At 61.4% G+C, this 56,661-nt stretch carries 53 protein-coding genes (2 of these 53 only partly in view); 20 read left to right on the forward strand and 33 right to left on the reverse strand.

Annotated features, from left to right (window positions below; translation table 11 throughout):
- On the forward strand, positions 1-677 hold the end of the coding sequence (locus AC0GUR_RS10010) for a DUF1302 domain-containing protein (RefSeq protein WP_472877311.1). The gene continues 1,135 nt to the left of window position 1, outside the view; the window shows 677 of its 1,812 coding nt (coding positions 1,136-1,812); the start codon falls outside the window, past its left edge; it ends in the stop codon at positions 675-677.
- Positions 678-702: 25 nt separating this feature from the next.
- Here the strand turns inward: AC0GUR_RS10010 and AC0GUR_RS10015 are convergent, their stop codons facing one another.
- Positions 703-966, reverse strand: coding sequence for a hypothetical protein (locus AC0GUR_RS10015; protein WP_472877382.1), 264 nt, complete (start codon positions 964-966; stop codon positions 703-705).
- Here AC0GUR_RS10015 and AC0GUR_RS10020 point away from each other — a divergent pair.
- On the forward strand, positions 868-2,490 hold the full coding sequence (locus AC0GUR_RS10020; RefSeq protein ID WP_472877379.1) for a 3-(methylthio)propionyl-CoA ligase: 1,623 nt from the start codon (positions 868-870) through the stop codon (positions 2,488-2,490). The genes AC0GUR_RS10015 and AC0GUR_RS10020 overlap by 99 nt on opposite strands.
- Positions 2,491-2,597: 107 nt before the next feature.
- On the opposite strand, the gene AC0GUR_RS10025 is transcribed toward AC0GUR_RS10020, so the two are convergent.
- On the reverse strand, positions 2,598-3,239 hold the full coding sequence (locus AC0GUR_RS10025) for an HD domain-containing protein (protein WP_472877312.1): 642 nt from the start codon (positions 3,237-3,239) through the stop codon (positions 2,598-2,600).
- Between the two features lie 122 nt (positions 3,240-3,361).
- On the opposite strand from AC0GUR_RS10025, the gene AC0GUR_RS10030 reads away from it, so the two are divergent.
- Both AC0GUR_RS10030 and AC0GUR_RS10035 read left to right on the forward strand, forming a co-directional pair.
- A complete protein-coding gene (locus AC0GUR_RS10030; protein WP_472877313.1) occupies positions 3,362-4,327 on the forward strand; it encodes a GlxA family transcriptional regulator in 966 nt (321 codons plus the stop codon).
- Between the two features lie 286 nt (positions 4,328-4,613).
- Positions 4,614-4,931 (forward strand): hypothetical protein, encoded by a 318-nt coding sequence (locus AC0GUR_RS10035; RefSeq protein WP_472877314.1) that lies wholly within the window; start codon positions 4,614-4,616, stop codon positions 4,929-4,931.
- 71 nt (positions 4,932-5,002) lie between these two features.
- On the opposite strand, the gene AC0GUR_RS10040 is transcribed toward AC0GUR_RS10035, so the two are convergent.
- The 7 genes from AC0GUR_RS10040 to AC0GUR_RS10070 form a co-directional block, all read right to left on the reverse strand.
- Positions 5,003-5,626: a DNA-3-methyladenine glycosylase gene (locus AC0GUR_RS10040; protein ID WP_472877315.1), complete on the reverse strand. Its 624-nt coding sequence runs from the start codon at positions 5,624-5,626 to the stop codon at positions 5,003-5,005.
- A gap of 128 nt (positions 5,627-5,754) precedes the next feature.
- Positions 5,755-6,945 carry an acetyl-CoA C-acyltransferase gene (locus AC0GUR_RS10045; RefSeq protein WP_472877316.1) on the reverse strand — a complete coding sequence of 397 codons (1,191 nt, stop codon included), beginning with the start codon at positions 6,943-6,945 and terminating at the stop codon, positions 5,755-5,757.
- A 69-nt stretch (positions 6,946-7,014) separates the two neighbouring features.
- On the reverse strand, positions 7,015-7,608 hold the full coding sequence (locus tag AC0GUR_RS10050; protein WP_472877317.1) for a TetR/AcrR family transcriptional regulator: 594 nt from the start codon (positions 7,606-7,608) through the stop codon (positions 7,015-7,017).
- A gap of 12 nt (positions 7,609-7,620) precedes the next feature.
- The gene (locus AC0GUR_RS10055; RefSeq protein ID WP_472877318.1) at positions 7,621-9,081 is read right to left on the reverse strand and encodes an efflux transporter outer membrane subunit; all 1,461 of its coding nucleotides are present in this window, start codon (positions 9,079-9,081) and stop codon (positions 7,621-7,623) included.
- Positions 9,071-10,609, reverse strand: coding sequence for a DHA2 family efflux MFS transporter permease subunit (locus AC0GUR_RS10060; RefSeq protein ID WP_472877319.1), 1,539 nt, complete (start codon positions 10,607-10,609; stop codon positions 9,071-9,073). Before AC0GUR_RS10060 ends, AC0GUR_RS10055 begins: the two co-directional genes overlap by 11 nt.
- A complete protein-coding gene (locus tag AC0GUR_RS10065; protein ID WP_472877320.1) occupies positions 10,606-11,682 on the reverse strand; it encodes an HlyD family secretion protein in 1,077 nt (358 codons plus the stop codon). Before AC0GUR_RS10065 ends, AC0GUR_RS10060 begins: the two co-directional genes overlap by 4 nt.
- A gap of 229 nt (positions 11,683-11,911) precedes the next feature.
- Positions 11,912-12,727 (reverse strand): SDR family NAD(P)-dependent oxidoreductase, encoded by an 816-nt coding sequence (locus AC0GUR_RS10070; protein ID WP_472877321.1) that lies wholly within the window; start codon positions 12,725-12,727, stop codon positions 11,912-11,914.
- Between the two features lie 116 nt (positions 12,728-12,843).
- On the opposite strand from AC0GUR_RS10070, the gene AC0GUR_RS10075 reads away from it, so the two are divergent.
- The 5 genes from AC0GUR_RS10075 (at position 12,844) to AC0GUR_RS10095 (ending at position 19,530) form a co-directional block, all read left to right on the forward strand.
- Positions 12,844-13,821, forward strand: a complete 978-nt coding sequence (locus AC0GUR_RS10075) for a GlxA family transcriptional regulator (protein ID WP_472877322.1) — start codon at positions 12,844-12,846, stop codon at positions 13,819-13,821.
- A 188-nt stretch (positions 13,822-14,009) separates the two neighbouring features.
- Positions 14,010-15,980, forward strand: a complete 1,971-nt coding sequence (locus AC0GUR_RS10080; RefSeq protein WP_472877323.1) for a pyridoxal phosphate-dependent decarboxylase family protein — start codon at positions 14,010-14,012, stop codon at positions 15,978-15,980.
- Complete coding sequence (locus AC0GUR_RS10085) at positions 15,977-17,467, forward strand: UbiD family decarboxylase (protein WP_472877324.1); 1,491 nt, start codon at positions 15,977-15,979, stop codon at positions 17,465-17,467. Before AC0GUR_RS10080 ends, AC0GUR_RS10085 begins: the two co-directional genes overlap by 4 nt.
- 167 nt (positions 17,468-17,634) lie before the next feature.
- Positions 17,635-18,633 carry a ubiquinone anaerobic biosynthesis protein UbiU gene (gene ubiU / locus AC0GUR_RS10090; RefSeq protein WP_472877325.1) on the forward strand — a complete coding sequence of 333 codons (999 nt, stop codon included), beginning with the start codon at positions 17,635-17,637 and terminating at the stop codon, positions 18,631-18,633.
- Positions 18,634-18,642: 9 nt separating this feature from the next.
- Entirely contained in the window at positions 18,643-19,530 is an 888-nt protein-coding gene (locus AC0GUR_RS10095) for a U32 family peptidase (RefSeq protein ID WP_472877326.1), read from the forward strand.
- Positions 19,531-19,580: 50 nt separating this feature from the next.
- On the opposite strand, the gene nadB is transcribed toward AC0GUR_RS10095, so the two are convergent.
- The 14 genes from nadB to AC0GUR_RS10165 all read right to left on the reverse strand — a co-directional run bounded on the left by nadB (position 19,581) and on the right by AC0GUR_RS10165 (position 32,584).
- Positions 19,581-21,023, reverse strand: coding sequence for an L-aspartate oxidase (gene nadB, locus AC0GUR_RS10100; RefSeq protein WP_472877327.1), 1,443 nt, complete (start codon positions 21,021-21,023; stop codon positions 19,581-19,583).
- Positions 21,023-22,036, reverse strand: coding sequence for a quinolinate synthase NadA (gene nadA / locus AC0GUR_RS10105; RefSeq protein WP_472877328.1), 1,014 nt, complete (start codon positions 22,034-22,036; stop codon positions 21,023-21,025). Before nadA ends, nadB begins: the two co-directional genes overlap by 1 nt.
- A 63-nt stretch (positions 22,037-22,099) precedes the next feature.
- The gene (ubiT, locus tag AC0GUR_RS10110; protein WP_472877329.1) at positions 22,100-22,987 is read right to left on the reverse strand and encodes a ubiquinone anaerobic biosynthesis accessory factor UbiT; all 888 of its coding nucleotides are present in this window, start codon (positions 22,985-22,987) and stop codon (positions 22,100-22,102) included.
- Complete coding sequence (locus tag AC0GUR_RS10115) at positions 22,968-23,363, reverse strand: putative zinc-binding protein (RefSeq protein WP_472877330.1); 396 nt, start codon at positions 23,361-23,363, stop codon at positions 22,968-22,970. The genes ubiT and AC0GUR_RS10115 overlap by 20 nt, the downstream gene beginning before the upstream one ends.
- A gap of 204 nt (positions 23,364-23,567) precedes the next feature.
- Entirely contained in the window at positions 23,568-24,107 is a 540-nt protein-coding gene (locus AC0GUR_RS10120; RefSeq protein ID WP_472877331.1) for a Dps family protein, read from the reverse strand.
- A 58-nt stretch (positions 24,108-24,165) separates the two neighbouring features.
- Positions 24,166-24,843, reverse strand: coding sequence for a YoaK family protein (locus AC0GUR_RS10125; RefSeq protein WP_472877332.1), 678 nt, complete (start codon positions 24,841-24,843; stop codon positions 24,166-24,168).
- A gap of 42 nt (positions 24,844-24,885) precedes the next feature.
- A complete protein-coding gene (locus tag AC0GUR_RS10130; RefSeq protein ID WP_472877380.1) occupies positions 24,886-26,316 on the reverse strand; it encodes an alginate export family protein in 1,431 nt (476 codons plus the stop codon).
- Between the two features lie 59 nt (positions 26,317-26,375).
- Positions 26,376-27,281, reverse strand: a complete 906-nt coding sequence (locus AC0GUR_RS10135) for a glyoxalase (protein WP_472877333.1) — start codon at positions 27,279-27,281, stop codon at positions 26,376-26,378.
- Between the two features lie 20 nt (positions 27,282-27,301).
- Positions 27,302-27,763, reverse strand: a complete 462-nt coding sequence (locus AC0GUR_RS10140; RefSeq protein ID WP_472877334.1) for a DoxX family protein — start codon at positions 27,761-27,763, stop codon at positions 27,302-27,304.
- 9 nt (positions 27,764-27,772) lie between these two features.
- Positions 27,773-29,653: an amidohydrolase gene (locus AC0GUR_RS10145; protein ID WP_472877335.1), complete on the reverse strand. Its 1,881-nt coding sequence runs from the start codon at positions 29,651-29,653 to the stop codon at positions 27,773-27,775.
- Positions 29,650-29,925: a XapX domain-containing protein gene (locus AC0GUR_RS10150; protein WP_472877336.1), complete on the reverse strand. Its 276-nt coding sequence runs from the start codon at positions 29,923-29,925 to the stop codon at positions 29,650-29,652. Before AC0GUR_RS10150 ends, AC0GUR_RS10145 begins: the two co-directional genes overlap by 4 nt.
- 23 nt (positions 29,926-29,948) lie before the next feature.
- Complete coding sequence (locus AC0GUR_RS10155; RefSeq protein WP_472877337.1) at positions 29,949-30,602, reverse strand: hydrolase; 654 nt, start codon at positions 30,600-30,602, stop codon at positions 29,949-29,951.
- 66 nt (positions 30,603-30,668) lie between these two features.
- Positions 30,669-31,490, reverse strand: coding sequence for an alpha/beta fold hydrolase (locus AC0GUR_RS10160; RefSeq protein ID WP_472877338.1), 822 nt, complete (start codon positions 31,488-31,490; stop codon positions 30,669-30,671).
- 461 nt (positions 31,491-31,951) lie between these two features.
- Positions 31,952-32,584 carry a response regulator transcription factor gene (locus tag AC0GUR_RS10165; protein WP_472877339.1) on the reverse strand — a complete coding sequence of 211 codons (633 nt, stop codon included), beginning with the start codon at positions 32,582-32,584 and terminating at the stop codon, positions 31,952-31,954.
- A 216-nt stretch (positions 32,585-32,800) separates the two neighbouring features.
- Between AC0GUR_RS10165 and AC0GUR_RS10170 the strand changes: the two genes are divergently transcribed.
- Positions 32,801-35,857, forward strand: a complete 3,057-nt coding sequence (locus AC0GUR_RS10170; protein ID WP_472877340.1) for a sensor histidine kinase — start codon at positions 32,801-32,803, stop codon at positions 35,855-35,857.
- Between the two features lie 91 nt (positions 35,858-35,948).
- Here the strand turns inward: AC0GUR_RS10170 and AC0GUR_RS10175 are convergent, their stop codons facing one another.
- A complete protein-coding gene (locus tag AC0GUR_RS10175) occupies positions 35,949-36,884 on the reverse strand; it encodes an alpha/beta hydrolase (RefSeq protein WP_472877341.1) in 936 nt (311 codons plus the stop codon).
- 60 nt (positions 36,885-36,944) lie between these two features.
- On the opposite strand from AC0GUR_RS10175, the gene AC0GUR_RS10180 reads away from it, so the two are divergent.
- Together AC0GUR_RS10180 and AC0GUR_RS10185 are read left to right on the forward strand one after the other, a co-directional pair.
- Positions 36,945-37,268 carry a hypothetical protein gene (locus AC0GUR_RS10180; RefSeq protein WP_472877342.1) on the forward strand — a complete coding sequence of 108 codons (324 nt, stop codon included), beginning with the start codon at positions 36,945-36,947 and terminating at the stop codon, positions 37,266-37,268.
- A 263-nt stretch (positions 37,269-37,531) separates the two neighbouring features.
- Positions 37,532-37,936 (forward strand): cupin domain-containing protein, encoded by a 405-nt coding sequence (locus AC0GUR_RS10185; protein WP_472877343.1) that lies wholly within the window; start codon positions 37,532-37,534, stop codon positions 37,934-37,936.
- Positions 37,937-38,068: 132 nt separating this feature from the next.
- On the opposite strand, the gene AC0GUR_RS10190 is transcribed toward AC0GUR_RS10185, so the two are convergent.
- On the reverse strand, positions 38,069-38,533 hold the full coding sequence (locus tag AC0GUR_RS10190) for an SgcJ/EcaC family oxidoreductase (RefSeq protein ID WP_472877344.1): 465 nt from the start codon (positions 38,531-38,533) through the stop codon (positions 38,069-38,071).
- A 120-nt stretch (positions 38,534-38,653) separates the two neighbouring features.
- On the reverse strand, positions 38,654-39,307 hold the full coding sequence (locus AC0GUR_RS10195; RefSeq protein WP_472877345.1) for a DUF998 domain-containing protein: 654 nt from the start codon (positions 39,305-39,307) through the stop codon (positions 38,654-38,656).
- Positions 39,308-39,659: 352 nt separating this feature from the next.
- Between AC0GUR_RS10195 and AC0GUR_RS10200 the strand changes: the two genes are divergently transcribed.
- The gene (locus AC0GUR_RS10200) at positions 39,660-40,736 is read left to right on the forward strand and encodes a catalase family peroxidase (RefSeq protein WP_472877346.1); all 1,077 of its coding nucleotides are present in this window, start codon (positions 39,660-39,662) and stop codon (positions 40,734-40,736) included.
- Entirely contained in the window at positions 40,736-41,386 is a 651-nt protein-coding gene (locus AC0GUR_RS10205; protein ID WP_472877347.1) for a cytochrome b, read from the forward strand. Before AC0GUR_RS10200 ends, AC0GUR_RS10205 begins: the two co-directional genes overlap by 1 nt.
- 80 nt (positions 41,387-41,466) lie before the next feature.
- On the opposite strand, the gene AC0GUR_RS10210 is transcribed toward AC0GUR_RS10205, so the two are convergent.
- Positions 41,467-42,390 (reverse strand): bestrophin family protein, encoded by a 924-nt coding sequence (locus AC0GUR_RS10210; RefSeq protein ID WP_472877348.1) that lies wholly within the window; start codon positions 42,388-42,390, stop codon positions 41,467-41,469.
- Positions 42,391-42,550: 160 nt separating this feature from the next.
- Between AC0GUR_RS10210 and AC0GUR_RS10215 the strand changes: the two genes are divergently transcribed.
- Positions 42,551-42,781: a hypothetical protein gene (locus AC0GUR_RS10215; protein WP_472877349.1), complete on the forward strand. Its 231-nt coding sequence runs from the start codon at positions 42,551-42,553 to the stop codon at positions 42,779-42,781.
- A 6-nt stretch (positions 42,782-42,787) separates the two neighbouring features.
- Here the strand turns inward: AC0GUR_RS10215 and AC0GUR_RS10220 are convergent, their stop codons facing one another.
- From AC0GUR_RS10220 to AC0GUR_RS10230, 3 genes are read right to left on the reverse strand one after another with little or no spacing between them, the layout of a single operon-like run.
- A complete protein-coding gene (locus AC0GUR_RS10220) occupies positions 42,788-44,089 on the reverse strand; it encodes a c-type cytochrome (RefSeq protein WP_472877350.1) in 1,302 nt (433 codons plus the stop codon).
- Positions 44,086-46,359: a xanthine dehydrogenase family protein molybdopterin-binding subunit gene (locus AC0GUR_RS10225; protein ID WP_472877351.1), complete on the reverse strand. Its 2,274-nt coding sequence runs from the start codon at positions 46,357-46,359 to the stop codon at positions 44,086-44,088. Before AC0GUR_RS10225 ends, AC0GUR_RS10220 begins: the two co-directional genes overlap by 4 nt.
- A 44-nt stretch (positions 46,360-46,403) precedes the next feature.
- Positions 46,404-46,883: a (2Fe-2S)-binding protein gene (locus AC0GUR_RS10230; RefSeq protein ID WP_472877352.1), complete on the reverse strand. Its 480-nt coding sequence runs from the start codon at positions 46,881-46,883 to the stop codon at positions 46,404-46,406.
- Between the two features lie 256 nt (positions 46,884-47,139).
- Here AC0GUR_RS10230 and AC0GUR_RS10235 point away from each other — a divergent pair, with 256 nt between their 5' ends.
- Positions 47,140-48,234 (forward strand): XdhC family protein, encoded by a 1,095-nt coding sequence (locus AC0GUR_RS10235; protein ID WP_472877353.1) that lies wholly within the window; start codon positions 47,140-47,142, stop codon positions 48,232-48,234.
- Complete coding sequence (locus tag AC0GUR_RS10240; protein ID WP_472877354.1) at positions 48,231-48,863, forward strand: nucleotidyltransferase family protein; 633 nt, start codon at positions 48,231-48,233, stop codon at positions 48,861-48,863. The genes AC0GUR_RS10235 and AC0GUR_RS10240 overlap by 4 nt, the downstream gene beginning before the upstream one ends.
- A gap of 14 nt (positions 48,864-48,877) precedes the next feature.
- Here AC0GUR_RS10240 and AC0GUR_RS10245 read toward each other — a convergent pair whose 3' ends face one another.
- Positions 48,878-49,351: an Lrp/AsnC family transcriptional regulator gene (locus AC0GUR_RS10245; protein WP_472877355.1), complete on the reverse strand. Its 474-nt coding sequence runs from the start codon at positions 49,349-49,351 to the stop codon at positions 48,878-48,880.
- 161 nt (positions 49,352-49,512) lie between these two features.
- On the opposite strand from AC0GUR_RS10245, the gene ald reads away from it, so the two are divergent.
- Positions 49,513-50,631 carry an alanine dehydrogenase gene (gene ald / locus AC0GUR_RS10250; RefSeq protein ID WP_472877356.1) on the forward strand — a complete coding sequence of 373 codons (1,119 nt, stop codon included), beginning with the start codon at positions 49,513-49,515 and terminating at the stop codon, positions 50,629-50,631.
- Positions 50,632-50,744: 113 nt separating this feature from the next.
- On the opposite strand, the gene AC0GUR_RS10255 is transcribed toward ald, so the two are convergent.
- Positions 50,745-54,713 (reverse strand): autotransporter outer membrane beta-barrel domain-containing protein, encoded by a 3,969-nt coding sequence (locus AC0GUR_RS10255; RefSeq protein ID WP_472877357.1) that lies wholly within the window; start codon positions 54,711-54,713, stop codon positions 50,745-50,747.
- 426 nt (positions 54,714-55,139) lie between these two features.
- On the opposite strand from AC0GUR_RS10255, the gene AC0GUR_RS10260 reads away from it, so the two are divergent.
- Both AC0GUR_RS10260 and AC0GUR_RS10265 read left to right on the forward strand, forming a co-directional pair.
- Positions 55,140-55,850 (forward strand): rRNA pseudouridine synthase, encoded by a 711-nt coding sequence (locus tag AC0GUR_RS10260; protein WP_472877358.1) that lies wholly within the window; start codon positions 55,140-55,142, stop codon positions 55,848-55,850.
- Between the two features lie 253 nt (positions 55,851-56,103).
- Positions 56,104-56,433, forward strand: coding sequence for a hypothetical protein (locus tag AC0GUR_RS10265; protein WP_472877359.1), 330 nt, complete (start codon positions 56,104-56,106; stop codon positions 56,431-56,433).
- Between the two features lie 168 nt (positions 56,434-56,601).
- On the opposite strand, the gene AC0GUR_RS10270 is transcribed toward AC0GUR_RS10265, so the two are convergent.
- Positions 56,602-56,661, reverse strand: the 3' end of a protein-coding gene (locus AC0GUR_RS10270; RefSeq protein WP_472877360.1) for an energy transducer TonB. The gene runs 225 nt beyond the window's last position; only the last 60 of its 285 coding nucleotides appear in the window; its start codon lies beyond the right edge, outside the window; it ends in the stop codon at positions 56,602-56,604.

Here is a 56,661-nt window from a genome sequence, read left to right on the forward strand (position 1 = left end):
TCTACGGCCTGAGCTTTGCCAAGCAGATACTCGGCGTCAGTGTGAGTGCGGAAGTGAACTACCGCCACAACATGCCGCTGGTGAGCATCCCGGTGCAGCTGTTGCCTGCACCGCTGGCCGCCAAGGTGCCGGGTGCCATCAGCACGATACCGACGCAGGGCAATACCGCGGGCGCGCGTGGCGACACCTGGCATGCAGTCACTGACTTTGCCGGCGTGGTGCCGAAGACGCCAGTGTTCGATACCGCCAACTACGTGGTCGAGTTCGTGTGGAGCCGCTGGGACAAAGTCACACAGAATCCCAACGCTTTCGAGGGCACCAGCCCGGGTTACACCGGCATCGACAAGCCGACCAGGAATTACGTTGGCACCCAGCTGAGCTTCACGCCGACCTGGTTCCAGGTTTATCCGGGTGTGGATCTGCTGGCGCCGATGACCTACACCATGGGCCTGTCCGGCAACTCTGCTGTGACATTCGGCGGCAACAAAAACATGGGTAACTTTTCCTTTGGCATCGGTGCGGACGTGCAGCAGCGGTATCGCTTCGATCTGAAGTACATCGGCTTCGTCGGCAAGGTCGCCGTCAACCCGGCCGGCGTCGTCACCTCCAGCGCAGGCCTGGCATCCTTGCTGCGCGACCGCAACTACATCGACCTCACGTTCCAAACCACGTTCTGACCATCGCCCTCCGGCATCGCCACCTTCATGCGTGGCGATGCCGGTTGATGAAAATACCGATAAAAACCATGGGCACCTTCACGCGACAAACCGTTGAAGGCCAGCCTTTTGATGCGGGGCCGGCATTCGGACCCCGCATCGTGCACATCCCCTGCCTCTTATGCGGAATTCGATGATGATTGGCTTGATGATGCAGCAGCCGCTGCTTGTCGCGTCTTTGCTGACCCACGCCGCCCGACACCATGCCGACCGGGAAATCGTGTCGCGCCGTGTCGAAGGTGATATTCATCGCTATCGATTCGTCGACCTTGGCGTACGGTCGCGCCGCATGGCCAACGCACTCGCCGCGCTAGGCATACTGCCCGGCGATCGCGTGGCCACGTTGGCGTGGAACGGCTACCGCCATCTGGAGCTTAACTACGCCGTATCGGGTTCCGGCGCCGTGCTCCACACCATCAACCCGCGGCTCCATCTCGACCATATTGCCTACATCGTGGAACACGCCGATGACCGGGCCATCTTCTTCGACCTCACCTTCCTGCCCATCATCGAAGCACTGCAGGCGCGACTGTCCACACCCAGACTCTTCGTGGCCATGTGTGACGCCGCTTGTATGCCGTCCGGGCACAACTCTCTGCTGTGCTACGAACAACTGATCGATAGCCACACGAGCGACTTCGAATGGCCGGCCATGGATGAGAACACGGCCTCATCGCTCTGCTACACATCGGGGACGACGGGCAACCCCAAGGGCGTGCTGTATAGCCATCGCTCGACCGTATTGCATTCCTATGCCGGTGCGCTGCCTGATGCATTCCATTGCTCTGCGCGTGACACCATCCTGCCCGCGGTGCCCATGTTCCACGTCAACGCGTGGGGTCTACCCTTCATCGCCTGCATGGTCGGCGCGAAACTGGTGCTTCCGGGGCCGGCGCTCGATGGCAGGTCGTTGTACGAACTGATCGAAGCCGAGCAGGTGACCATGTCCGCCGGCGTGCCCACGATCTGGCAAGGATTGCTCTCGCATGTTTCCGGACGCAGCGGCGCCTTCTCGTCGATGAAGCGTACGGTGATAGGCGGTGCACCCTGCCCAACGGCTATGACGATGCAATTCCAGAAGGCGCACCAAGTGGATGTGCTGCATGCCTGGGGCATGACAGAACTGAGCCCGATGGGCACCGTCTGCAGCTTCAAGCCACACCACCTGATGCTCTCTGAAGACGCGCGATACGGCATCCAGGCCAAGCAGGGGCGCGCCGTGTTCGGCATCGACATGAAGATCGTCGACCCCAATGGCAAAGCGCTCTCCTGGGATGGCGAAGCCGTGGGCGACCTGCTTGTCCGTGGCCCCTGGGTGGCCAGTGCCTACTTCGGCGAGTCATCCAGCCAACCACTTCGTGATGGCTGGTTCCCCACCGGGGACATGGCCAGGATCGATCACGACGGCTTCATGCAGATCACCGACCGGAGCAAGGACGTCATCAAGTCCGGTGGCGAATGGATCAGCTCCATCGACATCGAGAATATCGCCTGCCTTCACCCCGGCGTGGCAAGCGCCACGTGCATCGGTGTGCGTCACCCCAAATGGGACGAACGTCCGCTGTTGCTCGTCACAAGAACAACGGGGAGTGCGCTGGAGAAGGATGAACTGCTGTCGTTCCTCGATGGCAAGCTGGCACGATGGTGGAAGCCGGATGACGTGGTCTTCCTGGAGAGCTTTCCACTCGGTGCGACCGGCAAGGTGCTCAAGGTCAAACTGCGGGAGCAGTACGCCGACCATTACGTCGGTCTCGATGCGGCGAAACAAGCTTAGCCCGACGCTCTGGCGACATGCCTACGTCGGTTCCTTGCACGAAATCATCGAGCCGACTCATCACCCCGTGCGGTCTCATCACATAAAGAAGAGCCGCTCCTCCGGCTTCATGACGGCCAGGCCGAACAACGGATCACGCTGCAGAAATTGCTCGCATGGAAGTGCGGGTCCTTATCGGCGAGCACGTTGGCCTTGACGTTGCCGAACGTGGTGTCGGGCTTGTGCCTGATGCCGTCGTAAAACGCCTGGATGATGTCTTCCTTGAACTGGTTGCCGCGAGGATGCGCGCGCACCACGGCCTCCCGCTCGGCATCGCTGTACTGGGCGTAGGTCAGGCCAAGCACATCCATTTCGACGCCGGCCGTCACCAGCGCGACCAAGGGATGCATGTGCTGCGGAATGCCCGGCGTAGTGTGCAGCGCAATGGCGGTCCACACGGTGTCGATGTCCTGCTGATGGATGCCGTGACTCTTCAGAAAATCGCGGGCAGCGTTTGCGCCGTCGACCTCAAAGCGCTCGTTGGGGCTGCTGTGCTGATGCGTCAGCCCCATGTCGTGGAACATGCAGCCGCAGTAGAGCAGCTCCGGATCGAACTTCAGCCCCCGCTGCTTGCCGGCCAACGCGGCGAAGTAATAAACGCGGCTGGAATGGTGGAACAGCAGTGGCGATTCCGAGTCGCGAACCACGTCGGTGATCTCGCGGGCAAACTGGCTGTCAGGAATGGCGACGCCGTTGATATTGAGGGACATGATGGGCCTCCGAAGGCTTGGTGAATCCATTTTCGGCACCCCGACACATGTCCTCAATAGGCTAGATACGTCATATACTGCCATTTAGCGCGTATTGCGGACGCGCGTGAGGCTTATCGCCCATGACCAAGACTATCGCCATTCTTGCCTTGCCTGGGGTTCAGTTGCTCGACGTTTCCGGCCCGCTGGACGTGTTCGCGCAAGCAAACATCGAAGCGGGCAAGGAGTACTACGTGCTGAAGATCATTGCGTGCCAGCGCGGCCCACTTCGCAGTTCGTCCGGCGTGCGCCTGCTTCCGGACGGCGTCGCTGGAGAACATGCGGAACGCGTCGATACCCTGCTGGTTGCCGGCGCCCCGAACGCAGGACAGCTCACACTGTCACCTCATATCCTGAAATGGCTGCGTACCATGGCTTCGCGCAGCCGGCGTTACGGATCAATCTGCACAGGCGCTTACGTGCTGGCGGCAACGGGCTTGCTGGACGGGCGTCGCATCACTACCCACTGGGCGGCGGCAGAAGATCTGGCCCAGTCCTACCCGTTGCTGGAGATCGACGAGGACGCGCTCTACGTTCGCGACGGAAAGTTACGCACCGCCGCTGGAGTCACCGCGGGCCTGGACCTGGCGCTGGTTCTCGTCGAGGAAGATCTGGGGCGCGATATCGCCAAACGTGTTGCTGCGCAGCTGGTCATGTACTTCAAGCGACCGGGTGGACAATTGCAGTTCAGCCGCAAGGGCGAGACACACCCTATGGGGCGCTCCGTTTTGCAGGAAGTACAGCGCTGGGTTGCCGCCACTCCGGATGCCGACCACAGCATAGCCAGCATGGCAAAGCGTGCGGGGCTAAGCCCCAGGCACTTTGCACGTTTGTTCCACGCGGAGGTAGGCATCACGCCTGCTGCCTGGGTCGAGACTGCACGCGTCGCTGCAGCCCGTGCACTACTGGAAAATGGTCACGACACGCCTAAGCTCGTGGCCGCCAAATGTGGCTTCGCCAATGCCGACACCTTGCGTCGAGCCTTTCAGAAACACGTGGGCGTCTCACCTGCCGAGTACCGCAAACAGCACGCCTTGCAGCCGGACTAACCCACTCGTTTCGGCAGCCTGGCGGTTCATGGCGTATCGATTGGCATCGTCAAGAGTGCTGTATTCGGAAAGATCACATCAGCCTGCCGCCTGGTTTCGCTGAAAGTGTCCAAGGCATCCACGGCCCTGGCCCAGCAACTTTTGTATCCGAATGTATTGGCCTGCCCGGCCTACGCATTGCGATACGGTTCGGCACAGCACGCGACACATGCGGGATACGCGGGAATGGTCTTCTAGGCACATCGGCCGATCTGACTCGCCGACCCAGCCACCTGAGGATCTCGCCATGAAAAGTACACACGCCGTTTTTGCCACAGTGATGCTCACTCTTGCTGGCGGCTCGCAGGCATTCGCCGCGGACAGCCTGTCCCGGAGCCAGCAGCAAGCGCCATCAAACGAGCAGCGCATCACGCTGACCAGTGAAGCCACCGGACGCGCGGATTTCGATGGGCGCCCCGACTGGAACGTCGACTACCCTTCCCAACTTGGACCGCAGACTCTGCCCCCGTCCCAGGTTGCAGACGCAACGACAAGGACTCGCACCGGTAGCTCAACGCTGGGTAGTGAGGAGGCATTTGACGCACTGGAGCATCCAGAGCCGTAATCGCCAGCCACTCCAGGCGGGGCCGGCGTTGCCCATGCCCCGCTCAGGATGCGTGCACAAAACCGCCGGGATCAATGTTTGGCAAGCCCAACGCGGCCAGACACGTAACGATTGTTCGGCACGCTCCATCGCCATGGAAGATCCACGCCCACCCGAATGCCGATGCGTGGCCCGCCCACCAGTGCGCCGGGCGGCGCCATGCCATCGTCCACCACCGCAAAACCATCGAGTGCACGCACCAGATCGATGCCGTTCTGCGCACCGGTGATTCCCATCGCTTGCGTCAAACGGGCCGGTCCGCGGCAGAGATCACGCTCTTTGATACCCCGTGACCGCGCGTCGACCATCTGCTCGACGCCATACAGTGGCTCCAATGCGCGAATCAACACGCCCTCGCCCGTCTTGCACACGCAGTTGCAGCACCAGTGCATGCCATAGGTGAAGTAGACATACATATGCCCGGCGGGGCCGAACATGGTGGCGTTTCTCGGTGTCTTGCCGCGGTAGGTATGCGCGGCCGGATCGACGGAGCCGACATAAGCTTCCACCTCCACGATGCGACCAGCCCGACCGTCGGCGCTCGCCAGAATCTTGTTGAGCAACTCGGGCGCCACCGACGTTGACGGCCGATCGAAGAATGGCCGGGACACCACAGTGCCCGGCCAGGTCACAGATCGTCGAGACTCCTTGGGCATCCGATCACTCCGCGCACCTTGTCGAGAGGGACATTCTAAGCATCCCGATGACCCGGCAAGCCAACCACTTGGCTGTATGGGTTAAGCGCGAGCGACGGGGCCGTCAGCTCATGGCCATTTACACGCACTCATGTCGGTATTTCCAGCGCCACTGCCGTCGCCTCTCCTCCGCCGATGCACAACGACGCCACACCTCGCCGAGCACCAGATCGACGCATGGCATGGACCAGGGTCACGAGCAACCGAGCCCCCGTCGCACCGATGGGGTGACCCAGGGCACAGGCACCTCCGTTGATATTGATCTTCTCGCGAGGAATGCCGAGTTCTTTGGCGGCGATCATGGGTACAACCGCAAAGGCCTCGTTGATCTCGAACAGATCCACGCTATCCACTGACCAGTCCAGTTTCGCGAGCAGCTTTCTGATGGCGGGTGCAGGCGCCGTGGTGTACCAGGCGGGATCCTGGGCATGGGCGGCATGACCCTTGATGATGGCCAGGACAGGCCAGCCATTCGCTTCGGCGATGGAGCGCCGGGTCACGACAAGGGCTGCCGCGCCATCGGCGTTGGCGGAGGCGCTGGCTGCGGTGATGGTGCCATGCTCGCGAAAGGCCGGCTTTAGTAGCGGGATCTTCTCAGCCGCGACCTTTTGTGGGTGTTCGTCGTCTTTCAGAATCGTGGTGCCCGTCTTGTCCCGCAGTTCGATGGGTGCGATTTCGTCGGCGAAAGCCTGATTTTGTGCGGCGGCCTTCGCGCGCTGCAGGGTTTCTATCGCCCAGGCATCCTGGTCTGCCCGGTCAAAACCATAACGCTCCGCAGCCATTTCCCCGAAGTCGCCCATGGGGCGTCCCTTTTCGTACGCATCCTCCAAACCATCAAGCATCATGTGATCGAAGATCTGGTCATGCCCCGCCCGATAACCACTGCGGGCTTTCTGCAGCAGATAAGGCGCACCCGACATGGACTCCATGCCACCCGCAACGATCACCTCTGCAGACCCGGCACTCAGAAGGTCGTGCGCCAACATCACCGCCTTCATGCCCGATCCACAAACCTTGTTCACTGTGGTCGCGCCTATGCTGTTTGGAATGCCGGCACCCAGCGCGGCTTGGCGCGCAGGCGCCTGCCCCTGCCCTGCTGGCAACACGCACCCCATGATTACTTCGTCGACCGATGCCGGCGCGACGCCCGCGCGCGACAGCGCCGCACCTATCGCGACGCTCCCCAGGGCATGACCTGCGAGATGGGACAGTGCTCCCTGAAAGCGCCCCTGAGGTGTACGGGTGGCGGAAACGATGACAATAGGATCGGAGACGTACATGATCATTCCTCTTTGTGCTCGGCACAGCTGAGAGATTGGATGAGGGGCCGACGGGTACAGACGCGGTGTTTAGGGCGGATCACCGCCTTGCCCACTGGAGAGCATTCCCAGGGCCGCGCTTTTCCCTGCCTCAAGAATTCGGCGAGAAAACGTCTCGTCCGGCATGGCGCGGGCAAGCTGCATCGTGCCGGCCATCAGGCCGTACAGCGCAATGGCGCGTGCACTGGCTACCTCTTTGGGCAGGTCGGGCCATTGCACTGCCAGAAGCTCGGTGACCCGCGATAGACCTTCGGCAAAGGTCTTCCGCACTTCTTCGCTGTGACGAGCCACTTCGGAAGCCAGCGACGCTACGGGGCAGCCCCTGCCAGGATGATCACGGTGCGATAACGAGAAGTGGCTGTTGATGTGGCCCTCGACGCCGCCGCCTTCGCCCATGTTTTCCTGGATGCGCTCGAAGCGCTGCTTGAAGGCGGCCGCGGTGGCTTTCGCGATCAAGTCTTCCTTGGACGAGAAGTGGTTGTAAAACGCACCATTGGTCAAACCAGCATCTGCCATAAGTCGTTGCACGCCGGCCGCATCGAACCCTTGCTCGCGAAAAAGGCGCGACGCCGTTTCAACGATACGTTCCCGGGTCGCTTGCTTGTGATGACTGGCATATCGCATGGGACACTCCGCTCAGCGCTCTGACGCCAGTGACGCTTGCGACGAAGAGGGTGCATCCCAGCCGCCACCAAGCGCTCGGAATGCAGAAACCGCCGCGCGCGCCTGGTCGGTGTGGGTACTTGCAAGCAGGTCGCGGGCATTCAGCAGCTGGCGGTCTTCATCCAGCACTTCGATCAGGCTGACGGCGCCGCCCGTGTAGGCATCCTGCGCGGCATCGCGCGCCTTGATGTGCGCAGCAACTTCGTCGTTGAGAACCGCATTCCTGGCCTCATTCTGGGTGAGGTTGACGAGGGCGTCCTCGACATCTTCCGTGGCGCGCAACATGGAGCCGCGATACTTCGCCAGCGCTTCGGCATGAGCGCCTTTTGCACCCCTGACTTCCGCGTCCACGCGGCCGAAATCAAATAGCCGCCAATGCACGCCCAGCGCCGCAGCCGGCTGGAATGCCGCCCCCGTGAACAGTTTGCCGGTTTCCAGCGAGCTGAAACCAAGCAACGCCGAGAGCGACACCGACGGGTAGTACTGCGACACAGCAGCGCCGATGCGTGCATTGCTTGCCGCCAGCTCACGCTCAGCAGCGATAACGTCAGGGCGCCGACGGAGCAGCGATGCGGGCCCTTCCGCCGTATCGATGGAGGGGACCACGAACGACGGGTTCTCTGGCGTGACTTCAGCGGCGTAAGTTCCGGGCGCCGCCCCCATCAGCACATCGAGGCGATTGAGCTGCGTCTCCCGCTCAATCTTCAGCGGAGGAACCGTTGCCTGCACCTGCAGCAACAGTGCCTCGGCCTGCGCTGTTTCGCGAGCCGTGCCCAGGCCATGCTGCGCACGAAGCTTCACCAGATCGAGCAAGCTCTGTTGGTTGCGGATCTGATCTTCGGCGATGGCAATACGCGCCTGCGCGCCACGCACCCGGAAGTAAGCATCGGCGGCTTCCGCGGCCAGGGACACGCGCACGCCAGCATGGGTGGCCTCCGCAGCCTGATACTCCGCGTCGGCAGCCTCGGCCTCGCGTCGCAGGCCGCCGGCAAGATCGAGCTCCCAACTGGCACCCGCACCCACCTCTGTCAGCGTCTGGTCGCGGTCATAACCGTGAAACGTGCTGCCAATTTTGCCTAGCGGGCTCAGCACCGATTGGTGTTGCTTCGCGAGGCTGGCATCGAGCGCGCCTTGCGGCAGTCGATTGGCATGCGCGTGACGGGCGGCGGCATTGGCCTGCTCCACACGCGCCTCCGAGGCCGCCAGATCCAGGTTCTGCGCCAGGACGCGATCCATGATCTTTATCAGCTCAGGATCATTGAACCCGGTCCACCAGGTATCCAGCGAAGTGGACGCAGGCGCTGCCGGGGCCTGATCGGCGTTCGCCTCATGAAATGTCGCGTTGGTGGGCAGTTGCGGCTTCACATAATCGGGGCCAACGGTGCAGCCCGCCAACCCGAGGGTGAGCAGCACGATAAGGAGTTTAGTGCGCATCGGCGGAGGGCCCTTGAGCAGGTTGTACCTTGCGCATCAGCGGCACCATCACCGTGGTCACGGCGAAGCACAACATGATGCTGAAGAAAGCGTCACTGAAAGTCAGGGTTTGCGCTTCGCGCATGGTCAGTTGCCATAACTGACCAAGCGCAGCGCGCGAAGCTTCGGAGTAGCCCGACAAATCAGGCCAAAGGCTATTCATCGCTTCATTGGCCGGCGTCAGGTGTTCCGCGAGGCGGGAGAAATGGAGATTCGTGCGATCGTTGAGCACCGTTGCGCACCCGGCGATACCAATGGCGCCACCGAGATTGCGCATCAGATTGAACAAGCCCGACGCGAGCCTCAGCCGAGCCGGCGGCAATCCACCCAAGGTCAGCGTGACCGTCGGAGCGATGGCCATCTGCTGCGCAAAGCCACGCAATGCCTGGGGAAACAGCAGTTCGCGGCCACTCCAATCGTGCGTGATCGGCGTGAACTCGAACATCGACAGCGTGAACAACGCGAGCCCCAACATAAGTAGCCAACGCAGATCGACCCGAGTCGCCAGGAACGCATACAGCGGAATGCACAGGATCTGGAACACACCAGTGGAGAACACCGCCTTGCCAATCTGGAAAGCGCTGTAGCCCTCCACTCGCCCAAGGAAAAGCGGTGTCAGGTAGATGGTGGCGAAGAGGCCAACACCCGTGACAAAGGAGAAGAAGCAACCGAGTGCAAAGTTGCGATCCTTGAGGGCACGCAGATCAACCACGGGATGCTCGGCGGTGAGCCCTCGCCACACGAACAGCACACCGGAAATCAAACCGACCCAGGCTGTCGTGCGGACGGTGGAGTCCTCCAGCCAGTTCCAGCGCGGCCCTTCTTCAAGCGTGTACTCGAGGCAACCAAGGAACAGGGCAATCAGCGTGATGCCCAGCCAATCGCCCTTCTTCAGCAAACCCAGGTCCGGCTCATCGACCTTCACCAATGCCAGCACGGCAAAGGTGACGAACGTACCGGGCACCAGGTTGATGAAGAACAGCCAGTGCCACGAGTAGTTGTCGGTGATCCATCCGCCCAGGGTGGGCCCCAGGGTCGGCGCCAACGAAGCGATGGCGCCGATGGTGGCGGCCGAAATGACGCGCTGCTTCCCTTCGAAGAACACAAAAGCTGTAGTGAATACCAGCGGAATCATCGAGCCACCAAGAAAACCCTGGGCTGCGCGAAAAATGATGATGCTCCGGATGTCCCAGGCCAGGCCGCAAAGCAGGCTCGTCACCGTAAAGCCAGCGGCGGAAATCGCGAAAAGCCAGCGCGTGGAAAACACGCGACTCAACCAGCCGGAAAGCGGAATGACCACGATTTCGGCGATCAGGTAAGCCGTTTGAACCCAGGCCGTGTCATCGGCACCTGCGGAAAGGCCGCCACCAATATCACGCAGCGATGCAGAGACAATCTGAATATCCAGCAGCGCGATGAACATGCCCAGACACATGTTCGAGAAAGCGAAGATCTTCTGCGCTGGGGTGAGGTGGGCGACGAGGCTCATGGCGCTTTCGTATTGATCTTTGCCGTCACGGAAAGACCTGGGCGGAGCACGCCAAGGTCACCATCAGCACCATCCAGCACGACACGCACCGGCACTCGCTGGACAATCTTGGTGAAGTTGCCAGTGGCATTTTCGGGCGGCAATACACTGAACTGCGACCCCGTCGCCGGGGCCAGGCTCGCAACGTGGCCTTTGAAGACGCGCCCGCGCAGCACATCAGCGCGCACATCCACTTCTTGCCCCACCTTCATGTGCTCGAGCTGGTCCTCCTTGAAGTTGGCATCGACCCACAGGCCATGCGCAGGCACCACGACCAGCATCTGGCTTCCTGCCGCCGCATAGGCACCGACACGCGCACGGCGATTGCCGACGGTGCCATCCACCGGCGCACGGAGTTCGGTGTAGGACAAATTGAGTGCCGCGATATCGGCTTCGGCCTTCGCCTGCGTGAGTGCGGCTTCCACCTGGCGCTTCTGGGTTTCGATTACTTCCAGCTGCCGTTGAGAAGCCTGCATCACCGCCACAGCGCGATCCGACGCAGCCGAGGCCGTGGCGAAATCCGCCTCGGCACGCTGGGCACTTTCAAGTGAAACTGCTGCCCGACCGGCCAGCTCGCGGTAACGCGCGTTATCCAGCTTCGATCGTTTGAACTCGGCATTGGCGCCGGCCAGCGTCGCTTGCGCCTGGGAAACCACGCTTTCTTGCAGATGTTTCTGCGCATCGAGATTGCGCAACGACGCTTCCTGTGCAGCAACAGCAGCATTGGCCTTCGCCACGGCTGCCTTGTAATCGCGGTCGTCGATCTTGATCAGCAGGTCGCCCTGGTGCACGACCTGGTTGTCTGTGACCGCAACGACACCGATGTAACCTGGCACTTTGGAGCCGATTACGGTGGTATCGCCGCCGACGTACGCATCGTCGGTGTCTTCAATGAAGCGACCCGTGCTCCACCAATGCACGCCATAGACAGCCAGCCCCACGCCAACCAGGGCCGCCATCAATGGTTTCATCACGTTTCTCTTGCGCCGCTCGGCGACCGTGGGTTCAGCGATGGGCTCTACGAGGGCAGACATGGGTAAGGGCCTTATGAATGGACGTATGAGCGTCATTTAATGCATGCGTGATGTGTCGCTGACTGAGCCACCCGACGCCGAAAGCGTTTGCTGCTCGGCACGGGGTTTCTGGCAGGTCAGTCGCAGGCAAGTAATTCAGTGGGTGGCGACGCGATTTTTCGCTGTCAGCGCCGTGGGATCGGCGGGCTGCGACGGGGCAAGCACCTCGTCGCAGCACTCCCGCAACGCGTCAGGCGCGCTTGGCGACGGGAGCCACGAGATAACGCGCGGCAGGTTCCGATCGCGAAAGATTGGGCAGCAGCTTCTGCCGAGCGCTTTCGTACGCTTCCCAGTCGGCTGCATCGGGCAGCGCCGGAAGCGTTACAAACTCACCCTGATCGAGCCCTGCCAGCGCGGCGTCCACCAGGTTGTCGACCGTCATGACAATGGCAGACGGCAGATGACTAACCGGCCTGCCCGACAACTCCCAGAAATCAGTGGCAGTGGCGCCCGGCAGCACCGCTTGCACGCGCACGCCCTTCTCTGCCAGCTCGTGCCGCAATGACTGAGAGAACGCCAGGACATACGCCTTGCTTCCGCCATACACGCCATTGAGCAACTCCGGGGCGATGGCCACGACCGAAGCGATATTGATGACGGTGCCACCGCCGCGCTCAACGAAGCCCGGCACTGCGGCGTAGGTCAGTCGCGTCAGCGCATTCACGTTCAACGTGATCAGGTCGCTCATGCGATCCAGGTCGGAATCGAGTAGCGAGGTCGTCGCCCCGACGCCTGCGTTGTTCACGAGTAGCGACACACTGCGATCGGTCCGCAGGAGGTTTTCGACTTTGGCCAGGCTAGCTGGATGGCTCAGGTCGGCTGGAAACACCTGGACCTCTCGCCCCGTCTCATCGGTGAGGCGACGCGCCAGATCGTCAAGCCGGTCGCGCTGGCGCGCCACCAGGATCAGGTCATAACCGCGGCGAGCCAGCCGGTCCGCGTACACCGCGCCAATGCCGGACGATGCGCCGGTGATCAGTGCCGTGCCCTTGCTGAAGCTGTTCATGTCGAAATACTCCATGTGCGCCGGCGGGGTGCCGCGCGATGGAGATAGTTGTAAGCTTCGCGGGCCAAGACTTAAATGTCGTAGATGCCACCTTTTCTGCCACGCGGGAGACAGCCATGCAGCGCATCGGTTTTGTGGTCTATCCAGGCTTCCAGACGATGACCCTCGCGGCCGCGTCCGCCTTCGAGTTCGCCAACCTCACGGTAAAAGGTGAGAGCTACAAGATTCACTGCATTTCCGAGAACGGCGGGCCGGTGCCCAGCTCCTTGGGCGTGGCGATTCAGACCGAGCCATTTGCCGGGCAGTCGTTCGACACACTTCTGATAGGTGGCGGTACAGGCATTCCGCAGACGACACCGGGGTTGCTCGACTTCGTGCGAGAAGCACCCTCAACGACGCGCCGCGTCGCCGCTATCTGCACCGGAGCCTTCGTGCTCGCGCAGGCGGGCCTGCTGGACGGGCGCCGCGCCACTACGCACTGGCTGCTCGCCCGCGAACTCAAGCAACGCTACCCCAAGGTAAACGTCGAGGAAGACCGCATCTTCATCATCGACGGCCAGTTTTGGACGTCCGCCGGCATGAGCGCCGGTATCGACCTTGCGCTGGCGATGGTCGAGAAAGATCTCGGTGTCGAGGTGGCACGCACCGTGGCGCAGAAACTGGTGATCTATCACCGTCGTGCCGGCGGTCAGTCGCAGTTCTCCGCACTACTCGAACTGGAGCCAAAGTCGGACCGCATCCAGAACGCACTGACCTACGCGAAAAGCCATCTACGCAATGCACTTACCGTCGAAGAGCTGGCCGAAGCTGCCAGCCTCAGTCCGCGCCAATTCAGCCGCGCGTTTTCGGCCGAGACGGGGCAGTCGCCCGCCAAGGCCGTGGAGCACCTGCGCGTTGAGGCTGCCCGCCTGATGATGGAGCAGACCCGGCATCCGATTGAAGTGGTCGCAAGAGAGGTGGGCTTTGCCGATCGCGAGCGCATGCGTCGCGCATTTCTGCGTGCCTACGGGCAACCACCTCAGGCCATACGGCGCACCGCTCAGGGATCAGGCCAGGATGAGCTAACGGAAAGCGATGCCTCGCGCGCAGCCTGATCCGCGTCAAGGCTATCAGTGACTTCAGGGCGGACCATGTCGCGTGCTTTTTCGGAGACGTGCCATGAACACCCCCTTTACCCCTTGGCGAGCTGAAGCCCACTCGCCGGGATCAAACCCCTGCCCGGCCTACGGGCAAAAGGCGCGCGCCCGTTGCCACTGCCTCATGGCTGGAAGGGTGCACTGATATGAGCGCCGCCTTTCCCATGCCGGAAATTTCGCCGCATGATTATGTGATTGATGCGTGCTTCCTGGGCCCTTACGGCGAAAACGACACGCTACTGGAAAAGCTGTTGGTCGAGTTCCTGCGAGACCATGTGTACTGGCGCCGGAATTTCCACCCGGAAGATCCACCGGCGATCGCCACCAGTGCCGCGCGACACCCCGACTACGCCGCTTTCGAGGCGCGCGTGCGACGGGAGCTTCACCAGCTTTCCGCGGCATTGAAGAAGTCCGTGCCGTTCCATAGCCCCCGCTATATCGGCCACATGACTTCCGATCTGCTATTGCCCGGTCTGGCGGCACAGATCCTCACCCTGCCCTACAACCCGAACAACGTCAGCGAGGATGCCGCGCCGGTCACGGTTGACCTGGAGATCAAGGTCGGCTTGCAGCTCGCACGCATGCTCGGCTATCCGCATGACCCACGAGCTGAACCCTGTGCGCTCGGCCACCTGACATCCGGCGGCACGGTCGCCAACTATCAGGCATTACGTCTGGCGCTGGCACTCAAGGCATTTCCTGTGGCGTTGCGCGCGGCACAAGTGCCCGATCTGGAGCTGCCACCGGACGACTGGACAGCGTTCAACCTCTCCACCACAGCGAGCATAGAGCTGCTGACGGCATGGCAGCACTGGTTGAGCGAGCAAGCACCGGTTGAGCGTCACTATTGGCGGGCCCGGGTTGAAGCCGAACGCATTGAGCAGCTAGGCCTTACCGATTTCTTTGCAGCCCACCCTCAACTGTCACCACCATTGGTGCTAGCCCCCGTCACAGCGCATTACTCGTGGAGCAAGGGCCTGAAGCTGCTGGGCCTTGGTCGCAACCAGCTGAAACCGATCCCGACCAAGGGCATGCGGATGGACCCGGATGCGTTGCGCCTGACCTTGGAACATTGCGCACGGCATCGACAGCCGGTGCTGATGTGCGTGGCCGTACTGGGCAGCACCGAATACGGCACCATCGACCCCATCGATGCAGTGCTTGCCGCGCGTGATGCCATTCGCCCATCAGGACTGGATTTCACCGTCCATGTGGATGCGGCGTGGGGTGGCTATCTGGCGACGATCTTCCGCAACGTGGACGGCAGCCTGCGCCCCTACCATGAGGTTGCCGCCGAATACACGCAGTTTCCTACCACGGAAGTTCACGCGGCCTTTGCAGCGCTGGCCGACACCGATTCCGTCACCGTCGACCCGCACAAGCTCGGCTACCTGCCCTATGGCGCCGGCGCCTTCATATGCCGCGACCACCGGGCCATGACCCTGCTTGCCGAGCAAGCCGACTACGTATTCCACGGCAGTGACCCTGCCGATTACATGACCCGTTATCGCAGTATCGGCAAGTACACACCGGAAGGATCGAAGCCGGGCGCTGCTGCCGCAGCGGCCTACGTCGCCCATCAGGTACTACCGTTGGATCATGCGCAATTCGGGCGATTGCCCCGCGGCACCATCCGATCCGCCGAAGAGTTCCATGCACGCGCGCAGCGCTTCGCCATCGAAGTCGCGGATGCGGCGCGTGTCATCGTGCCATTCACGCCTGACAGCAACCTGGTCTGCCTCGCCATCAATCCCCGCGGCAATCGCGATGTGCGGGTCGCCAACACCTTCATGACGGCCTTGCAGAACATTCTCAAATGCGATCCATCGCATCCGTTGCAGGCCAAGGAGTTCTTTGGCTCGGGCACCATCTTGCGGCCCAACATGCTGGGCGCGGAGGAAATGGCGCGCATCTTCGATGCACTGGGCCTGGACAGGGTCACCAACGACCAGGGTTCCGAGGATGGCCATCTGCATATCCTGCGGCACACCTTGATGAATCCGTACCTGGTCAATCGGGAAAGTCGAGTGAACTACATCGACCTGTACTTCGATTTCCTCGATCGCAGCGTAAGGACCCTACTCGCTCAGTCCACCGTCACGAGTGATGTCGCGTGAGCCATGCAGATCTGCGGAGCTATCTCGACCGCCTGGAACGCGAACGTCAACTGTCTCACGTAACGGCCAAGGTCGACCCGCACCTTGAGTCGACCTCGCTATGCCACAAGGCCTTGCGGGAAGGCGGGCCCGCCCTGTTGATGGCGAACCCCGCGACTGGCAATCACCGTCTGCTCGGTAACTTGTTCGGACATCGGCGTCGCATCGAGCTGGCGCTGGGCGACCGACCACTGCATTCGTTACGCGAGTTGGGACAGTTGTTGGCTGCCATCAAGGAGCCGCAATGGCCATCCAGCCTTCGAAAGGCCCTCGCGAACTGGCCGGAGCTTGCGCAGCTCTCGCATGTGGCGCCTCTGCATGTGAGAGAAGCAGCATTCCAATATCAGGTTGCGGAAGGCGACGACATTGATCTTGCGCGCCTGCCGATCCAGCACTGCTGGCCTGGCGACGCCGGACGCCTGATCACCTTTGGCCTGGTGACCACCCGTGGCACCCGCAAGCCCCGGCAGAACGTCGCGATCTATCGACAACAAGTGATCGGCAAGCGTCGCGTGATCATGCGCTGGCTGCCACATCGCGGTGGCGCACTCGACTACGAGGATTGGAAAACCAGCCACCCGGATCGCCCCTTTCCAGTGATCGTGGCGGTTGGCGCCGATCCGGCGACTTTGCTTGCCGCCGTCGCGCCCGTGCCCGACACCTTGTCGGAATATGAAATGGCCGGCCTGCTCCGCGGGCAGCGCACGCGCCTGTGGCACAGCGCCATGACCGGACTGGACGCACCAGCCAGCGCCGAAATTCTGCTGGAGGGCCACATCTATCCGAATGACACGGCGCTGGAAGGCCCCTTTGGCGATCACACAGGCTATTACAACGCCCAGGATCACTTTCCTGTGTTCACCATCGAACGCATGAGCGTTCGACGTGACGCCATCTATCACGGCAGTTACATGGGTCGCGCGCCGAACGACGAGCCCTCCGTGCTGGCGATGGCGCTCAATGACGTGTTCGTCCCGATCCTGCAGAAGGTCTTTCCCGAGATCGTCGATTTCTACCTGCCACCGGAGGCCTGCTCCTACCGAATCGCCGTAGTGAGCATCCGCAAGCAGTACGCCGGGCATGCGCGTCGCGTGATGATGGGCATCTGGTCTTACCTCCGCCAGTTCACCTATACCAAGTTTGTCATCATCACGGATGAGGACATCGATGTGCGCGATTGGTCACAGGTGATATGGGCCATTTCCACGCGAGTCGATCCAGCGCGTGACAGCCTGATGGTCGAAGGCACGCCGATCGATTACCTCGACTTTGCCAGCCCCGTAACGGGACTTGGCTCAAAGCTTGGCCTGGATGCCACCAACAAATGGCCGGTTGAAACGTCGCGAACGTGGGGCGTACCGATCAAGCCAGACGCTGATGTGGAGCGTCGCATGGATGCCTTGTGGTCCAGCATCGCCACGCCACCACGCAGGCCGGGCGCCGCCTGAACGCCGACGACAGGTGGCTTTCGGTACGGCAACGGAAACCCGATTTTGCTGGCGCCATCGTTCACACATGGTTGCTGCATAACCGCCACATCCCCTGACCTGTATCAGCGACGTCACCACGGACGAGGTCCACGATGCGCGCCGTGCCATTCACGTAGAGGTTTCCCATGCATCTGGTGTGCCCCGCCGGCAATTTGCCGGCACTGCAAGCAGCGATCGATGCCGGCGCGGATGCGGTCTACGCGGGCTTTCGCGACCAAACCAATGCGCGAGCTTTTCCCGGTCTCAATTTCAGCGACGATGAGCTTCGCCGCGGCATCCACTATGCCCATGCGCGCGGTCGCAAAGTCTACCTTGCACTGAATACCTACCCCGACAGCGCCAGGCTGTCAGTCTGGGAGAGCGCCGTCGACAAGGCGGCCGAGTTTGGCTGCGACGCGATCATCGCTGCTGAAATGGCCGTGCTCGACTACGCCACGCGCACCCATCCACGGCTCGCGCGACATCTCTCGGTACAGGGTTCGGCCACCACGGCACCGGCACTGCGCTACATGCATGAGCACTTTGGCATCGAGCGCGCGGTGCTGCCTCGCGTACTATCCATCCAGCAGGTGGAGCGGCTGTGTGAGCAGTCGCCGGTGCCGCTCGAAGTGTTCGCCTTTGGCAGTCTGTGCATCATGGTCGAGGGCCGATGCCAGCTCTCGAGTTATGTCACCGGCGCATCGCCGAATCGCCATGGCGTCTGCTCACCCGCGAGCTTCGTGCGCTGGGATGAGCACGATGACGGCAGCCGCAGCGTTCGCCTCAACCAGGTACTGATCGATCGCTTCAAGCCTTCGGAGCCTGCGGGCTACCCGACCGTGTGCAAAGGCCGCTTCGCCGTCGGCGGAGAGACGTTCCATGCGTTGGAGGAGCCCACCAGCCTGAATACGCTGGAGTTGTTGCCGCGATTGGCGGCAGCCGGTGTGGCAGCCCTCAAAATCGAGGGCCGTCAACGCGGCGTGGCGTATGTGACTTCAGTCACACGAACCTGGCGAGAAGCCCTGGACCGCCACCGCGCGACGCCATCCCGCTGGTCCGCTGAGCCAGCCTGGCAAAAAGAGCTGTCCAAACACGCCGAGGGGCACCAGACCACGCTTGGCCCCTACCACCGCAACTGGCACTGATTCACACCCATGATGAAGCTAAGCCTTGGTCCCTTGCAGTACTTCTGGACACGCGAACAGACGTTCGCGTTCTACCGCGACGCTGTGCGTTGGCCGGTCGACATCATCTATCTTGGCGAAACGGTTTGCAGCAAACGACGCCAACTCGGCACGCGCGACTGGATTGCCCTCGCGGAAGAGTTGGCAGAAAGCGGAAAGCAGATCGTGCTTTCGTCACTTGCCCTGGTCGAGGCCGAGTCCGAGCTAGGCGCCTTGCAGCGCCTGGTTGGCGATGGTCGTTTTCTGGTGGAAGCCAACGATCTCTCGGCAGTCCAGTTGTGCAGGGCCTGCAACATTCCGTTCGTTGGTGGTCCAACGATCAATGTCTACAATCACCGGGCCCTGGCCATTCTCCAGCGTGACGGCCTACGTCGCTGGGTGCCCGGCATCGAACAAGGCGAATCTCTTCTGCGCGATCTGCGCGATGCCATGCTTGCCGAAGGGCACGACATGCCCGAGCTGGAAGTGATCACCTATGGCCGCCTGCCACTGGCTTACTCCGCGCGCTGCTTTACCGCGCGAGCCTTCGATGTTGCCAAGGATCAATGTGGTTTTCGCTGCATCGAACACCCCGATGGGCTGCCGCTCGCCACACGCGAAGGCCAACCGTTCTTGCGCATCAATGGCGTACAAGTTCAAAGCGAGCAGATCACCGACCTTGGACCGGAGTTACCCACACTTCGCGAGCTTGGGGTCGACATCTTGAGGCTGTATCCGCAGGCGGAAGGGATGAGTGACGTCGTTACACATTACGATCTGGCCCGACGCTCTCATCAGCCGCCGCCGCGACTTGCCGCCCGTAACGGCTACTGGCATGGCGAGCCAGGCATGCATCGAGACATTGCGGCATCCACCTGACGCACGCAGTGACCTTGCTTGCCAGTCGCATGCCGTAGACCGGTAAGCATTTACCAGGCTTCGCCATCCACTCTGTAATGAGCACCGAGGCTGGAACGGCGCTTCAGCGCAGAAACCAAGATCTGCTGCGCCAGTTGCGCCTGCCAGCCAATGGCGCTCCATTCCATGCATTGCTGTTGCGCGCGACTAAGTGCCGCCTCAGTGCGAACGGGCCCTGCCGCCGCCCACAGACACTGACGCAGATCCGCCAACAACGCCATCGAAAGTGCATCACCGCGCACATGCCAGCGATAGGCACCACGCGCGGGCGCAAGAGTCGCCTGAGCCAGATGCCGGCCAAGCCGCTTGCCACAGAGAATCCCTTCCAGCAATGAATTGCTGGCCAGCCGATTGGCCCCGTGCACGCCGTTGCATGCCACCTCGCCTACCGCATAGAGACCGTCCACGCTGGTGCGCGCGTCCATGTCGACCGACAGTCCACCCATGTGGAAGTGAGCCGCCGGCGTTACCGGAATCCAATCTCGACGAGGGTCGACGCCATGCGCCAAACAGGCGGCCAACACCGTCGGGAATCGTGATTCCAAAGCACCGTTCACCGTGCTGGCATCAAGCCAGGCAGAGCCATCAACTTGCCGTGCGCTCCATACCTGTCTCGCCACGATATCGCGTGGGGCCAGGTCACCCATCGGGTGAACACGATCCATCAGCGCTGAGCCGTCGGCACGACGCAAGCGCGCGCCCGCTCCACGCAAGGCCTCGGTAACCAAGGGGAGACTGTACTTGCCCGCGACATCCAGAGCGGCGGGATGAAATTGTACGAACTCGAGGTCGCGAACGGCAGCGCCGACCGCCATACCAAGTGCCAGACCACTGCCCTCAGCACCGGGCGGGTTGCTCGTACGCGCAAACAGGGCGCCCAGGCCACCGGTGGCGAGTACGACGGCGGACGCCTCGACTTCCTCCATGCTGCCGGAACTCTGACGAGCACGCACACCACACACCCGTCCATCGCGCATCAGCAGTGCATCCACGTCGGCATCGCAACGCCACTGGATGTGAGATGCCTTACGGGCACGGTGTTGCATGGCGCGAAGCACCGCCGCACCACTCGCGTCGCCGCCCGCGTGAACGATACGCGCCGCCCGATGACCGCCTTCGCGACCAAGCTGAAGCCTGCCATCGGGTTGTCTGTCGAAAGCTACCCCTAATATGGATAGCCATTCGATGGCGTCCGGCGCATTGCTGCAGAGCCACTGCACCATCGCCACGTCGTTATGGTGGCTGCCTGCCGCCAAAGTATCGGCCATATGCGCGCCGGCGCCATCACCCGCGCCGATGGCTGCTGCGACGCCGCCTTGCGCCAATGCGCTCGCGCTGTCACCTCCGTCGCGGGCCCTGCAAAGCAAAAGCACCGGTCTTGGCGCCAACGCCAGTGCCGTCGCCAGCCCTGCCACCCCAGCCCCAACGATGACGACCGGCTGGGCGGATGACATCAAACGCTCTCGCGCCGACCCACAGACAGCATGCGCTGCATGGCTTGCCTCGCCCGATCAGCGACGTCGGTGGGCACTTCGACTGCGTGCCTCATGTCGCGCAGCGCTTCATAAATGTTTGGCAGCGTGATCCGCTGCATATGCGGGCATAGGTTGCACGGCTTGATGAACTCCGTGGCGGGAAACTGTGTTCGCAGGTTGTCAGCCATGGAGCATTCGGTAATCAGCGCAACACGCTCGGGGCGCTCTCGCTCCAGCCACTTGCTCATGGCGGTGGTAGAGCCAACGAAATCAGCCTCTGCAAGGACCTCCGGCGGGCACTCGGGGTGCGCCACCAATCGGGCGTGAAACTGCTCGCGGGCGTGACGGGCCTGCTGTGCGGTGAATTTCTCGTGCACCTCGCAACGTCCCTCCCACAGCACAAGCTCCACCTTCGTCTGTGATGCCACGTGACGGCCGAGAAATTGATCAGGAAGAAAGATCACCTTGGCGGACTTCATCGACTCGACGACCTGTACTGCATTGGCCGAAGTGCAGATGGCGTCGGACTCCGCCTTCACCGCCGCCGAGGTGTTGGCATAGCTGACCACCGGCACGCCCGGATGCTGAGCGCGAAGCGCACGCACGTCCTCTGCGGTGATGGACGAGGCCAGCGAGCAGCCGGCCTCGAGGCTGGGAATAAGTACCGTCTTCCCGGGGGCCAGAATCTTCGCGCTCTCGGCCATGAAGTGAACGCCGCACAGCAGGATAATGTCGGCATCGCAATCGGCGGCAGCCTGGGCCAACCCAAGCGAATCGCCGGTCACATCGGCGACGCCATGAAAAATCTCCGGCGACTGATAGCTATGCGCCATGATCACGGCGCCACGGAGCGCCTTTAGGCGATGGATGGCATCGATCCATGGAAGATGGATGGCCACCTCGATGCAGGGAATCATCGCCTCCAGCTTGAGTCTCAAGTCGGCGTACTGGTGCTCCAGCTCATCCCGCCACGCGGGTGCTGGCAGGTCCATAGGTCCGCTCATGGGTGTGGGCCCGATCAAAAGGTGGATTTGGATTAGAAATGTGCTTGCGCGTCAGGCGACTTCGCCGTGATGGATAGCTCTCGCGGTCCGCGCGAAACGCGCACCGCGATTGAGCACAATGCGCCCACCCAACGGCACCTGCTCCCAGGGCAGGCGTTCCAGCAGATTGCGCGCGGTCAACCCGAGCTCGACATCTCCGGTCAACGCGAGCCTGCGTTGAAAGAACAACGTATCGGCGTCTTCCAGACGACTGGCCAGCAACAACAAGTCAGTGGCGCTTCCGCGCACACCCGCCTCCGCAGGACCATCGACAAGGCGCAAGCCATCCGCATCCAGCTTGAACACCCAGCGTATGCCGAGATCACTCACCTCGATGCCCAGCCGACGTCCTCGCATGAACTCGAGTGAGCCATCCTGTACCGACGTACCCAGCACGCGGGACACAGCCAACTCAACCCCGCGTCGCTGCCAAGCTTCGGGTACAGCACGTAACAAAGGCGCCAGGCGCCTGGGTGGCGGAATCAGCCTGAGAAGGCGATGTTTCATGTCGATAGCCGGGATGTCGCCGGGGATGGCGCGCGGCATGTTCGCCGCGGATGGCTCGGTACTGCCATGACCGAGGTCAATGATGACCTGACCTGAGGAAGCCGTCATCTCGACACCCTGTTGGCGGCAGCCTTCACCAATGACCAGATCCAGCAATTGCTGCGCCAAGGACGAAGGTACGTCCAGTCGGGCTGCCAGATGAGCGATCCGCGATCGCATTTGCCGCTCGCGGGACAGATCGCGTGGTGGCGTGCCGATGCGCAGTTTGCACCAGGCGACGGCTTTCACAAGGCGCCGTCGCGTGGCCAACAACGCGATGATGCTGTCATCGACCCTATCAATGGTGCCGCGCGCGCAAGCGAGCGCGAAGCGCTCAGGCGACTTTTGACGCATCTTCGATGTCCGGTGCCAATGCCAGGGCCACCGGCAATACCTCTTCGGCGTACACGCGCTGTGCTTCGGTGATATCAAAGTCAGCGGGCTGACGCTTCTTTACCCCGTGATCGGACAGCACCAGGTGGGCGTCGGCCATCACGCCCGCGTTGGCGAGACACGCCTGCACGCATTTCATGGCGCAACCATCCAGGGCCAGGATGCGTCGACCGCCTTGCGCTGTTCGCACCAGCCCGGGCACGCCACCACCCACGCCGGCGATGCAGGACATCTCCGCCACGTGTTCACGATCGAGTTTCAGGGCGAGATGATTGGCCATTTGGGCCGCACTGGAACAACCAGAGCAGGAGTAGACAAGCGGAAGCTTGGCTTTCATCAGGGACTCTTCTATATCGAGTGCGATTCGCGCCGCGCCGGCCAGCTTGGCCGTGACTGCGACTCGAATGCTGCACATCAAAGGGCATATCGCCTGCCCTTGCCCTGATATGAGTCAACCATCAACCATCAAGCATCCTGGATGTCGCGTCCCGTGACGGGCGCTTGCTCGCACCCGCCATTCGCACCCGGCAACGGTGGTCTTTCAGGTGTGTCGACTGGTTTCAAACAGGAACCATACGCGGCGCTCGGCTTCATCGATCCAGTTCTCGAGCAGACTGGCGGTAGCCACGTCACGGTGTTCGTCGCACAGTGCGTGGGTTGCGCGCATGAAAGCGGCCAGGCGCTGATTGTCCTCACGCAGCTCGGCCAGCATGTCATCGGGCGTCACGAAATCCGCATCATTGTCGGAAAGGCGTGCCAGACGCTTGGCGTGCCCCAGTGAACGCAGGGTGGTTCCACCGACCTTGCGCACGCGCTCGGCGATCGGGTCAACCGTGGCGTAGATCTCGTCGGATTGCTCATCCAGCAGCAGGTGATAGTCACGAAAATAGGGGCCGGACATGTGCCAATGGAAGTTCTTGGTCTTCAGATACAGCGCAATGACATCGGCCAATAAGGCGTTGAGCTCGCCCGAGATATCCTGGGTGGCCTTCTCTCCCAATGCCGAGGGCGTGTTCAATGCCGCCTTCTGGCGGCTCTTCACCTTGCTGATGTCGCTCTTCGCCTTGCTCTTGTCATTCATGACGACTCTCCTGGGTTATTCGCTAAATCATGGAACGGGGAATGTCATGACGATGTGGTCACGGCTGAGCGTCTGCGTGGCGCCACAACGCCGCCGCAGCCAGCACCGGCGGCACCACGAAACACCACATGCTTCCAAAGGCGTAGCAAAGCGCGCCGCCGGCACACCCCACCGCAAAGGCCAGCACCGCCACCGCCATCCGCTTCAGACGGGCATCGAGCGCTGCTTTCTGGTCGTCCGGCACACCCTGCACGCGATCGGCAATGTCCAGCATCATTTGGGTGGTGGTGCCGGTCATCAGCGTGGACGGTGGCGCGCTCGGCAGATGGACGCGATGCACGGCGTTCTGGATGGCCATGGCGCCCACCAGGATCATGCCGGTTATCGTCGAGGACCAACTATCTACTTTCGGAAAAGGTCCATACCAGAGCGCCAGTATCATCGTCGCCACAAGCAGCACGAGCATGATCGACAACAGTGAGCGCACCACCGGAAGTCCCCGACTGATAAGCCGATAACGCATCAGGCGCGCACCGATCACGAACAGACAGAACACCGGCAAGGCAAGCAACTTCGCGATGACGCCGGAGGTGCCCGACACCAGCGCAGCGCCGATGGTGACAAAGTTGCCGGTGACATGCGCTGTAAAAAGCCCATGCAACGCAAGGAAACCTGCGGTATCGACGTAGCCGGCCATGACACTGAGAATGGTCGGCAGCAAGGGTTTCTCAGTCATACAATGACGACCTCCCCGAGCTTCGCCCGGTAGCTGGTGACTTCACCACATGAATTTCCCTTCCACGCCCACGTAATCACCGTTACGTCCGCCCGCCATGCGAATGGCCCCGCCTGCGTTGTAGTGCACAGCTTCCACTGCGCCGGTGAAGTTGGCGTTGAAGATGTAGTCGGCACGCACCTGGCCGTAAACGCCTGTCCAGCGTCCGCCATGACCTGCCGTCCCCGGTAGCGGGATATTCGGCTGCACATAAATGGCATCCGCCGTGGTCTGCCTCCACTGAAAACCCACCGCGCCCATCAGGGTGAGCTTCACCATCGGCTTCACTGTCAGGCTGGGCTTGATGTGCACCAGGTTCGTGTAGCCCGTAAAGCCGCCGAGCGTGAAGTAATAGCCGTTCGGAAACAGCGGATTGAAAGTGCCAAGTCTGTTGTCACCACGGCGGTCATCGCCGGATGCGGCATCCACCTGCAACCCTAGGCGCGGAAACCACCCTTTATCCCAGGTGTACCCAGCTCGTGCGCCTGTGCCCCAGGCATCGATATCCTTGGTGCCGACGTGCCCCCGCTGCAACATGCCTTCCAGATCCCAGTCCACTCCGTCGCGATTGCCCGCAAAGCGGACATCGTAGACATCCCGGTGCTCATTGCCCGTGGCGTCCAGATAATGCGCATTGTCGCGGGCGTAGAGCGAGTAATAGGCCGACAGCTCATTTTTGCCCCACACCAGCCGCTCGACACGCAGCGTGTCAAAACGGAAATGACTATTCGATGTGTCATCGAACGGATGGGCGCTGGAGTACTGCACGGGCTGGCTGACGAAGGCAATGAAGCGCCACTTCTCTATCTCCCAATCAACCCACGCGGCATCGAATGACTGACGCACATTTGGTCCGTCGCGCAGCGAAACAAAGCGCTGCAGATCGAATGCGAAATCCTGACGCCCCACGCGCGCCTTGAAAGTACCGGCGTCAAACTCCCGCACGTACGCAAGAAAAGCCAACCGAAGATCCCAGGGATTGCGATCGGCTCCGCCAATCACCTGCTTGCCGACCGTGCGGACATCCTCGATCTGCACGAAAGCCTGCCAGTACGTAGCGAAACGCAGGTCGCCGTGCAGTTGGAAGCGATCAAGCAGATAGGTGTCATTTGGATTGTGGCCAATGCCGAAGCTCGCCGCATCGGACATTTCCACGCGCTCACGCACATTCACACCCAGCGAGAGATAGGTGCCGGGATCGCTGGCACTCAGGGATATGTACTTGAGCGCATCACCCCACTGTGTGCGCAAAGCGGGATCCGCCAGTGGTGACCAGTCCTCCTGCCAGCGATTGCTGCGCAGCACGGGTCGCGTCGCGGCATCCTGCTTCGGCGTCGCCTGCGTGGAGTCGGTCGACAAGTCTTGTGCATGCACGAGTAGACCGCTCAACACGAGCGCCACACCGAGCGAGCCAGAAACCACCGCACGATGCATCACGACCCGCCCCTTGCGCCAAAGGAAGGGCCCCGGACCCTTCGCATCGGCATGACGATTCAATGGCCCGCGTTGGCGTGGATCTCAGCGACATAACCGCCAGGAAACTCCACCACCGCTGATTCGCGCCCTTCGCTGGTGAACGGTTCCACCAGCAGCTTGGCACCGTTGCTCTTCGCCTTGGTGATCGTGTCGGACAGGTTCTTCACTTCGTACCCCGTCATTTCATGCCCGTAGGGGTACGGCAGATGGCCGTCGGTAACAAAGACCGTCACCTTGCCAAAGGTGGAGTCGATACGGATGCGACGGTACTTGTCATTCGGGCGCCCGATCTCCACACCGGGTGCCGACGGCGTGTCGGAGGCCACCTTGCCGTGCGAGAACGCCGTGAAGCTCTTGACGAAGGCGTCAGCGCGGTCCGGCGATACATAAACCCGGTTCTCGGGAATCGTCTCGAACTGCGTGTAGCGCGGCGCCGTGGTGTGCCAATACAGCTGCATATTCACGCCACCTGGCCACTGGATCACGGCATCGCGACCGATAGGATCAGGGAACGGCTCCACGATGACATCCGCGCCCGAAGCGCGCGCCGCCTTGATCGCGGCTTCCATATCGGTCACCAGATACCCGGTTCGTTCGCTACCGAACGGATGCGGGATGGGCGTGCGAAAGCCGAACAGTGACACCGTGCCAACCGGCGTCTGCAACAACTGGCTGCTCGTGCTGCTGGGTGTCGGCGTGACTGTGGCTATCACCTGCTTGGTGCTCTGCCCGCCAAAGGTGCCAAGGAAACTGGCCACGAAGCGATCGACATCATCAGGAGCCACATAAACATGGGTGGTGTCGTACTGCGAGCCCACGGCCACCATCGGCGTGACCGGCTCTTTCGCCGCAACGGGCACTGAAGCTGCAGCAGCAAGAACGAACCCAAGGATCAGCACCTGGATTCCGGAATACGTACGCATGAGGATACTCCCCGTTGAATTCATGAATGAGCCGAAACGGCCTTGTCGACACTTTGCTTGCGCAGGTCATACCAGGCGACCAATAGAAAACCACCCACCAAGCCAAGGTGTTCGAAAAAGGCATTGGTGGCGGCAAAGCGCTCGGCCATGGGTGCCAACCAGAAGCGATTGGCAAGAAACGTGGCGGCCAGCGTGAAGGCCGCGAGCAACAACGCCCCCAGCCAGCGATAGCGACCCGTCAGGATCGCCAGTGACGCGCCAAGCTCCAGCGCAATTACCGCCACGGTGACGGGTACGGCGGGTTGAAGACCAAAATGCGCGGACTCCGCGACAGCGCCGCCAAAGTCCAAGGCCTTCTGAATGCCACCCTGCAGATACGCCGCACACAACCCCAGCAACGCGAGCCAATGCACGACCGGAGTGGCAAACGGCCATGCCCAGCGCGGTCGAATCACCACTGACGATTCTTGTGTTTGCGTCATGACGGCGACCTAGACCGCCCAACAAGCGCAACCAAGGGCACCCCAGAATGACTTGAGGTCGGAGACGGGCAAGCGGCTCGACCACGCCGTGGCGTGCTCATGACCGTGCACGCCGCATGCATGACCACAGCCACAGGCCGCGTGATTCACGACGGGCGTTGCATTGCGCTGCTGTGCCCACGCACCGTAGCCGCCGTAGGTGCGCACAGGTGACCACTCAGGCATCGCTGGCGGCACCGTCACGTCCTCGTGCTGGTTGAAGCCGCCACTGCCATACACCACACGACCACCCACGATAGTGAGCAATGACGTGGTATCCGCAATATCGCCTTCGGGGCAGGCGAAGTAATCGCGGTCAGGCACGATCAGGTCAGCCAGCTGCCCCACCTTGATCTGGCCTTTCTTGCCCTCCTCATTGGAGAACCAGGTAACGTGCTGCGTCCACATGCGCAAAGCCGTTTCGCGGTCCAGGCAATTGCTGCGGGGGTATAGCGCCAGGCCTCCTACGGTTCTGCCCGTGACCAGCCAGGACAGTGATACCCATGGGTTATAGGAGGCCACGCGCGTCGCATCCGTTCCGGCCGATGTGCGCAAACCTCTTTCTAGCATGCGCTTCACCGGTGGTGTCGCCTGCGCGGCAGCGGGGCCGTAGCGCTCGACGAAGTACTCGCCCTGATAGGCCATGCGATGTTGCACCGCCACGCCACCACCCAGAGCAGCAATGCGGTCAATCGAACGTTCCGAAATGGTTTCGGCGTGATCGAAGAACCAGTTCAAACCCTGCAAAGGTATGTCGCGATTCACCTTCTCGAACACATCCAGCGCACGGCTGATGGTTTCGTCATAGGTTGCATGCATTCGCCATGGCCAGCGGTTTTCTGCAAGTACGCGAACGACTTCTTCCAGGTCGCCTTCCATCTGCGGCGGCATATCCGGCCGTGGCTGTCGGAAGTCCTCAAAGTCTGCCGCCGAGAACACCAGCATCTCGCCGGCGCCGTTGTGACGGAAATAATCGTCACCCTGCTTGTACTTGGAAGTGCGCGTCCAGTTGAGAAAGTCGTCCTTCTCCTGCTTCGGCTTCTGCGTGAACAGGTTGTACGCAAGGCGAATGGTCAGCTGGTTGTCGGCTGACAGCTTCTCGATGACGGCGTAATCCTCGGGGTAGTTCTGGAACCCGCCGCCGGCATCGATGGCACCAGTAACACCCAGCCGGTTCAACTCCCGCATGAAGTGACGCGTGGAATTGACCTGATAGTCAAACGGCAGCTTCGGCCCCTTGGCCAGCGTGGCGTAGAGAATCGCGGCATTCGGTTTGGCCAGCAGCAAACCAGTGGGGTTCCCTGCCCCATCGCGCACAATCTCTCCCCCGGGCGGCTCGGGTGTGTCCCTGCCGTAGCCCACGGCACGTAGCGCTGCGCCATTGAGTATCGCGCGGTCATACAGGTGCAGCAGGAACACCGGCGTGTCCGGCGCGACCGCATTCAACTCGTCAATGGTCGGCAACCGCTTCTCGGCAAACTGATGCTCGGTAAAGCCGCCGACCACGCGCACCCACTGAGGGGCCGGTGTCACGGCCACCTGTTGCTTCAGCATGGCCATGGCATCGGCCAGCGAGCGCACACCATCCCAGCGCAACTCAAGGTTGTAGTTGAGGCCGCCGCGAATGATATGCAGATGGTTGTCGATCAGGCCCGGCAGGACACGTTGCCCCTTGAGGTCGATGACGCGTGTATGCGGCCCAGCCAACGACATGACATCGCCATTGCTACCAACGGCGGCGAAACGTCCATCGACGATCGCCACCGCCTCGGCTTCAGGCTGCGAATGGTCAAGAGTGGTGATGCGCCCGCCATGCAGAATGAGGTCCGGAGTCACTTTGAGCGCGGTCACGGCTGCGTCTCCTCTGCGCGATCACCGCGCTTCGTACCATCAGCCTTGGGCAGCTCGCCGCACATATGGGGCTTCACCTGATGCGTCCACATCGCAGCAACGGTTTGCCGCTGCCACAGATCTTTCACCAGTGGTGGCAATTGTTCACCCACAAGAATGCCCAACAGCCCGACCAGCGCCACAATGGGTGGAGCCGGCGAGCGAACATTCAGCAGACTATAGATGACACCGACCAGCACGCCGGTGGCGAGCGAAATGATGTAGATCTTCATGTCCGTGCTCCTGGCGCAGGCGGTCAGCCTTCGTGCGCCCCGAACATGCTCTTGGCATAGATGATGCCCAGACCATACGAACCGCCGAAACGACTGGCGATACCCGTGGTGCTTGCGTAGCTTTCGGTGCGGGCCCAGTCGCGCTGGAGTTCCAGCAGGTACTGCAACGAGGTCATCGGGCGAGCACCGGCCTGAATCATACGCTGCATGGCACAGTCATGCGCCTCGGTGGAAACGTCACCGCAGGCATCTGCGATCACATAAACCTCGAAACCCTGATCCAGTGCCGACAACGTCGGGCCAACAATGCAAACGGAAGTCCACAGGCCTGCGAGCACCAGGCGCGTCTTGCCGAGCTCATTGACGCGCTTGATCACCGCGGCGTCTTCCCAGGTGTTCATCGAGGTGCGATCCAGCAACGGCTGCCCCGGGAACGCATCGGTGATCTCGCTGAACATCGGGCCGGAGAAACTCTTCTCGGCCACCGTGGTGAGAATGGCCGGTACCTTGAAGCTCGCCGCCGCATGCGAGATCAGTGCCGCGTTGTTACGCAAGGTGATGGCATCGATGGAATGGGTGGCAAACGACATCTGCGACTGGAAGTCGATCATGATCAGCGCATGATCTTTCGGGGTCAGCAACAGCTTGCCTGGTGTCGGGGTCGCGGTGATGGACATGGGGGAATCTCCGGGAACGGGCGAAGTGCGCGCTGGCGAAGCAGGCAGCCAGCGCGCCGGTTGAAATCAGGAGCGGATGAAGTCGAGCAGATCCTTGTTGACCTGCTCCGCGTGCGTTGCCGTCAGGCCATGAGGTGCGCCCGGGTAAACCTTGAGCGTGGCGTGCTTGATGATCTTGGCACTGAGGCGCCCCGCGTCGTCGATGGGCACGATCTGATCGTCGTCGCCATGAATGACCAAGGCAGGCACGTCGATCTTCTTGAGATCGTCGGTGTAGTCGACCTCGGAGAACTGCTTGATGCAGTCGTACTGCCCCTTGAGGCCGCCCAGCATGCCCTGCAGCCAGAACGAGTCGCGCATGCCTTGCGTCGCCTTGGAGTTGGGATGGTTGGCGCCGAAGAACGGGCCCGACAGGTCCCTGAAGAACTGCGAACGATCCGCCAGGGTCTTCGCGCGGATGTCGTCGAACACCTCGATCGGCAAGCCACCGGGATTGTTCGCGGTCTTCAGCATGATCGGCGGCACCGCACCAATCAGCACGGCCTTGGCAACGCGCGACGTGCCGTGGCGGCCGATGTAGTGCGCCACTTCACCGCCGCCCGTGGAGTGACCCACCAGCACGATGTTCTTCAAGTCCAGCTTTTCGATCAGGGTGGCCAGATCGTCGGCATACGTGTCCATGTCGTTGCCGTTCCACGGCTGGCCCGAACGACCATGGCCGCGGCGGTCGTGGGCAACGGTGCGATAACCGTGCGAGCTGAGAAAAAACATCTGCACATCCCACGCATCGGCGCTCAGCGGCCAACCGTGCGAGAACACAACAGGCTGACCTTGCCCCCAATCCTTGTAGAAGATGCTGGTGCCGTCTTTGGTGGTGATCGTGCTCATGAAGTTTTTCCCAGGTGAAGAGTGCGTGGGCGCCGTCGCTGCGACGGCCATGGAAGGCATCGAAAACCCTGCGATGGGCAGGGCGAGTGCCGCTGATGCGGCAGCCATGCCACCGAGAAATGCTCGCCTGACGGGGTCGATATCCGCTTCAGGCTCTTTGCTCAACATATGGACTCTCCTTGTGCATCGCCTGAAGACGCCGCGCGTCATGCACTGTGGCGCCATAACCGCTTCGCGACGCAACGTGTTGATGACGTGATAGCGAAGTGAGCTGGGCCAGCGATGCCGCCACTGGCTCGTCACCCATTGTCTTCAGCCCCGCCAAGGAGACGTACCCCAATCGCGGCAAATCTTGCCTACCCGATCAGGTAGATCACGTGAAGCTCGCGTCTGACGTGCGTGTGCCACCACCCGCGCCGGCACCGATGTGACGCGAGGGTTACACCTGAGCGGGGACGGGCTCAGCCTTCGAAGAAGCCGCGGTTGCGCGCGAGCGTGACGGCATGCGTGCGATCGAGCGCGCCGAGCTTGGTCATGATGTTCTTCAGCCGCGCCTTCACGGTGTCTTCGGACACGCACAGGATGTCGGCAATGCGCTTGTTGGTGTGCCCGGTAGCCACCAGGCGCAGCACGCTCAGCTCCCGGTCACTCAGCATTTCTGACCAGGCATGTTGAGCGATATCCCCGGCTACCTCGGTAGCGACCACGCGACGCCCGATCATCACGGACCGTATGGCCGCAAGGATCTCGTCACGGGTCGCGGTCTTGAGCAGATACGCACACGCACCGAAAGAGAGCGCGCGTTTGACGCGGGCATCACCTGGATATGACGTGAGCACAATGATGTGCGCATCGGAAAATTCAGCGCCCAGGGTCGAAATAGCCTGCAAGCCATCAACCCCGGGCATCTGCAGGTCGATCAGGGCCACATCCGGGCGCAGCTCGCGGTAACGCACGATGGCTTCCGCGCCGTCCGCCGCCTGGCCAACCACCGCCATGTCCTGAGCGCTCTCGATCGCCGCGACGATACCGTCGCGCATGATCGGGTGGTCGTCCGCAATGAGGACCCGAATGAGTGCCGCATCGACTGTCACGGTTTGAACCTTGGGTACATGTTGGCTTTCTCTGCGCGGACCGAGGCGGGGTAGTCCGGCATCCGGCCGCACTATCCTGCCCCATCAAATGGGGATCAATGCCCATTCGGGTGATTCTGTGTTCACGCGGCGGCACCTATGGCGGCCGGTCAATGAGACCTATGCTGCCGCCTACCGCCATGTGCCATGGCGTACGCGCACTTCCACGGGAGCCTTATGTCGAAACCTGGATGGCTCGCCCTCCTCGGTCGTCGCGCCCTGCCTTTCGCGGCTGCACTGGTGCTCGTGTGCGTTTCGCTCGCAAGTCATGCCAGCGAGTCACCAGGCTTTCGCCGTCGGCTGTGGGCCACCGAAACGGGCACGCCCGCCGACATCTGGGCCATGACGCAGGGCAAGGACGGCTACCTGTGGCTGGGAACGGGTAGCGGACTCTACCGCTTCGACGGCTCCAGCTTCGAACGCTTTCAACCCACCAACGGCGAGCACCTCCTGTCCAACGACATCACCGCATTGACCATGCTGGATGATGGCTCCTTGTGGATGGGCTTCTACTACGGCGGAGCCAGTGTGCTGCGCAGTGGCCACCTGCAGCCCTATGCGGCGGGACAAGGTTTTCCGGGCGGCATGGTGCTCGCCTTCGCGCGCACCGGCGATGGCACTGTGTGGGCCGCGACCGAGGGTGGCCTCGCCCGGTTTGACGGCACTCGCTGGCAAACCGTCGGCGCCGAGTGGCATTACCCCACGGAACGCGCGGACTGGCTGATGGTGGCGCGTGACGGCACGCTCTGGGTCACCACTGGCGACTCGCTGGTCTTTCTGCGCCCTGGCGCACGCCGTTTTCAGCGCACCGACCTGGTCGTTGCCAAGTACGCCATCGTCGCGCAGGCCCCTGACGGCACGCTGTGGCTATCGGATCACCTGCATGGCACACGCGCCTTGCCCGGCCTTACTTCCGAACACCCCAGCAGCTCGCCCGACGCGCCGCTGGACGACACGGATTTCGCGTGGGCCAACCGCCTGCTATTCGATCGTTACGGCAACCTGTGGGGCACCTGCGTCGACAAAGGCGGAATCTATCGCGTCGCCCTGACTGATCAGTTAGCCCATGGACGATCACTACGCGCCACGGATCTGGCGGAAACCATCAACCGCACCAACGGATTGGTTTCCGAACGGGCCGTTCCCTTGCTCGAAGATGCAGAAGGCACGGTCTGGGCGGGCACCAACATGGGCCTGGCCAGCTTTCACCGCAACAGCTTTCAGGTGCCCGCACAGGTATCGCTTGGCACTGCGGCGAACTACGCCATGGCAAGGGATGCAACGGGCGCCGTGTGGATTGCCAATGGCGGCACGCTGTACCGCTTCGACGGTGACGCCGGCGGGGTCGAACGCAGTGACCTACATGACGTGAATGGCATGCTGTTCAACCGCACCAGCGATCTCTGGATGGTGGGTCGAAACCATCTTTACTGGCTGCATGGCCAAACACTCAGCTCCGTCGACTGGCCCGTCTCGCCCGACCTCACCCACGTTAATGCTCTGGCCTTAGACGGCACGGATCAACCTTGGCTTGCCTTGGCCGAACACGGCCTCTACCACCTGAGGGAAGGCCAATGGCAAAGGATCGTACCGACGCCTTCCCTTGCACGCGAAACACCGACGGCCCTGGCCAGCGACACGCACGGCGTAATGTGGATCGGCTACGCCGGCAATCGCCTTGTGCGACTCGACGCTGATCATGCGCAACTGTTCACCGAAGCCGATGGTTTGCACGTGGGCACCATCACCACCATCGATGCCAGCGACAGCGATGCACTGATCGGCGGCGAACAAGGGCTCGCCCGCTGGCACGACCGTCGCATAGCGCCCATGAATGTGGCAAACGATGACGCCTTCACCGGCATCACCGGCATCTCGCGCACCCCGCGCGGCGACCTTTGGCTCAATACCGATAAAGGCGTGGTGCGCATCGATGCCAGCGAGGCATGGCAGAGTTTCGACCCGACAGGTCATCAGCCCGCGTATCGGTTGTTCGATTATCGCGATGGCCTGCCCGGCATCGCCAAGCAGGCAGCCATGCTCCCGACCACGTTGATGGATGGGCATCAGCACCTGTGGGTGCTCACCAATCAAGGGCCCGCCTGGATCGATCCCGACCAAGTGAGCAGCAACCCATTGCCGCCGCCGGTATCGATCGCCGACATCGTCGCCAATGGCAAACATTACGCCACCGACCATGCGGTGCAGCTGCCCAAGGGCACCACGAACCTGCAGGTGCGCTATAGCGCGGCGAGCCTCGCCATTCCCGACCGCGTGCGCTTCCGCTACCGACTGGACGGCGTCGATGCTGCCTGGCAGGACGCAGCGAATCGGCGCGAGGCGTTCTACGCCAACCTGAGCCCCGGCACTTACCGCTTTCATGTGGTCGCCGCCAACGACGATGGCGTCTGGAATATGCAGGGCGCAGCGAGTGACCTCATCATCGCGCCCTGGTTCTACCAGACACTCTGGTTCTACGCGCTTTGCCTGCTGGGCGTCGTGGCGATGATCATCGTGTTCTATCTCTGGCGCTTACGGCTGACCGCGGACCGTGTGCACCTGCAATTGATGGAACGCATGAACGAGCGCGAACGGATCGCCCGGGAGATCCACGACACCCTACTTCAAGGCGTACAAGGCCTGCTGCTTCGCCTGCAGTCACTCATGGCCAGCCCCGCGAGAAACGAAGCGCATGACGGCGCCCTCGACACGGCGATCAGCCAGGCCCGGCAAATGGTGATCGAGGGACGCGACAAGATCATCGCGCTACGCGGCGACACGCCTCGCCCCAACGAACTGGTGCAGTCGATTCTGGCCGTGGGCGAGGATCTGGCCTCGATTCATCCACAGGTGACGTTCCGCATGAGCACCTCTGGCAAACCACGACAAATGCTGCCCAGTGCCCGCGACGAAGTCGTGGACATCGTCCGCGAAGCGATACGCAACGCATTTCTGCATGCACTGGCTAGCCATGTCGACGTACACGTGGACTACGGCAAACACACCTTGCGTATCAACGTCATCGACGATGGCCGGGGCATTCCACAGCAGGCACTCGAATCCGCCGCCGAAGCAGGCCATTGGGGCATCGTCGGCATGCGCGAACGCGCGGCGCGGCTCGGCGCGAAGCTGTCGTTGCAACAGATGCAGCCAGGTGGCACCGAATGGCGGCTCAGTGTGCCCTGTCGCGCGGCCTACCAATCACCCAAGCGGCGCGTACATGGCGGCTCCTGACAGGAGTTCCTCTGCCACCGCAGGAGCGCCTATGGCTGCAACTCCAAGTACTTGGATCGCGCGAGCGAGAATCACTGCCCTGTCCCTACAATCACTGATTGCTACGTATCCAACGGCCAAAGAATTCAAGCACTCGCAATTCGTAATCTGTTCCAGCATACCCGTGCAAATCGACATGCCTCGCACCATGCACGACCCACAACTCTTTAGGTCCTTTCGCTGCTTCGAACATCGCGTAGGACTCGACAATCGTCGTATCCATGTCGCGATCACCCACGATCAGCAGCTTGGGCATCCCCAAACTGCCGATACGATCAATCGGACGCAACTGATCCGGATAAATACCCAGGTGAGGATGCAGGGTTGCCAGCAGCAAGGGTGCAACCCACGGGCCTACAGAGCCGAGGTGGATGACGAGCCGATCTTCTGCTGCCTGTTGAATCGTTGGATAAACCTGCTCCAGTACAACAGCATCAGCGTCCACGCGAGGACGGGCAAAAATCGTGGCTGCCCCGCCCATCGATGTACCAATGATGCCTACGCGTTCGCCGGGCAAGCGCTCATGAAGATATCGCAGTGACGCCGTTACGTCCTCAGCTTCGCGGTATCCGAAGGTAATGGCCCTGCCGGGGCTCTCGCCGGACGCCTGGAAGTCAATCAACAGCACCGAATAGCCCGACGCGTGCAGGAACCTGGCGCGACCAACCATGGCACGCCGATCTGACCGAACGCCATGCAAAAGAAGTATGACGCCTTGCCCTTTAGTGCCAGCGACAAACCAACCGGAAACCGGGTTGCCTGAAACATCATGAAATGTGACTGTTTGGGCCCGCAGGTCGGCGGGTGGAGCCCCGATAGAGACCTGTCGCGAGCTAACAAGCGTAGTGCCTGCCATCCACAGACCAACAAGCCCCAGGACTGCAATCAGCTCTAGCAGGAGCAGCCACTTCAAGTGTCGAGCGTAGTGGGCCATGAGATCGACGAGCTGAGGATTGTGGAATGTGCGCCAATGACTGGCACTGAGCATGCCATTCGTCCAGGGCCTATGGCTGCCAGATTCATGGCCTCATCGAGTCAGGATGCGATCATGAAGACGCTAGCTAAAGCCAACCCTTTCCCCGATGTACCGCAACAGCGGAGCGGCATGTATCAGCATCTGATATGGCCCATCCCCTTTGATATCGCCGTCGCGCATATTGAGCAGGAACTCCCAGCTGTCGCCAAGGCTGCCAACGAGATGAACCCCTGGCACCGGCTTCGAGAGGTCGTAAATCACCTCTCCATCGAGGTCCCAATAGTAGTCTTCATCAAGTCGGATCTCCGGGCCTTGAATGGACTCGGCGTGCTCAAGAAGATCGTTGATGATGCGGCGGAGTTCGCTGATGCTCACCACAGGATGCTTGACCATTGATCACCTGAGACCGTGCCGGATGGAGCCTGATCTTACCGTGGCAAAGAGTGTCCGGCCGAGTGTGCCCTCGCTAGCACGCGAGCAAGGTCACCATGTCGGCAGTAGGTCGCCTCGACCCTTCAGTCTCGGTATACGAGAAGGCATCAGAGCAACAGTTACGTTCCCAACACCATCTGTGTGCCATGGCTTCCCGCAAGCCAAGCTGAAAACCAGCAATGCCCGCGCCCCAGGCATTCGTTTATGCCGCCAACGAGGACACCCCCATGAAAGCACATCTATTCGGAACCGCGACCCTGCTCTGCATTGCAAGCACCATGGCACCTCAGGCCGTGCGGGCACAGGACCAAGCCGGAACCCACCGCACACCACTCTCGCACCACGACCTCAGCATGCCAGGCTGGGAGGAGTACCAGACGCGCGTCGATATTGATCCGGGCAAGATCGCACCGAACCACCGGCATCCCGGTGAGGAAATCATCTATGTGATCGAAGGTTCGCTGGAGTATCGACTCGAAGGTCAGCCACCGGTGACCCTCAAGGCTGGCGACGTGCTATTTGTACCCGCAGGCGTCGTGCACAGCGCGAGGAATGTCGGCCAGACCAATGCGGCCGAACTTGGTACCTATGTGGTGCCGAAGGGCAGGCCGCTGACTGAATGGGTCAAGTGAGGGTGGGGGAAATCCGCGACTACTCAACTACGAGGGCATGCATACGATCTTTCGCCGCGCCCTCGCGGCCAACGTCTCCGTACCTTGCAGATGCCATGCAGGAAGACGCAGCAGCCACATAGTGTTGCCCTATCAGTGAACGATGTCCGTGTTCTGAGTCACAGCGATCATCCACTTTGGACCGGAGCGCACCAAAACGTTGGTGACGATACCATCACGGCTTGGCACAGCCTCCCCTTTCATCGTGGTTTGCCCCTCCAGACGCCAGGTGGATCTTGCAACGATCACGTCCTGGCTCAGCTGTTTGAAGGTCGTATCGACGACGGTCAGGTGGCTGTGCTTGAAGATGGTGGAGTGCACAAAGGTGTGCGCATCCTTGATAGCGGTACGTCCACGCCACCGTGTACCCTCGATGTTCACGTAGTCAGCGTCCTCGACAAACAGGTTTGCGAAGGCATTCATGTCGTGCTCGTTCCAGGCGTTCACGAGACTTGTAAGAGTCGCGCGAACGCCCTCCACATCGCGGTTTTCTTGCACATCGCCAGCATGAGATGCAAATGCGATGAGAAACAACAAAAGCATGGCGAGCAGACGCATCGGTGAAGTTCTCATACGAAAGTCCTTGTGGCTCGGTTCTGGCGCCCGGCCAGAATGATCAATCCAGACAGCCCACGTTGTAGTGGACCTGCTTATTGCCCCATTCCCACAGCTTTGAAATCAGAATCCAGCAATTCGTGATGCCACAACGGGCCGACTGATCCTGCGCAGCCGGGTCGCGACGAAGAATAGCCAGCACATCATCACGACAACGAATGCGCGATTGGCAATGCCGTAGGGCATGCCGCGATGCAAGGTCTTGAACTGAATGAACAGCGCAATGACCAGCAGCAGCGCAAAGACAGCGGCCGCCAACCGGTAGGCACGCCAACGCGCGTCAAGCAGCGCGACGATGGCCATCAGCACTGCCGCGGTGACCAGGCATGCAACGTTGATGTAGAAGCTGATGGCGTGAATGTCACCCGCTCGTGTCGACGGTGCGCCAGGGAGATCCGTCGGGTACATTGCGGTGACCACGGCTCCCACCGACATCACAGCAAGCAACACCGCGACGACCCATGCCGCAACCGTACGCGGATGACTGAACACAACAGCAAAGGCAAGCATCAGGCATCCAAGTCCCATGATGGCAAAGGTCGCCGCCATCACGCCGCCCCATGGTCCGACGGCGTAGTCGCTTATCATGTGGCTGGATATCGCGTAGTCGGGTCTCAGCAGATGCATGAGCGCGAGGCCGATCACAACGAAGGCAAAACACGCGATGGCGACGTTAGCGAAGCGGGCGCCGGGTGGGCCCAGGGTGGAGGAGATCATGGATGCTCCTTGATGGATGGCTCACCACTCAGCTCCCGCCAAATCGGCGAAAGCTCTCCGATAGAACAGGAGCGGTCCTGTATGTGATGCAAGCGGTTCGGGAGTCTACGCGCCCAGCACTTCGTTGCCACTGACCATGATTGCTATGCACATCGGCATATCGCCAGGAAAGGCAAACACGACAGTCATGTGGGATCCGCTGTAGCGTCCGCCCGCAGCGAGTCCACCGTCTTGAAGGATCTGGCGCGGCAACAGGCGACCCAAGGTGAATGCCTTCACTGCCTTGTCGTGACGTAACCTTAGTGGGGGTTGCAGCGAAGATAGCTGGACACCCCGGCCTATCGGAGCACCCATGTCAGACCCCGCCCCCAAGCCTCGACATTTGCTCTGGCGCTGGCTCGCCATGGGTTCCGCCGTGCTCGTGCTTGCACTGGCCTTTGCCTATACGGGCGGCTGGCTTACTCCAAAAAGGTTGACCGCACAGCGCATCGTGGATGCCTTTGAGCGCGATGGCGGCATTCATCCCGGCTATCGCCGCAACCACGCCAAAGGCATTTGCATCGCTGGCTATTTCGACAGCAATGGCCAGGCCGCCCCCTATTCCAGGGCCGAGGTGTTCGCCGTCGGCCGAACACCCGTTGTCGGCCGTTTCGCCGTTCCCGGCGGCAACCCCTATGCACCGGACAGCAGCGTGCCGATACGCAGCCTTGCGCTGCGCTTTGCCTTGCCCAACGGGCAACAGTGGCGTACCGGCATGAACGCCATGCCGGTGTTCCCGGTGTCGACGCCCCAGGCGTTCTACGAGCAGTTACAGGCAAGCCAGCCCGACCCGGCCACCGGCAAGCCAGACCCCGCGCGAATGAAGGCGTTCTTCAGCCAACACCCCGAGACCGGCGCGTTCCTCGCCTGGATCAAAAGCGCGAAACCCTCCGCCAGTTACGTGACCGAGAGCTACAGCGGCCTTAACGCGTTCTACTTTGTCGATGGGAAAGGTGAGCGCCATGCCGTTCGCTGGCAGATGACGCCGGAAGCGAAAGACTCTGGAACCGGTCCCGCTGATGACACGGACTATCTCGCCAGCGACCTGCACACGCGCCTCGCCACAGGTCCGCAGCGCTGGCACCTGATGGTGACGCTCGCCGCACCGGACGACCCCGTGGACGACGCCACCAAGATTTGGCCCCCGGATCGCACCACCATCGATGCAGGCACCCTGGTGATCGAGAGCGAGCAGTCGCAGGCAAGTGGCCCGTGTCGTGACGTGAACTACGACCCCACCGTGCTGCCGGATGGCATCGTGGTGTCAGGTGATCCGCTGCTTGCGGCGCGCTCCGCCGCCTATGCCACCTCCTATCTGCGTCGCACCAGTGAAGAAGCGCATGTTCCCGGCGCAGCTCACGCGGCCACGTCCAAGCTGGAGCATCCGTGATGAACGCACCTCACGCCTTTCATCCGCTGGCACGCCTGCTCCACTGGACCATGGCTGTGCTGATCCTTGCCATGTTGTTTGTTGGCGTTGGCATGGTCACCACGGTCTCCAGCAAACATCAGTGGCTGCTGGCCATTCATCGACCACTCGGTGCCACCTTGCTTGTACTGGTGATACTGCGATTGTGCGTGCGACTGCGCTTCAAGCCGCCCGCCCTGCCCGCTGACATGCCGGCATGGATGCAGTTCCTCGCACATGCATCGCACTGGGTGCTCTACGGGCTGATGATCGTTATTCCGCTGGTCGGCTGGGCCATGCTGTCGGCAGGCGGCTATCCGATCATGCTGGGGAGTGCGTGGCATCTGCCACCCCTACTGCCGGCCAATGGAGAGCTGTTTGCCTGGCTTCGGATAGCGCACGGCTGTCTAGCCTATTTACTGTTTCTCACCATCCTTGGCCACATGGGCGCAGCGCTGTATCACGCGTTGATCCGTCGTGACGATGTATTTCCAAGCATGACGTTTCCATCGCATGGACATGCCACCGCCACAGGGCCATCGAATGCCACGAGCGATGCATCACCACCTCCGCCCGCTACCGATGCCAATCCTTCTGCTGAGAAAGGAGCCAGGCCACTTGAGGATGGGTAGCGCAATGAATGCGTAGCAGGCATCCGATGCGAGAACTACGGTACTGACCGGCAGCCGTCTGGCACACACCGTCCATCGCGCTAAAACAGCACGCCTTCGATGGGTTGCAGCGGCTCCGGCAAATCGGTTTCGCCAAGCAAGCTGCGAAGATTGATTTCCACCGCACGGCATATCGCATCCAGCGGCAGATCATTGGGCAGCAGGTCAAATGGGTCTTCGATCTGCGTACCGATGGCATCCAGACCAAAAAACGTATACGCGAGCACGCCCACGGCAATCGGCGTCAGCCAGCCCAGCGGGCTGAAAAGGCAGAACGGCAAGATAAAGCAGTACACATGCACTGTGCGGTGCAACAACAAAATGTAAGCAAAAGGAATGGGCGTGCTCTTGATGCGTTCGCAACCGCCCAACACGTGTGACAGCTGATTGATTTCGCGATCCATGGCTGCAAGCAGCATGGCGTCGACACCTTCAATGCGAGCACTTCGCACATACGAATCACCGATGGCCCCCATCAAGGTGTTTGGACGATTCGGCGAAACCAAGACGGTCGCACACACCTCAGGGGACAACCACTTCTGCGCATCCATATCAGAATTTGATTCACGCAGGTGATGCCGCAGCACATGCGCAAAGCCGATCAGGTCATACACCAGCCGACGGCGCTCCGCTGCCGGCAGACCGGGCATAAAGGCCAGAGCCTGACGCGCCAGGTTGCGGGTCGCGATCACCAATTCGCCCCACAACGTACGCCCTTCCCACCAGCGCTGATACGCCACGGTATTTCGAAAGCCAAGAAAGATGGCCAGCGTCAAACCAAGCAAGGTGAGAAAGGCTGCATTGATTGTGAAGTGAAGTGCAACTCCCCGCTGCTCCGCGATCACCACGGCCAATGAGAGCAACATGGCGTACAACACGCGCGGCCAGATTACAGGAATGATGGACCCTTTCACCGCAAACAGAAGGGTGATGACTGAATCGGCGTTATGCGGACGTACGATCATGATGCGCTTCTGATTATCGCAGGAGACTGAAGTGACCTGTCCATCGGACCAATCGCGAGACGGCACGACAACCGCACTTTCCGTCGATTGTGTATTCACGTTGCGCCACGCCGCCTGGCAGTAGCTTGGCGATGACATCCGCTCCCCGGAGGATCACCCAATGAACACCAGCACCATGCAGCTTGGAAAAGGCAACATCGAGCCTCTCATCCTACGGGCATTGATACGCAAGCTTGTCGCCAAAGGCGCTATCTCTATCGATGACCTCAAGGATCTGTTGCTTGAAGCCGCAGTACACGCTGACCTGATCGTCGGCAATAACCTGACGCAGCAGGAAGCTCTTCAGATGGTCGAAGGCGACTTGCTACCCGCTTTTATCAAAGACTCATGAGCGTCGCTACCGCCGCGCCGCCACGTCCTGCGCACTAAGCGCGCCTTGCTTTCCGCCGAAGTGGCCGGTGATGTAGTTGGAGAGTGCCGCGATCTCCGCGTCGGAATACGCCCGACCAAACGACGGCATGAAAATCCGCTGGCTTCCTACGTTCAACTGCGAGCCGTGCAGGATGATCTGCGTGAGGTTGGTTGCATGCGGATCAGTCACTGTACGCGTACCGGTGAGTGCCGCGTAATCAGTCTGGCGCCCCTGTCCGTTATCGAGATGACAGCCCGCGCATGCGCCGACAAAGATTTGCTCGCCCAGGCTTGCTCCGCCATTGGCATTGGCCACGGCAGCGCCCGATGGTGCACCGGACGAAACGGGCATACCCGTGGCCTGGGGTTTGACATCTCGAAGATAGGTGACCAGCGCAGAGATGTCGGATGGCGTGAGGTACTGCAGGCTGTGTTCCACCACCTCACCCATGGGACCCGAGGCCGTACCGTGCCCGGCGACGTGCCCTGTGGAAAGATAGTCCGTGAGCTCCTGATCACTCCATCCACCAATCCCATGCGTCTTGTCGGACGTGATGTTGTAGGCGCGCCATCCCTGCAGCTCTTCGCCGGCCAAAGCCTCACTTCCTTTCATGGCAAACGCTGCATTCCTTGGCGTATGGCACTCGCCGCAATGCCCCAACGCCGTCGCCAGATAGGCGCCGCGATTCCAGGCTTCGGACTTGCCCTGTTCGGGCTGGAAACGTTGCTTGTGCAGGAACATGGCATTCCACAGACTAAGCGCCCAGCGCTGGTTATACGGGAACGATAGGTTGTTCTCGCGCGCAGGTGATGACACCGCCGGCAGGCTGAACAAATACGCCTTGATCGCCAGAATGTCGTCACGACTCATCGCCGTGTAGGACGTATAGGGAAAGGCCGGATACAGAGGATGACCTTCCTTGTCGATACCGGCATGCATGGCGCGCACGAAATCATCATCGCTCCAGTTACCGATGCCGGTGTCCTTGTCTGCGGTGATATTGGGCGAATAGAGCACGCCAAAGGGCAGCTTGAACGGCACGCCACCGGCATAAGCGGCACCGCCGGGCACGGTATGGCAAGCCACGCAGTCCGCTGCACGCGCCAGGTATTCACCGCGAGCTATCACCTCCTTGCTGGCAAGGTCCGGCGGGGTGCCTGCACCTTGCGGCTGGGTGCCACGCTCGTCGCCCGTGTGACTGACGGTCACCAGCGCATAGCCGGTGAAGACGATCAGCACCAGCACCACGATGCCGACCGCCGAGCCAAGCACGCGTTCGATCTTCATGACTGGCTCCTCGCGTCACCAGAAACACCATCCACCGGCGCCGCAGCAGATAGCACTGCTTTGAGGGCATTCTTGTCCTGCACCAGCGCCGTCGTGTCGATCGGAAGCTGCCTCAGGCGCACGCCGGTGGCGGCAAAAATCGCATTGGTCAGTGCCGGCATCGCCATCACGGTACCGGTTTCGCCGATGCCGCCAGGCTGTTCCTGGCTCGGAACGATATACACCTCGATCGGTGGCGTCTGATTGAGGCGCATAACCCGATAGTCGTTGAAGTTGCTTTGTTCCACCGCACCCTGTTTCAGGGTGATGCCGCTGTAAAGCGCGGCACTCCAGCCAAATACCAGGCCACCCTGAATCTGTGCTTCGACCGTGTTCGGATTGATCACGATGCCGCAATCCACTGCGGCCACCGCGCGCTTGAGACTGACTTCGCCCTGCGGCGATACTTCCACGTCGACGATCACACAGAGATAGCTGCCAAAGGGCGCCGCGAGCGCGATGCCTCGCCCTTGTCGCGCCGACGGTGTTCCTTGCCCCCAGCCCGCCTTCTCGACAGCGAGATCCAGCACGCCACGCACGCGCGGGTTCTCACCCAGCATTTCGCGCCGATACATCACGGGATCCTTGCCGGCGGCGTGCGCCAGTTCATCGACAAAGCTCTCGACGACGAAGACGTTATGCGTCGGCCCGACACCACGCCACCAGCCGACTCTCATGCCAGCGGGAAAATCGTGACGCACCCATTCCGAGCGGAAGTTGGGTATCTGGTACGGCAAGTCCGCCGCGCTCTCCACCAGATCCGGATCAAGGCCATTCTTGCCCATCGCGGGCGGCGCAAACGAGGCCAGCACCGATGCCCCCGTGGTGCGGTGAGTCCATGCTGCAGGCTTGCCCTTGTCGTCGAGCGTGGCCGAGATGCGGTCGTAGTAGGCCGGGCGATAGCAGTCTTGCGCAATGTCCTCTTCGCGGGTCCAGATGACCTTGATCGGGTAGTCCACCTGCTTGGCGAAAGCCACGGCTTGCCCCACTGACTCCTCAAACAGGCGACGCCCGAAACCGCCACCGATGTACTGGTTGTGGACGGTGATGCTCTCCGGCGGCAGACCCGTCACCTTCGCAGCAATATCCGCACAACGCGCCACGATCTGTGAGCCCACCCAGATCTCGCAACTGTCGGGGCGCACGTGCACCAATGTATTGATTGGCTCCATGGTCGCGTGGGCGAGCAGCGGAAGCTGATAGACGGCCGAAATCTTTTTACCCTGAACGCCATCCGGGTGTCCCACCTCTTTAGCGACGATCGGCGTGCCGTGCTCCGAGGCATGAGCCAGGTCGGCAAACATCTGCTCCGTGGTGAAGTTGGCGTTGACGCCGCGATCCCAGTGAATCACCAGTGCGTCGAGCCCTTGCTTTGCCGCCCAGAAATGCTCGGCAACCACCGCTACGGCATTGTCGATCTTCAACACCTTGAGCACGCCCGGAATGCTTAGTGCGCGCGTATCGTCCACCGATGCGAGGCGCCCACCAAACGTGGGGCACGCCTGCACCGTGGCGATCTTCATGCCCGGCACTTGGACATCCATGCCAAACAGCAAGCTGCCATCGACCTTGCCCGGCGTATCCACGCGGCGCAGCGACTTGCCGATCAACTGGAAATCTTTGGGGTCCTTCAGTAGTGCTTTCTCAGGTGGCGTCACCTTGGCTGCCGCGTCGGCAAGTTCACCGTAATGCAGCGCGCGGCCACTTGGCGTGTGAGTCACCACACCGCGCGTTACCGTGCATTGCGAAGGGTCCACCTTCCAGCGTTGTGCTGCCGCGCTTACCAGCATGTAGCGAGCCGCCGCACCGGCATCCCGCAATGCCGCCCAGCAGAATCGCACGGTGGTGGAGCCGCCCGTCGCCTGCTCACCCAGCAGCGGATTCAAATACAGCTTGCGGTTCGGTGGCGCATGCTCGACGGTGATCTGATCCAGCCCGACATCCAGCTCCTCGGCCAGCAAGGTAGCCTGTGCCGTATACACACCCTGCCCCATCTCCACGTTGGGCATCACCAGGTGCACACTGCCATCGCTACCCACGCGCACGAAGGCATTGGGCGCAAACAGCGGATGGCCTTCATCCACGCGCGCACCGTTGCCGAGGCCCCATACACGAGTGGCGCCGCCCAGCCACATGAAGGCCACCACCAACCCGCCGCGCTTGATCAGTTCGCGTCGCGAAGGGCTCTGCAGGTCGACATCATCGTGAGCAGGACGAACAGGTGAATTCATGACGGTCTCTCGATCGATAAACGATGAACCTGACGGTCAAATATTCAGGCGATGGTTTGCGGCAACGTGGCCTGCCCCGTAGCCGCCTGCTTGATCGCCGCGCGGATCCGCACGTAGGTGCCGCAGCGACACAAATTGCCGGACATGGCAGCATCAATGTCCGCATCGGTCGGCGTGGGCTTTTGCGCAAGCAACGCGGTGGCCGACATGATCTGTCCCGTCTGGCAATAGCCGCATTGCGCCACCTCGATACCCAGCCAGGCCTGCTGAACGCGCTTGCCGAGTTCGGTGGCGCTGATGCCTTCGATGGTGGTGATCTTCTTGCCCACGGCCCCGCTGGCGGGCAAAACACAGGAGCGTACCGGCTGGCCATCCAGATGCACGGTGCAGACACCGCATTGAGCCATGCCGCAACCGAACTTGGTGCCGCTCAAACCAACGACGTCGCGCAACACCCATAGCAGCGGCATGTCATCGGGTACATCGACCTGCCTGTCCTGACCGTTGATGGTGAGAACAATCATGCGGATCTCCCTCGCAGAGGATTTTCATCATCCCGCGCCCAGAACCCCATGAGGGCGTAGACGCAGAATTTTCGTTTCCCGCGTTTGCCTGGCCGCTCGCCACTCGTCTGACCGCCGTGGCAAGGCCGCATGGTGACGCATGCCCTCGAAAATACAAGTGAAGATCCCGTGGCCTTGCTTGCTGCCGGGTGGGCCGCTGGCGCTCCGGGCCAGTAATGAACGAACATCCCGCTGGAACCATGCGCCAGGGCAAGCCATGAATGTCACCCAGGAGTTCGAGCCGCTCTACCGCGCCGCCTTGGCGCTGGAGCCTGCTCACGACTCAGCGGGAGCAGCCCTGGTGACCATTACACATACACATGGCTCTACCTTTCGTCGCGCGGGCGCAAGCATGCTGGTACTGCGCGACGGCCGCCTGGTTTGCGAGCTGTCCGGTGGTTGCCCTCAGCGCGATATTGCCCTGCGTGCCCGCCAGGTCATGGACTCCGACCAACCTGCACTGGTGTCGTATGGGCGTGACTCCAACTACGACGTAATGATCGAAACCGGCTGCGGTGGCGAGCTTCAGGTGTTGATCGAACCACTTCGACATGGCGACGACGTTCGCTTTCTTGAAGCCATCGCCAGACTGAGGGCATCGCGTGACCAGGGCACGCTGGTCACCTGCTATGCAGTGGATGGCATTCCTTTATCGCCACGCCCGCAAAGACTGCTGAAAGGCGCGCAGGAACTCTGGGACGGCATGGCCGATCGAGCGCTTCGACAGCTTGTCGACAGGGAGCTGGCAGTGATGCGCGCTGGCGCAACGGCATCAAGTCGACAAGTCGTACTGCAAAGCAAAACCTATGAGCTCTTGTTTGAACCGATAGGGCCACCTCATTCGCTGGTCATCATTGGCGACAACGCAGGCGCTCGCATGCTGGCCGAACTTTCGCTTCAGCTTGGCTGGGAGACAACCCTGGTTGATCCCTCGCAATCCAACTCGAACCCGCACCATGGCGTGCGGTCCATCGCTGCGTCGCCAGCATCGCTTTCATCCCAGCTGACGCTCGATGATCTGACCTCCGCGGTGGTGATGACCCACCGACTCGATCGCGACATGGTCTATCTCGACGCGCTGCTGAAAACACCGGTGAGCTATGTCGGCGTTATCGGCTCACGCCAACGCGCCGCACAGATCAGGGCCGCATTTCCGCTGGCCAACGGCCGGCTGCATGTGCCTGCAGGCCTGGACATTGGTTCGGAAACACCTCAGGAAATAGCCATGGCGATAGCCGCCGAAATCCTTGCATTACGCAATGGTCGACGTGGCGGGCCGCTGTCTCAGACTCGGAACCCTATTCACCCATGACGCATGGCGCCGCCAGTACAGCAGCGGTGATGCTTGCGGCAGGCAGTGCGAGCCGCTTTGGGTCTGTCAAGCAAGTGCTGCCCATCGATGGCGCGCCTATGGTTCGCCGCGCAGCGATCACAGCGCTTGAAGCTGGTCTGTCGCCGGTCACTGTGGTGATAGGCGCGCACGCGAATGAAGTAACCGAGAGCCTTCAGGGTTTGGACGTCCATCTAGTTACCCATCCAGACTGGGCCGACGGCATGGGTAGGTCGTTGGCACTCGGTGTACGCGCAGCTCTGAATTACACGCCATCGCTGGCTTCAATCATGGTGCTTCTGGCAGACCAGCCCGCCATTCGCGCGATCGAACTCCTGGCGATGCTCAACCAGTACGCACGCCACCCCGGCCGTATCCTGGCCGCGTACTGCGATGGCCACACCGGGCCACCGTGTATTTTCCCCGCCGGCGTCTTTAATGAGCTTGCTTCACTGGCTGGCGCTGACGGTGCGCGAGGCGTACTCCAACGTCACGCCGCCATGGTCGACCCGTATGCGCTGCCATCCGCGGCACTCGATATCGACACACCTGCCGACCATGCGGCCTGGCTGGCTAGCCAACGCCCCAAGACGTCGGGCAATGACACCTAGCCCCTTGCCTCACCTCAGACGGGCAGCGCCGTCGTCTTCTTGACCGTGCGCAGCGCCAGGGTCGACTGCACACGCACCACGCCTGGCAGCTGGGTCAGGATCTCGGTGTGGATCCGCTCGAAGTCCGCCGAATCCGCATAGGCCACGCGCACCATGTAGTCAGCGGCGCCGGCCAGCAGGCAACACTCGGTCACTTCCGGGTGGTCCTGAATGGCCGCTTCGAACGCATCCAGCGCCGAGCGCCCCTGCTGGTCCAGCGTGATCAGCACGAACGCGGTGCCCGGCAGGCCCGCCGCCTTCTCATCCACCAGCATCACGTAACGCGAAATAAGCCCCCGCTCCTCCAGCAACTTCACGCGGCGTAGGCAGGCCGAGGGGGACAAATTGATCTGTTGTGCGAGCTCCAGATTGGTCAACCGCCCGTCCTGCTGAAGCAGCCGAAGGATCGCCCGATCACGGTCATCAAGGGTGGTTTCTGGATGCAGCATAAAATTTCACGATTGACGGCAAAAGTCGCCAGATATTCTACAGGACAGCCCTTGGCGATGATAAATCAGCACTCTATTGCTTGATATCTCAATCATACTGCTGCACCGGCGCCCACCCCACCGGGCCCGTCAACCTTCACTATCTAGAGAGCATTCAAGCCATGCGCATCGGTGTGCCGAAAGAAATCAAGAACCACGAATACCGCGTGGGCCTTATCCCGTCGTCCGTGCAGGAACTCGTGCATAACGGCCACCAGGTCATGGTTCAGGCTGGCGCCGGCCTGGGCGCTGGCATCACCGACGCTGACTACATCGCGGCGGGTGCCTCCATCATCGACAACGCCGACCAGATCTTTGCCGAAGCCGACATGATCGTGAAGGTGAAGGAGCCGCTGGCCGTCGAGCGCAAGAAGCTCCGCAAGGGCCAGATCCTCTTCACGTACCTGCACCTCGCTCCGGATGCCGAGCAGACCCACGACCTGATCGCCTCGGGCGCCGTGTGCATTGCCTACGAAACGGTCACCGCCAACAACGGCTCGCTGCCGCTGCTGACCCCGATGTCCGAAGTCGCTGGCCGCCTGGCTCCGCAGGTGGGTGCGCACTCGCTCGAAAAGGCCCAGGGTGGCCGCGGCGTGCTGCTCGGCGGCGTGCCGGGCGTGCCGGCTGCTGAAGTGGTGATCCTGGGCGGCGGCGTGTCCGGTACCCATGCAGCCACCATCGCCGTTGGCATGGGCGCCAAGGTGACCGTGGTCGATCGTTCGGCCGATGCCCTCAAGCGTCTGGCCGCCCAGTTCGGCACCGCCATCTCCACCGTGTTCTCCACCCGTGCAGCCATCGAAGAGCTGGTGCGTCGCGCCGACCTGCTGATCGGTACCGTGCTGGTGCCGGGTGCCGCTGCGCCGAAGCTGGTGAGCCACGAGATGGTGCGCACCATGAAGCCGGGCTCGGTGATCGTGGACGTGGCCATCGACCAGGGTGGCTGCGTGGAAACCTCGCACGCCACGACTCACTCCGACCCGACCTACGTGGTCGACGGCGTGGTGCACTACTGCGTGGCCAACATGCCGGGCGCCGTGGCTCGCACCTCCACCTTCGCGCTCAACAGCGTGACCCTGCCCTTCACCCTCGCCCTGGCCAACAACGGCTGGAAGAAGGCGCTGCAGCAGGACGCGCACCTGCGCAACGGCCTCAACGTGAGCGAAGGCCAGGTGACCTGCGAGCCGGTGGCCCTGGCTCACAACCTGCCGTACGTGAAGGCGGAAACCGCGATCGGCATGTAAGGTTGTGTTGATGTTGTCTCCCCTTGTGTAGCGAGTGGGAGTAACGACACCACCAAGCGGACACCTCAGGGTGTCCGCTTTTTTTATGGGCTACGCACGCGCTATGGCGTGCCTCACCAGGTGAAACGCGCACCTATGCGGCCACCAATAGTGTGGCCGGTGTATTGCGCGCCAAAAGGCTTTGCATACTCCGCCGAGCCGAACACACTCCAATGCCGGGCAACCTGGGCCGCGATTCCCAGCTGCGCCTCCCACCACTGCTTGCCCAGCGAGGAGTTGAAGGCCACCGCATCCGCCCCGTCCAGCGACGTGAATGTCGCCCGCGGGGTCGAGCCCGTCATGACGCCCCAGGCGTTGACGCGAAACCACCCGGTCAACGGATTCTCATTGACCATCACGTTGTCGGTCAGACGCAAACCTATGCGGCCATACAAGGCATTTCCGCCGCGGTAGTCGATGTCACCAAAGTCGTCGTGACCTGAGTTGAGCGACACGTGCTGGAAAATAGCCTGCGCCTGAGGCTCCAGCGCCCATCCGTGTCCCAGGGCATACGGATAACCGCCCTCCAGCGAAACCGCGATACCGGTGCCCGACGTGCGTAGCTCCTGCCCCGCTTGCGAGCGTCCACTGACATCCAGGTAACGCCCGATTTGCACCACCGCATCGATATAGGCGTTTTCCGGGTATTTGTGCGTCCAATAGCCGGTGAAGTAGAAGCCATCCATCGACACCGAGCCCACTTGCACGCCAGGGTTGTAGATGTCATTGACCCTGCCGTGGGTCCGCTCCCCACCGAGTGCGAAGCCCGCAATCCAGCGGCCGTCATCATCAAAGCTCTGATACAAATCCAGACCTGTCTGGAACCCATACAGGTCGTAGTTGTAAGCGGGACCGCTATTGAGGAAGCGATTCAAATTGCCGACAACATCACCGGAGTTGCCATAGCCCACATGAGCGTTGGCGCCAAAAATGCGGCCCCACGCGTTGACAGGTCGAGCCACGTTATCGTTGGTATTGGTGTCGATGAGGCTGGCGTAATCCTCGCCCTGACGGTCGTGATACGTGCCAAGCATGGCCAGGCCCATGCGATAGGCCAGCGAGAGCAGCGCGGTATCGACAGGCACCTCGACACGGTAGTCCGGTATCGACGGCGGTTCGGGCGATGGTCCCGGCGGGGGCGGCGGAGCGGGTGACGGTGATGGTGCGGGTGATGGCGATGGTGCGGGCGCCGGTGATGGCGCCGGTGCCGGTGGCGGTGGCGGAACCGGTATCGTCGAGCGCAGATACCAGTTGCCGTCGTTGCCGTCGTCAACCACACCGTCCTTGTAAAGCCTGTACTCAAATGCACCAGCGGCAACACGACCACCCAGCGCAAACACGCCATCTGCGGAGGCGCTCTTGTTCAACACATTGACCAGCAAGATACCGTCACCCACCGTTATCGCACCCGGCGAGTTCGCGACCGGCGAAACGGCGATACTCGTTGGCGCCGAACCCAGCCGGGTGGAATCGACTACCAATACGTCCGACAGCGAGCTGACGTCACCCTGATTGAGGAACGTGTTGACCCTGAGCGTGCCTCCATTGGCAACAAACACGCCACCACCATCCTGGCCCGGCGTGTGGCCACCGGAAATCACCAGCACGTCGCCGGCCACAGGGTTGGCAGTGAGATCGATGATTCCTGAGTTATTGAAGGTCTGCACACCAAGGATCTGACCTTGCAAAGGCCCGCCGATGGCCATGGCATTGTTGGCGTTTCCCAGCGGCAGATATTGGCCGGCAGAGTTGAGCGTAGACGCTGGCGGATCCACCAACGCAATCGTGCCACTGTTGTTGATGACGTTTTGCCCCGACGTGCCAAAGTCAGCGACAGCCACCGCCAAAGTGTCGCGCACCGGGTTGCCGCTCACATCGAAGGTGCCCGTGGTGTCCGCGAGATGGCGCAGATTCCAGGTCCCCGCATTGTTCATGATGTTGATACTGTTGCCCAGCGTCACGTAGCCCGTGATCGTGCCAGTTGCGTTGTTATCGATAGTCAGCTGAGGGCCGGTCATCAGGGTGGAGTCGATGGCCAGATCGGACCAGGCGCCGAGGTTGCCGGAGTTGTTGATCAGCGCCGTGGCGAAACTGCCTGATGCGGCGACGCCGGTCGTACCGGAGATGTTGCCTGCCGCCTCATTGGTCACCGTGAGCCCTGAGCTTGCGCCCGTAGCGGAAACCAACACACCCTGTGACTGACGAGAGGCCACGGCTGCCGCATTGTCGACGTTTATCGCACCAGTCACTGCCGTCGCGCTGATGCCAACCGAGCTCGTACCCGAGGTAAAAACAGGACCACTGTTGGTGATGGTGTTGGTGCCGTTACTGGTCTGCGCAAAGATGGCCGGCGAGGAACTGCCTCCGGTCGTCACCGGGCCGCTATTGATGATGTTGGACGTACCGGCTGGGCCAGTGACGCTGTTCAGGCCAATACCGCCGGTTGCGGTATTAGTGTTGACCGCACCGCTGTTGTTGATGGTGGTTGCGTTGCCGCCCGACGACGTGGCGGTAATACCCATGCTGTTGTTGCCACTGACGGTAACGGGCCCGGTATTGGTAACCGAGATGACACCGCCAGGTGTACCGCTGGTGATCGCTTCGATGCCATTGGCATGCAGGCCACTCGTGACTAGCGTGGCAGCATTGGAAAGTGTGATGCCGCCGGCCGTACCAGTGGAGATATTTCCCGTGGTAGCCAGAATACCGTCGCTGTAGTTACCAACAGTGGTGATATTTCCGCCGGCGTTGTTGGCTACACCCACCGCACCCGAAGCACCGGTGCCGGTCGATAGCGTCCAAACATAGATGCCATTGCTGGCGTCGCTGATCACACTGGGCGATGCGCTGGCATTGGTCGGGCTACTGCCTTGAGTCCCAATGCTGCCGCTGTTCGTCACACTGACAGCGCCCGTCGCGAGCGTGTTATTCGCCGCCGTCGATGTCACCGACGCCACGGGAATCGCCCGATGCGTCGTCATCGCCTGGATGCCGTCACTGTTGGGACCCGCCGTCGCAATGTTTCCAGTGTTGGAGACGTTCACCGTACCCAACTGAGATACCGCATCGATGCCATTCGCCAATGGCCCGGTGGTATTGATCGTGGCAGCCGTAGTCGCGGTAACTGTGCCCGTGCCGGATGTTGCTGTTTGTAGCCCCGCATTGTTGAAGGGCGTCGCGCCAGCGGGGTTGTTCGGCACACCAAACGTCGAATTGTCGACATTCACCGTCACGAGGTTATTGACCGTGGCTTGAAGGTTGCCATTGGCGCTCAGTGAATCGACAAAGAGACCGTTGCCGCCGTTCACCGTGATCGTTGAGGCGCCCGTAATTCCCGACATATCCAACGTGGCCGGACCGCCATGCGTGGTCGTTTCCACCGCATCATCTTTACCGGTGGTGAGGGTATTTACGCTGACATTCAGCGTCCCAGTAACTGTGGTTGTTGCAGACCCGGTACCTTTGACATTCACCAGAGTGCCGCCACCCGTTCCAGGATTGAACGTACTTGTGTTGGGATTGAGACCACCCACTTGCACCGTGTTATTACCAGAGAGGGTCAGCGAGGCATTGGCGCCATTCGTCACAATGTTGATGCCGAGGGACGGCGCGGTCCCTCGAAAATTCAGGGTCGTCCAATTGGACATGGTGACCGTAGCCGTGGCGCCAGCGCCCGTGCCGAGCGGATCCACAAAAAGCGTGGAGGCCGCTGCGCCGGTAGGACCCACATAAAACGTATTGGGGCCCACGGCGCTAACGGTGGTCGGCCCCGTCGCGGTCGAACACGATTGCGGGCCGGTATAGGTGGTTCCGGATACAAATGAGCAGGTTTGTGCGTGCGCGCCATAAGGAACTGCGGCAAGCAATACGGCGCCAAACACCACCGAAGGTGCGCCACGAGAAAGCGTCCAATGCCGCCCGGAAGAAGCGCCTCCCAACCGCACTCCGCCCGAGTTCGGCGCACATACTTCGCTGGATGCCAATGCCGCGACGATCGACGCGGCCAGCCGACCACGTCTGAAGGACCACACGATGCTATTCATAGGGTTCCCTTATGAATATCGGTGATGAGCCCCTGATTGACTTGGACGCCCGCCGCGCAGCCCAATCGGATACACCGGATGGGCGACTGCTTCACTTATCGTTGACAGAGTCGCCCCGGAAAGAATGCCCTTCTCCTTGGCGAGCGCGGATACCAAGGAGGCTACGTGTACTAAGAGCCACCCTTGGCCAACACACGGACTGCAATGACGCAAACTGCATGGCAGTCGCCGAACCAGTGCCACGATCCCCATGTGATGCGATTAAATCAGCCGAATACTGGCCCCAAAACCGTCAGCAGGCAGTGAAACCGCCTCACCAAATTGACAAACGATCGACATTTGCGCTGTAGCGCATGCTTGGGTGACGGGGTGCCCGATGACGCCCCGTCACTTTAAAATGGCGCACATGACTCCCTGGGAACGCTGATGACCGAACCTGTACGCCTCGCCAAACGTGTCGCCGCCATGGCTCAGTGCTCTCGACGAGAGGCGGAAATGTATATCGAAGGTGGCTGGGTGCGCGTGGACGGCGTCACCATAGAGGAGCCGCAGTTCAAGGTGGCGGACCAGCTCATCGAGATCGATCCGCACGCCCAGCTTGAAGCCGCCGAGCCCGCGACACTGGTGTTGCACAAGCCCGTTGGCATCACGATTGAAGAAGCTCGCGCACTGATCATTCCGGAGAACCACTCCCCCAATGACGCATCCGGCGTTCGCTTGCTCAAGCGTCACTTCGCGCGACTGGAATCGCCGATGCCCCTGCCAGACAAAGCCAGCGGCTTGTTGGTGTTCACACAGGATTGGCGAGTAAAGCGCCGACTGGAAGAAGACTTCGACCGCATCGAGCAAGAGCTCGTCGTTGAAGTGGCCGGCAAACTGGCACCGAACGGCCTCGCCCTGCTCAACCACGGACTAACCTTCGACAACTATGCGCTGCCGCCCATCAAAGTGAGCTGGCAAAACGAAACCCATCTACGTTTCGCCTTGAAGCGGATTGCGCCCGACAGAGTCGAGCGTATGTGCAACGCCGTCGGGCTGAAGGTGCTTGCGATGAAGCGCATTCGCATTGGCCGCATTCCCATGTCGCGAATGCAACCGGGGCAATGGCGTTATTTAGCTGGGACGGATCGGTTCTGATGGTTTGAAGGTGCCGCTGAGGTGCGCTCCATAGCGCCATCACTGACAGCCACACTCGCCAGAACACGCATAGAAAGAATCAGCAAAAGCCGACAGGCAAACGCCGAGACCATTTGCTAGTTTCGGCGTGTCACTCGCGGGGTCACCGCAACCGGCTGCACGAGTGACCGTGACAGTAATGTCACGAGGCGCGGGCCGTGTGAGTTAGCGCTCACACGACCCGCTAACCACAACCAACTTACACGAGTTGATTATGGCTACCCACGATCATACGGCACGCGCTCGCCCGTCGACTCCCCCTGACGGCACCCTCACTGCCCCACCCGGCCGCCCGCACAACGCAGGCACCGCCAAGGCTCCACGACCTTTATCGAGCCGCCTCGACCCAGTACTGGCGTGCTATGTGCTGGCACGTTTGCGCATCGATATTGAGCAGCACCGGGAGGCCATGGCATCAGGCCGCCCAGTCCCGCCGTTGGAATGGCCCATATCCGGCGAGTTCATCGCTTGCCTCACCACCGCCATCCACTGCCTTGACCACTACGCCGGCCGGCTCGATCACGAGCCCCCAGTGAACGCTTAACCCGTCCGATGATCGCCCCCGTGGCGTATCGGCTCTCGGGTCGATGCGCCACACCTGGTGATCACTGACAAAGAACGAGGCGTTGCCCGACACGGATCAGAGCGTGCACCGGCCCCTGTTTAGATCTGCTTTAGGTCGGAGGCGGACGTCCCACGAAACGACCAAAGCTCAGGGTGTGGCAGCCGCTTTGGGCAGTGAGAAGTTGATCGGCACTCGCGTCCACGAATC

The organism is Dyella sp. PARNA 12/25, from assembly GCF_055702865.1.

Bases quoted from the DNA above. Each gene is read 5' to 3' on its own strand.
- AC0GUR_RS10255 (WP_472877357.1), bottom strand. From the start codon at position 54,713: ATGAATAGCATCGTGTGGTCCTTCAGACGTGGTCGGCTGGCCGCGTCG.
- nadA (WP_472877328.1), bottom strand. From the start codon at position 22,036: ATGGACCTGCCAGCACCCGCGTGGCGGGATGAGCTGGAGCACCAGTAC.
- AC0GUR_RS10260 (WP_472877358.1), top strand. From the start codon at position 55,140: ATGACCGAACCTGTACGCCTCGCCAAACGTGTCGCCGCCATGGCTCAG.
- AC0GUR_RS10045 (WP_472877316.1), bottom strand. From the start codon at position 6,945: ATGTACGTCTCCGATCCTATTGTCATCGTTTCCGCCACCCGTACACCT.
- nadB (WP_472877327.1), bottom strand. From the start codon at position 21,023: ATGTCATCCGCCCAGCCGGTCGTCATCGTTGGGGCTGGGGTGGCAGGG.
- AC0GUR_RS10240 (WP_472877354.1), top strand. From the start codon at position 48,231: ATGACGCATGGCGCCGCCAGTACAGCAGCGGTGATGCTTGCGGCAGGC.
- AC0GUR_RS10265 (WP_472877359.1), top strand. From the start codon at position 56,104: ATGGCTACCCACGATCATACGGCACGCGCTCGCCCGTCGACTCCCCCT.
- ubiU (WP_472877325.1), top strand. From the start codon at position 17,635: ATGCATCTGGTGTGCCCCGCCGGCAATTTGCCGGCACTGCAAGCAGCG.
- AC0GUR_RS10230 (WP_472877352.1), bottom strand. From the start codon at position 46,883: ATGATTGTTCTCACCATCAACGGTCAGGACAGGCAGGTCGATGTACCC.
- AC0GUR_RS10120 (WP_472877331.1), bottom strand. From the start codon at position 24,107: ATGAATGACAAGAGCAAGGCGAAGAGCGACATCAGCAAGGTGAAGAGC.
- AC0GUR_RS10070 (WP_472877321.1), bottom strand. From the start codon at position 12,727: ATGAACAGCTTCAGCAAGGGCACGGCACTGATCACCGGCGCATCGTCC.
- AC0GUR_RS10065 (WP_472877320.1), bottom strand. From the start codon at position 11,682: ATGTCTGCCCTCGTAGAGCCCATCGCTGAACCCACGGTCGCCGAGCGG.
- AC0GUR_RS10225 (WP_472877351.1), bottom strand. From the start codon at position 46,359: ATGAATTCACCTGTTCGTCCTGCTCACGATGATGTCGACCTGCAGAGC.
- AC0GUR_RS10035 (WP_472877314.1), top strand. From the start codon at position 4,614: ATGAAAAGTACACACGCCGTTTTTGCCACAGTGATGCTCACTCTTGCT.
- ald (WP_472877356.1), top strand. From the start codon at position 49,513: ATGCGCATCGGTGTGCCGAAAGAAATCAAGAACCACGAATACCGCGTG.
- AC0GUR_RS10050 (WP_472877317.1), bottom strand. From the start codon at position 7,608: ATGCGATATGCCAGTCATCACAAGCAAGCGACCCGGGAACGTATCGTT.
- AC0GUR_RS10210 (WP_472877348.1), bottom strand. From the start codon at position 42,390: ATGATCGTACGTCCGCATAACGCCGATTCAGTCATCACCCTTCTGTTT.
- AC0GUR_RS10030 (WP_472877313.1), top strand. From the start codon at position 3,362: ATGACCAAGACTATCGCCATTCTTGCCTTGCCTGGGGTTCAGTTGCTC.
- AC0GUR_RS10190 (WP_472877344.1), bottom strand. From the start codon at position 38,533: ATGCGTCTGCTCGCCATGCTTTTGTTGTTTCTCATCGCATTTGCATCT.
- AC0GUR_RS10080 (WP_472877323.1), top strand. From the start codon at position 14,010: ATGAGCGCCGCCTTTCCCATGCCGGAAATTTCGCCGCATGATTATGTG.
- AC0GUR_RS10245 (WP_472877355.1), bottom strand. From the start codon at position 49,351: ATGCTGCATCCAGAAACCACCCTTGATGACCGTGATCGGGCGATCCTT.
- AC0GUR_RS10015 (WP_472877382.1), bottom strand. From the start codon at position 966: ATGAATATCACCTTCGACACGGCGCGACACGATTTCCCGGTCGGCATG.
- AC0GUR_RS10180 (WP_472877342.1), top strand. From the start codon at position 36,945: ATGAAGACGCTAGCTAAAGCCAACCCTTTCCCCGATGTACCGCAACAG.
- AC0GUR_RS10020 (WP_472877379.1), top strand. From the start codon at position 868: ATGCAGCAGCCGCTGCTTGTCGCGTCTTTGCTGACCCACGCCGCCCGA.
- AC0GUR_RS10160 (WP_472877338.1), bottom strand. From the start codon at position 31,490: ATGAGCACGATCACCACCAAAGACGGCACCAGCATCTTCTACAAGGAT.
- AC0GUR_RS10125 (WP_472877332.1), bottom strand. From the start codon at position 24,843: ATGACTGAGAAACCCTTGCTGCCGACCATTCTCAGTGTCATGGCCGGC.
- AC0GUR_RS10220 (WP_472877350.1), bottom strand. From the start codon at position 44,089: ATGAAGATCGAACGCGTGCTTGGCTCGGCGGTCGGCATCGTGGTGCTG.
- AC0GUR_RS10185 (WP_472877343.1), top strand. From the start codon at position 37,532: ATGAAAGCACATCTATTCGGAACCGCGACCCTGCTCTGCATTGCAAGC.
- AC0GUR_RS10025 (WP_472877312.1), bottom strand. From the start codon at position 3,239: ATGTCCCTCAATATCAACGGCGTCGCCATTCCTGACAGCCAGTTTGCC.
- AC0GUR_RS10195 (WP_472877345.1), bottom strand. From the start codon at position 39,307: ATGATCTCCTCCACCCTGGGCCCACCCGGCGCCCGCTTCGCTAACGTC.
- AC0GUR_RS10235 (WP_472877353.1), top strand. From the start codon at position 47,140: ATGAATGTCACCCAGGAGTTCGAGCCGCTCTACCGCGCCGCCTTGGCG.
- AC0GUR_RS10155 (WP_472877337.1), bottom strand. From the start codon at position 30,602: ATGTCCATCACCGCGACCCCGACACCAGGCAAGCTGTTGCTGACCCCG.
- AC0GUR_RS10075 (WP_472877322.1), top strand. From the start codon at position 12,844: ATGCAGCGCATCGGTTTTGTGGTCTATCCAGGCTTCCAGACGATGACC.
- AC0GUR_RS10135 (WP_472877333.1), bottom strand. From the start codon at position 27,281: ATGCGTACGTATTCCGGAATCCAGGTGCTGATCCTTGGGTTCGTTCTT.
- AC0GUR_RS10200 (WP_472877346.1), top strand. From the start codon at position 39,660: ATGTCAGACCCCGCCCCCAAGCCTCGACATTTGCTCTGGCGCTGGCTC.
- AC0GUR_RS10175 (WP_472877341.1), bottom strand. From the start codon at position 36,884: ATGCTCAGTGCCAGTCATTGGCGCACATTCCACAATCCTCAGCTCGTC.
- ubiT (WP_472877329.1), bottom strand. From the start codon at position 22,987: ATGCGTCAAAAGTCGCCTGAGCGCTTCGCGCTCGCTTGCGCGCGCGGC.
- AC0GUR_RS10205 (WP_472877347.1), top strand. From the start codon at position 40,736: ATGAACGCACCTCACGCCTTTCATCCGCTGGCACGCCTGCTCCACTGG.
- AC0GUR_RS10140 (WP_472877334.1), bottom strand. From the start codon at position 27,763: ATGACGCAAACACAAGAATCGTCAGTGGTGATTCGACCGCGCTGGGCA.
- AC0GUR_RS10040 (WP_472877315.1), bottom strand. From the start codon at position 5,626: ATGCCCAAGGAGTCTCGACGATCTGTGACCTGGCCGGGCACTGTGGTG.
- AC0GUR_RS10170 (WP_472877340.1), top strand. From the start codon at position 32,801: ATGTCGAAACCTGGATGGCTCGCCCTCCTCGGTCGTCGCGCCCTGCCT.
- AC0GUR_RS10055 (WP_472877318.1), bottom strand. From the start codon at position 9,081: ATGCGCACTAAACTCCTTATCGTGCTGCTCACCCTCGGGTTGGCGGGC.
- AC0GUR_RS10215 (WP_472877349.1), top strand. From the start codon at position 42,551: ATGAACACCAGCACCATGCAGCTTGGAAAAGGCAACATCGAGCCTCTC.
- AC0GUR_RS10115 (WP_472877330.1), bottom strand. From the start codon at position 23,363: ATGAAAGCCAAGCTTCCGCTTGTCTACTCCTGCTCTGGTTGTTCCAGT.
- AC0GUR_RS10060 (WP_472877319.1), bottom strand. From the start codon at position 10,609: ATGAGCCTCGTCGCCCACCTCACCCCAGCGCAGAAGATCTTCGCTTTC.
- AC0GUR_RS10130 (WP_472877380.1), bottom strand. From the start codon at position 26,316: ATGCATCGTGCGGTGGTTTCTGGCTCGCTCGGTGTGGCGCTCGTGTTG.
- AC0GUR_RS10095 (WP_472877326.1), top strand. From the start codon at position 18,643: ATGATGAAGCTAAGCCTTGGTCCCTTGCAGTACTTCTGGACACGCGAA.
- AC0GUR_RS10150 (WP_472877336.1), bottom strand. From the start codon at position 29,925: ATGAAGATCTACATCATTTCGCTCGCCACCGGCGTGCTGGTCGGTGTC.